Consider the following 55,775-nt stretch of genomic DNA (forward strand, 5'->3'; position numbering starts at 1 on the left):
GCAGCAGGCCCAGCAGGTCGATGCCCCGGCCCCCGAGCGCGGCGTTGAAGGCGTAGCCCGCCGACTCGAACGCCGCGAAGCCGGCGCCGACCGTCGCGCCGAGCAGGGCGCCCTGCCGGGCGGTCTTCGGCACGAGGTGCCGCCCGATGACGACGAGCAGCACGACCTTCACCAGCTCCTCGATCAGCCCGACCAGCAGGAAGCCGCCGACGCCGCCCGCCGTGAGCGGCGCCTCCAGCAGCGACGCCCCGAGCACCCCGAGCACGCCGCCGACGAAGAACGCGATCATCAGCGACGAGGTCGGGAAGCGCGAGCTGATCCGCTCCGCCGCGAAGAGCACGACGGAGAACGGCACGAGGAAGCTGCCGAGCAGGATCAGCGTCGGCACCAGGTTCGTGTTCCGCGTGGCGACCGTGACCACGATGGTCACCATCCACAGCAGCGCCCCGAGCAGCAGGCTCTTCCACCACCAGCCGTGCCGGTGCGTGCGGGCCGGCTCGTCGGCGTGGAGGGAGGGGGTCGTCAGGGGCACGGAGGCGCCGGCGGTGCTCACGCCGCAACGATGCCGCGGCGACCCGGGAACCCGCCGCGCGGTCGGTGTCAGTCCGCGGACAGGGCTCCGCGGTCGCGCGGGAACAGGTGCAGGGCGAGGCCGATGAACGCGGCGACGGCCGCGGAGGGCTCGGGCCGGGTGGCGATCGCGACCTCCCAGTCGAAGGGCTCGCGCAGCGGCACGACGACGACGCCCGGCTGCGGGTCGACGAGCGCGGCCGGCACGACCGCGACCCCGAGGCCCGCCGCGACGTAGGCCCCGAGCGACGGCAGGTCCGCGATCTCGGTGCGCACCTGCCGCGCGACGCCGGCCGCGGCGAAGGCCCGGTCGGAGAAGACGCGGTGCCCGAAGCCCGCGGGGCTGTCGACGAACGGCTCGTCCGCGAGGTCGGTCAGCCGCAGGACTACGCGACCCGCGAGCGGCGAGACGGCCGGCAGCAGCGCCGCGAAGGCGTACCGGGCCAGCGGGGTGAGCGCGAGCCCGCCGGTCAGATCGGGCGGCAGGGCGACGAGGCCGACGTCGAGCCGCCCGGCGCGCAGGTCGGCCGCGAGGCCGGTGGAGCCGGAGGGGGAGGTGCTGAGGCGCACCTCGACCGCGGGGTGCGCGGCGGCGAACGCCGCGAGGTGCCGCGGCAGGTCGATCACCGGCAGCGCCGAGAAGGTGCCGAAGCGCACGGTGCCGGTGAGTCCCGCCTCGCCGACCGCCGCGAGCCGCATGCCCTCGCCCGCGGCGAGGAGGCGCCGCGCCTCCGGCAGCACGGCGGCGCCCGCCTCCGTCAGCGAGACCGACCGCGGGGAGCGGTCGAGCAGGCGCGCGCCGAGCTCGCGCTCGAGCCGCGCGATCGCGGCGGAGACGCTCGACTGCACCAGGTGGAGGCGGGCGGCGGCGGCGCCGAAGTGGCGCTCCTCGGCGACGGCGACGAACGCCTCGACGGTGGGCAGGTCCATGCTCCATGATCGGTCCTGTCGATCGTCAGGAGCAAGACCGTTCGTTGGACACGATCGCCCGAGCCGAGGACGATCGCTCCTGTGACCACCTCCACCGTCCCCGTCGCCACGGGGCGCCTGCCGCACGGCACGGCCTTCTGGACGACCGCCGCCGTGTTCCTCGCCGCGATGGCCTTCACCACCGTGCCGACACCGCTCTACGCGCTGTACCAGCAGCGGGACGGGTTCCCCACCTGGGTCGTCACGGTGATCTTCGCGGCGTACGCGGTGGGCGTGGCGCTCAGCCTCTACCTCGTCGGGCACGTCTCCGACTGGGTCGGCCGCAAGCCGCCGGCGGTCTTCGCGATCGTGCTGGAGCTCGTCGCGAGCGTCCTGTTCCTGCTGTTCCCGACCGTGCCGGTGCTGCTCGTCGCCCGGTTCCTGACGGGCCTCGGGGTCGGCGCGCTGACGGCGGCGGCGACCGCGCACCTGGGGGAGCTGTGGCGCACCGCGAACGGCGACCGCCGCGCCGGGGTGCCGGCGGTCGTGGCGACGATCGCGAACATCGGCGGTCTGGGCGTCGGCCCGCTCGTGGGCGGCCTGCTCGCCCAGTACGCGCCGGCGCCGCTCGTGACGCCGTACCTGGTGTCGCTGGTCGTGCTCGTGGCCGCCGCGGTCGTGGTGCTGGTGACGCCCGAGACCGTGCGGCGCAGCTCGCGGCCCTGGCGGCCGCAGCGGCTCGCGGTGCCGACCGCCGGTCGCAGCGTCTTCTTCGCGGCGGGTGCGGGGGTGTTCGCGGCCTTCGCGATCTTCGGCCTCTTCACCTCCCTCGCCCCGTCGTTCCTCGCAGGGGAGTTCCGCTCGCCGTCGCGCGTCGTCGCCGGCGCGGTGCCGTTCGGCGTGTTCGCGGTGGCCGCGATCGGCCAGGTGTTCTTCACGCCGGTGCGGGTCCGCGTCCAGCTCGTCGTCGCGACGGTCGCGATGGTCGTCGGCCTCGCGGGGCTGGCCGTCGCCGCGCTCCTCGTCGTGGAGTGGCTCTTCGTGCTCGGCGGCCTCGTCGCGGGGCTCGGCGTGGGCCTGCTGTTCCGCGCCTCCCTGGGCGCCGCGACCGGGCTCGTCGACGCCCCGCAGCGCGGCGAGGTGCTCGCCGCCATGTTCCTGATCGCCTACGTCGGCCTCACCGTGCCCGTGCTGCTGGTCGGTGCCGCCATCGCGTTCCTGCCGGCGGTGCCCGTCCTGGTGGGGTTCAGCGCCGTCATCGCCGTGCTCGCGGCGGTCGCGGGCCCGCGCATGGCCCTCAAGGTCGCCGACCGCTGAGAAACCCCGCACGCCCTGCCCCGGCCCCGACACGCCGCCCTGTTACCATGGAGACGCTCCGCGGCAGCGCGGAGCACCGGAGCAGACCGGCAGGGAGCTGGTCGTTAGTGGTGGACTTCGGGGCCGCAGGTCCCGCGCTCTTCTACTGATGACCAGAAGCCGAGCTCGACCGCGGTCCACACGGGACCGGGGCGACTGGGCTTGCCACGCTCCTCCCTTCCGATCTCACTCTGCTCCGCGAAGCGCGTCCGCGAGACGCACGTGAACAGAAAAGGAGACACCTCTTGGAGGGTCCCGAGATCAAGTCCGCCGAAGCCGTCCTGGACAACGGGAAGTTCGGCAAGCGCACCATCCGCTTCGAGGCCGGCCGCCTCGCGCAGCAGGCGCAGGGTTCCGTCGCCGCGTACCTCGACGAGGACACGATGCTGCTGTCCGCGACGAGCATCGGCAAGCACCCCAAGGACCAGTTCGACTTCTTCCCGCTGACGGTCGACGTCGAGGAGCGGTCCTACGCCGCCGGCAAGATCCCCGGCTCGTTCTTCCGCCGCGAGGGCCGCCCCTCCACCGAGGCGATCCTGGTCTGCCGCCTGATCGACCGGCCGCTGCGCCCGTCGTTCATCACCGGCCTCCGCAACGAGGTCCAGATCGTCATCACCGTGCTGTCGATCGCCCCGGGCGAGTTCTACGACGCCCTCGCGATCAACGCGGCCTCCGCGTCGAGCCAGCTGTCCGGCGTGCCGTTCAGCGGCCCGATCGGCGGCGTCCGTCTGGCACTCATCGACGGCCAGTGGGTCGCCTTCCCGACCTTCGCGCAGCTCGAGGACGCCGTCTTCGACCTGACCGTCGCGGGCCGGGTCACCGAGTCCGGCGACGTCGCGATCATGATGGTCGAGGCCGAGGCGACGGAGACCGCGTTCGAGAAGATCCGCGCCGGCGCCGTCAAGCCCAACGAGGAGGTCGTGGCCCAGGGCCTCGAGGCCGCCAAGCCGTTCCTCAAGGCGCTCGTCGAGGCCCAGGCCGAGCTCGCGGAGCAGGCCGCCAAGGAGACCCGCGAGTACCCGATCTTCCTGCCCTACTCCGACGCGACCTACTCGGTCGTCGAGGACCTGGCGCTCGAGGACCTCAAGGCCGTCTACCAGATCGCCGGCAAGGTCGAGCGGCAGGACGCCGACGACGCCCTCAAGTCGCGCGTCAAGGACAGCGTCCAGATGATGGTCGACGGCGGCGAGCTGCCGGCCTCCGCCCTGGGCGAGGTCTCCGGCGCCTACAAGTCGGTCACCAAGAAGGTCGTCCGCGGCCGCATCCTGTCCGAGGGCGTCCGCATGGACGGCCGCGGCCTGAAGGACATCCGCCCGCTCGACGCCGAGGTCGCGGTCATCCCGCGCGTCCACGGCTCCGCGATCTTCCAGCGCGGCGAGACGCAGATCCTCGGCGTGACCACGCTGAACATGCTCAAGATGGAGCAGCAGATCGACTCGCTGTCGCCCGTCACCAAGAAGCGCTACCTGCACCACTACAACTTCCCGCCCTACTCGACCGGTGAGACCGGTCGCGTGGGGTCGCCGAAGCGTCGCGAGATCGGGCACGGCTTCCTCGCCGAGCGCGCGCTCGTGCCGGTGCTGCCGCCGCGCGAGGAGTTCCCCTACGCGATCCGTCAGGTGTCGGAGGCCCTCGGGTCCAACGGCTCCACCTCGATGGGTTCCGTCTGCGCCTCCACGCTGTCCCTGCTGAACGCGGGCGTCCCGCTGAAGGCGCCCGTCGCGGGCATCGCGATGGGCCTCGTGTCCGACACGGTGGACGGGGAGACGCAGTACGCGACCCTCACCGACATCCTCGGCGCGGAGGACGCGCTCGGCGACATGGACTTCAAGGTCGCCGGCACCAGCGAGTTCGTCACCGCGATCCAGCTCGACACGAAGCTCGACGGCATCCCGTCGTCGGTGCTCGACGGCGCGCTGCAGCAGGCCCGCGAGGCCCGCCTGACGATCCTCGGCGTCCTGAACCAGGCGATCGACGCGCCCGACGAGATGGCGCCCACCGCGCCCCGCGTCATCAGCGTGAACATCCCCGTCGACAAGATCGGCGAGCTGATCGGCCCCAAGGGCAAGACGATCAACGGCATCCAGGACGAGACCGGCGCCGACATCTCCATCGAGGAGGACGGCACCGTCTACATCGGCGCCGTCGACGGCCCGTCCGCCGAGGCCGCGCGCGCCGCGGTCAACGCGATCGCGAACCCGCACAACCCGGAGATCGGCGAGCGGTTCCTCGGCACCGTCGTGAAGATCGCCGCGTTCGGCGCCTTCGTGTCGCTGCTGCCCGGCCGCGACGGCCTGCTGCACATCTCCGAGGTGCGCAAGCTCGCCGGCGGCAAGCGGGTCGAGAACGTCGAGGACGTCCTCGCCGTGGGCCAGAAGATCCAGGTCGAGATCACGAAGATGGACGACCGCGGCAAGCTGTCGCTGGCGCCCGTCGTCGAGGAGCCCGCCACGGTCTGACGCTCAGTCGAGCACCACGGCGCTCCCCGTCCGCTCGCGGACGGGGAGCGCCGTTGTCAAGCCTTCCTCGCAGTGTTTCGGCACATGAGATACTGCTGTCCTTCAGGTTCGCGTGGTCAAGGGGGCCCTGCTTGGCGAGTCCGCTCTCCGGACCGATCTCCCGTCGTGTCGGTCAGACCGGCATGGCCGTGTATCCGATCGCGCTCGACGGCAGCGTCTTCGGGTGGGCGACCGACGCGAAGGAGACGGCCGACGTCCTCGACCTCTTCTACGCCGCGGGCGGCGACCTGATCAGCACGGCCGCGCACTACGCCGGCGGCCGCAGCGAGATCATGATCGGCTCGTGGCTCGCGCGGCACCCGAACCGCGACCGCCTCGTGATCGCCACGAAGGTCGGCAAGCACCCCGACGCGCTCGGCCTCTCGCCGAAGTCGGTCCGCCGCGGCGTCGACGCGTCCCTCGAGCGCCTCCGCCTCGACCGCATCGACCTGCTCGGCCTCGACGGCGAGGACCCGTCGACGCCGATCGAGGCGACGCTGACCGCCGCCACCGAGCTCGTCGCCGCCGGCAAGGTCGGCCACATCTCCGCCACCGGGTTCGGTCCGGAGGCGCTGCGGGAGGCCGTGAAGGTCGCCCGCCGGCTCGAGATCCCCGGGATCGTCGTGATCCTGCCGGAGTACAACCTGCTCGAGCGCAGGCAGTACGAGCAGGAGCTGGCCCCGATCGCGGTCGCCGCCGACCTCGGCGTGCTCGCCCGCACGCCGATGGCGAACGGCTACCTGCGCGGCGACTTCCGCTCCCGCCACGACAAGCCCGCGTCGCCGATCTTCCAGGGCGCGCTGAAGTACGTGAACCGCCGCGGCGCCGCCGTGCTCTCGGTGCTCGACGACGTCGCGGACGAGTGCGGGCAGCACGTCGGCCGCGTGGCGCTCGCCTGGCTGCTGACCCGTCCGAACCTCGCGGCGCCCGTCGTGCGGGTGCCGAGCGCCCGCGCGCTGGCCGACCTGCTGCCCGGCGCCTCGCTCGAGCTGACGCCCGACCAGGTCGAGCGCCTGGACCGGGTCACCGACTACTAGACGGGCATCGCTCCGCCCGAGGTGTCGCCGGGGCGGCGGCACCCCCGGCCCGTACCCTTGCCAGCCGGAGGGGCGATGAGCGACGAGACGCGCGGGCGGCACAGCAGGCCCGATGACGAGACGCGCCCGATCGACCTCGGCGGCGGACCGCTGCCGGGCAAGCCGCTCGCGACCGACCCGGAGCCCGCCGTCGCGGCCGCGCTGGCCGTCGTGCAGCGCTCGCTCGAGCAGATGGCGAACCGCGCCACCCGCCCGCTGCTCGACCCGCCGACGCAGCCGTTCCGCCTCCGCCCGGTCGGCCGGACCGGGCTCGGCGTCTTCCCCGTCGCCCTCGACGTCTCGGGACTCGGGCGGACCGCCGACCGCACCTCCGCCCACCGCGCGCTCGACGCCTACGCCGCCGCGGGCGGCAACGCCCTGGTCGTCGACGACGCCGCGGACGGCGCGGTCGCACAGCTCGTCGGCACCTGGCTCGCCAGCCGGAAGCGCCGCGACCACACGGTGCTCGCCGCGCGGGTGGGGACCACCGGCGGCCTGACCGCGGCCGGCCTGCAGGCCGCCGTGGAGCGCCTGCTGCACCGCCTGGGCGCCGAGCGCCTCGACCTGCTCGTGCTCGCCGGCCACGACCGCGCCACCTCGATGGAGGAGACGCTGACCGCCGTCGCCGGTCTGCACGACGAGGACCGCATCGCGCACCTCGCCGCCGGGGACCACGAGCCCGAGCGGCTGATCCAGGCGCGGGTGCTCGCGGGCCAGCGCGGCCTGCCCCGGTTCGAGGCGGTGCTGCCGGTGCACAGCCTCCTGCAGCGCAGCGCGTACGAGGCCGGGGTCGCGCCCGTCGCGCACGCCCAGGAGCTCGCGGTCCTGCCCCGGTCGCCGCTCGCCGGCGGCTTCCTCGCCGCCGCCGTGCCGACCCGGGGCGCGCTGCGCCGGCTGCGCGAGCTCGATCCGGAGCGGGCCGAGCGGCTGCAGCCGCGCCTCACCCGCCGCGGCATGCGCATCGTCGACACCGTCGTCCGGTTCGCGGAGGAGCGCGAGGTGCCGCCGGCGGCGATCGCGCTCGGCTGGCTGCTCACCCGGCCGCACATCGCGGCGCCCGTGGTCACCGCGACCTCGGTCGAGCAGGTGTGGGCGGCGACGGCGGCGGCCGGGGTGCACCTCTCGCGCGCCGAGGTGACGGCGCTCGACCGCGCCTCCGCGGAGTGAGGCGGCCTCAGCCCACCGCGACCGGCGCCGCGAACAGGCGGCGGGCCGCCCGGTCGAAGGCGCTCGTCGCCGCGACCGCGTCGCCGGCGTAGGAGCCGCAGACCGCGCCGTCGCGCAGCAGCGAGAACTCGTCGGCCGCCGCGCCGGGCTGCGGCGCGCCGAGCTCGCGGAACCGGTCCTCGAGGAACCCCGTGAACCAGTCGCGGTGCTCGGTGATCGCCACGCGCACCGGGTGCACGGGCGAGGCGAACTCCGCCGCGGCGTTGAGGAACGGGTCGCCGCGGAAGTCGGGCCGGGCGGTGTCGGCCACGACGGCGTCCACCACGGCGGAGAGCACCGCGGCAGGGTCCTGCCGCGCCTCCAGCAGCGCCGTGAGCGCCTCCCGCACGTGCCGGTCGCGACCCGCGACGTACTCGAGGATCAGGGCGTCCTTCGACCCGTACTGCTTGTAGAACGTGGCCTTCGTCACCTGCGCCGCGGCGATCAGGCGGTCGATGCCCGTCGCGGTGATCCCGTCCGCGTAGAACAGCTCGTCGGCGACCGCGAGCAGGCGCACGCGGGCCGGGGAGGTGCGGTTCGGGCTCGATGGGGCATCGGTCACGGCGGGTCCTTCCGGGCGGTTCCGCGGCACCGTACCCCGCGGGGGTGGAACGACCTGTCCGCCCCGCCGCGCCGGTCGCGCGGGCTGCGGCGACTACCATCGACGGCGCGATGACGCAGTACCTCTACCTCGTGCGGCACGGCGAGCAGCGCGACGCCGAGCACGGCGTCGTCGACGGCCCGCTCTCTCCGAGGGGACGGCGCCAGGCCGCGATGCTGGCCGAGCGCCTGGGCGGCGTGCCGCTCACCTCCGTCTCCTACGCGCCGAGCACCGTCGCCACCGAGACCGCGGAGATCGTGCGCGAGCGCCTCCCGTCGCTCGAGCCGCGGCCCTCCGCGCTGCTCTTCGACTGCGTGCCCTCCGGGCCGACGCCGGAGGTGCCGCGCGCGTTCTCCGGCTGGTTCGCCTCCGCCACCGAGGCCGAGATCGAGGCCGGCCGGGCGCAGATGGCCGACGCCTTCGACGAGTTCGTGTCGCCGGGCGGCGCCGAGCGGCACGACCTGCTGATCACGCACAACCTGGTCATCGCCGAGTTCGTGCGGCACGCCTTCGACGCGCCCGAGTGGCGCTGGCTCGGCCTGACCCAGGCGCACTGCGGCCTCACCGTGCTGAAGGTGCGGTCCGGTCGCCCGGTCACCCTGGTCTCGCACAACGACCTGGCGCACCTGCCGGTCGAGCTGCGCACCGGCCTCGTGGAGCCCCTGCCCTTCTGAGCGCCCGGCCGCGCCGCCGCCCCGGCGCCGCGCTCGCGCAGCGCTGGACGCGCGGCACGCCGTGCGATCAGCCGGCTGCGGGGGGCAGGCGCTTGGCGAACCAGTCGGTGGCGTTCGGGTTGTCGTTGAACGGCTCGACGGACTCGAACCCGCTCGAGCGGTAGAGCCCCGCAGCGGCCTCGAGCGAGCGGTTCGTGTCCAGCACGAGCCACGACGCGCCCTGCCGCCGCGCGTGCGCCTCCAGCCGGGTCAGCAGCCGCCGGCCGAGCCCCGAGCCGCGGGCGGCCGGGGCGACGTACAGGTGCTTCACCTCGAAGCGGCGGCCCTGCTCCGGCTCGATCTCGCGCAGGCCGCCGCAGGCGAGCGGGGCGCCGTCGTCCTCCTCGATCCGCAGGAAGACGCCGGGGGCGAGGAACTGGGCCGGGTCGGGGGAGGCGACGCGGTAGCGGCCCGTGGTGAAGCCGCCGACCCGCTCGGTGAAGTAGGCCTGCAGCAGCTCCGCCGTCGCCGGGTCGTCGGGGGTCGTCTCGATCACGCGCATGGTGTGCCGAGGCTAGGCTCGTCGCCCGTGATCCGCCTCGCCGTCGTCGGAGCCGCTGGCCGGATGGGACGCCTCGTCGACGAGGTCGTCGCCGGGATGCCGGAGGCGGAGGTCGTGCAGCGCATCGGCTCGGCCGACCCCCTGCTCTTCGCGGTCGAGGTGGACGCGGTCGTCGACGTGACGCTGCCGCAGGTGTCGCCCGAGGTCGTCGCCGCCGCGACGACCGAGGGCCTGCCGGTGCTCGTCGGCACGAGCGGCTGGTCGGGCGAGCGCATCGGCTCGCTGCGCGCCGGTCGCGACGAATCCGCGCCGCCCGTGCTGATCGTGCCGAACTTCTCCGTCGGCGCCGTGCTCGCGGCCCGCTTCGCGGAGCAGGCGGCGACGTGGTTCGAGTCGATCGAGATCGTGGAGGCGCACCACGCCGGCAAGGCGGACTCCCCGTCCGGCACCGCGGTCGCGACCGCCGAGCGCATCGCGGCGGCCCGTGCGGACCTCGGCCCCGTGTCCGCGCCGCACACGGACCAGCGCGCCCGCGGCCAGCAGGTCGGCAGCGTGCCGATCCACTCCCTCCGCCTCGACGGGGTGCAGGCCAAGCAGGACGTGCTGTTCGGCGGACCGGGGGAGCTGCTGACCGTGCGCCACGAGACGACGTCGCCGGTCGCCTACGCGGCGGGCATCCGCCTCGCGATCGCGGCGCTGCCGGGCCTGACCGGCGTGACCGTCGGCCTCGAGTCCCTGCTCCTCCGGTGAGGGCCTTCGGCGGCGCCGTCCTGATGGCGCTCCTGCTCGTGCTGTACCTGGTCGTCGTCGTGACCCGGGCCGTTGCGTTCCTGCAGACCGGGCAGCCGGTCGGCGTCGCGATCGGCGTCGCGCTGCTCGTGCTGCCGGTCATCGGCGCGTACCTGCTCGTGCGCGAGCTGCTCTTCGGCCTGCAGGCGACGCGGCTGACCCGCCGCCTGCGCGCGGAGGGGGCGCTGCCGGGCGACGACCTGCCGCGCCGGGCGAGCGGCAGGGTCGAACGGGCGGCGGCCGACGCGGCGTTCGATCGGTACGCGGAGGCCGCGGAGGCGGGCCCCGACGACTGGCGCGCCTGGCTGCGGCTGGGTCTCGCCTACGACATGGCGGGCGACCGCCGCCGGGCCCGCGCCGCCGTCCGCCGCGCGATCGCCCTCAGCCGCTGAGGACGACAGCAGGAATCCTCGAGCACTTCGGCAGGAAGAAACACGTTCAGCAGGAGGGAACGGGCCGTTTCGTCCTGCTGAAGCTCCTTCTTCCTGCTGGAGTGCTCGGGTGCACGCCGCGCTGATCGAGCTGGTCGAGTCCCTGCCGCCCGCCGACGAGACGGGGGAGCGGCACCGCGCCGAGGCGCTCGCCTGGCTGCGGGCGACCGACGACGTGCACCGCCGGGTGAAGCCGGCGACGCCCAGCCCGCACCTGGTCGTGTACTTCCTCCTGGTCGACCGGGTCGCCGGGCTGGTGCTGCTCTGCGACCACCGCCTGTCCGGCCTCCGGCTGCCGACCGGCGGTCACGTGGAGCCGGGGGAGGACCCGGCGGACGCGGTGCGGCGCGAGGCGCAGGAGGAGCTCGGGCTGCGCGTCGCGGACGTGGCGGCGCCCTTCCTGGTCACCGTCACGGAGACCGTCGGCGCGCCCCCGTCCCGGCACACCGACGTGACGCTCTGGTACGCCCTGCCGGTCCCGTCGACGGCGCCGCTGGTGCCCGACGAGCGGGAGTTCGCGGGCGTCCGCTGGTGGAGCCGTGTGGAGGTCGCCGCGGCCCGGCCGGGCCGCTTCGAGCCCCACCTCCTCCGCGCCCTGGACGCCCTGGGCCTCTGACGCCCGGCCCCGAGCACGACAGCAGGACGATCCGAGCACCACAGCAGGGAGAAGGACGTTCAGCAGGACGACATTGGTCAATTCGTCCTGCTGAAGCGCTCCGCCCGGGACGGCGGGGGAGGACGCGTCAGGCGAGGGCGGCGTCGATCGCGTCGTCGCTCGTGCGGTAGCGGAACGCGAAGCCGTCCGCCTCGAGCGCCGCGGGCACGACCTTCTGGCTCGGCAGCAGCAGCTCGCGGCCCATCTCGCCCATGCCGACGCCGACGACCGCCTCCGGCAGCTTGAGCAGGTGCGGTCGGTGCAGGTCGGAGGCGAGGCGGCGCGTGATCTCCTCGCTCGTCGCCGGCGTCGGCCCGGCCAGGTTCACCGGGCCCTCGAGCGTGCTGGTCAGCAGGTGCACGATCGCGGCGGCCTCGTCGTGCAGCGCGATCCACGGCCAGTGCTGCGTCCCGTGGCCGACGGTGGAGCCGAGGCCGAACCGGGTGGCGAGCGTCAGCGGCTGCAGCGCGCCGCCGCCCTGCGCGAGCACGACGCCGGTGCGGAGCAGCACCGTGCGGGTCGCGGCAGGGGCGAGCCGGGCAGCGGCCTCCCACTCCGTCACCACGTCGGCGAGGAACCCGGTGCCGCGCGACGACGCCTCGGTCAGCGTCTCGCCCGGTCGGTCGCCGTAGAAGCCGACGGCGGAGCTCGACAGGAACACGGGCGGGGGCGACGCGGCCATCGCCATCCCCTCGACGAGCGCCTCGGTCGCCTTCACCCGGGAGCGCAGGATCTGCTCCTTGTAGGCGGTGGTCCACGGGATGCGGTTGAGGGAGGCGCCCGACAGGTTGATCACGGCGTCGACGCTCTCGAGCAGCCGGAAGTCGAGGATCTTGGCGTCCGGCGCCCAGCTGAACTCGTCGGCGGTCCGCGGCGGCCGGCGCACCAGGCGCTGCACGGTGTGCCCCGCGGCCTCGAGCTGCCGGCCCAGCTCCGTGCCGATCAGCCCCGAGGCACCGGCGACGAGCACCCGCAGGCGGCTGTCCTTCGCGATGGGCCTGCGCTGGATCGGCTTCGGGATCTCGGCGGGCGGCGGCGGCGCGGGCTTCCGCGTCGCGGGCTTCGCGGACGGCACGGGGATCCGCTTCTGCGCCATGGGGTGAGGCTAGCGGTCGGGGTCCGTCAGACGGCCGGGTGCAGCGCGGAGTCGAGGGCGGCGCGGAGGGTCTCGACGCTGCCCGTGCCCTTGACCCGCGACCGCAGCCGGCCCTCGCCGTCGAGCGCGAAGACGCTCGGGGTCCGCGTGACCGCGTACCGGCCGGCCAGGTCGCCGCGGGCGGTCAGGTCGACCTCGGCGATCCGCACGCCGTCGAGCCCGCCGACCAGGTCCGCGAGGCGGTCCCGGACCACCGCGGTCCGCTCGTCCTGCTGCGAGCCGAACAGCAGCATCGTCGCGACCGGCCCGAACGCGTCGGCGGGCAGCGCGACCTCGTCGGGTCGCAGGCGCTCGCCCGACCCGCGGCGCAGCTCCCCGTCGCCGCGCCACCACAGCCAGCCCGTGATCCCGACGACCCCGGTGGCGACGGCGAGCACGAGCGGGATCACGGGCAGCAGCGTAGGTGGCCGGCCGTGTCCGAGCGTGTCGCTACCGTGTCGGCCGTGACCGACGTCGACCCCGAGTTCCGTTCCGAGATGACCGTCGAGCTGGTGCGCTCGGCCGCCCGCGACTCCGACGTGCTGTTCGCCGCCCGCGTCTCGACCCTCGGGGAGCAGACGCTCGACGACGCGGGGTCCGACGCGGACCTCGAGAAGCGGGACCGCGGCCTCATCAACTACCTGATGCGCGACCGCCACGGCTCCCCGTTCGAGCACAACTCGATGACCTTCTACGTGCAGGCGCCGATCTTCGTGTTCCGGGAGTTCATGCGGCACCGCATCGCCTCCTACAACGAGGAGTCGGGCCGCTACCGCGAGCTGAAGCCCGTCTTCTACGTGCCCGACGCCACCCGCAACCTGATCCAGGTCGGCAAGCCGGGCGCCTACGACTTCCTGCCGGGCACGCCCGAGCAGCACGCCGCGGTGGAGCAGGCCGTGCACGAGCAGTCGCTGGCCGCCTACGCGGCCTACCAGCGGATGCTCGAGGCCGGCGTCGCACGCGAGGTCGCCCGCATCGTGCTGCCGCTGAACCTGTACTCGTCGATGTACGTGACGATGAACGCCCGCAGCCTCATGAACTTCCTCTCCCTCCGCACCAAGCACCCGGAGGCGGCGGTGCCGTCGTTCCCGCAGCGCGAGATCGAGCTGGTCGCGGAGGCGATGGAGACCCACTGGGCGACCCAGATGCCGCACACCCACGCGGCTTTCACGAAGAACGGCCGGGTCGCGCCGTAGCCGCGTCGGCAGGGCGATCGGGCGGCGGGAGGCCGGGTGTCGCGGCTCCGGTAGGCTCTCCGTCCGTGCTGGAGAACCCGTTCGGCCAGGTGCTCGTCGCCCTGGTGACGCCGTTCACCGCCGACGGCGAGGTCGACTGGCCGGGCGTCGAGCGGCACATCGACTCGGTCATCACCGCGGGCGCCGACGGCATCGTCGTCTCCGGCACCACGGGCGAGACGAGCACGCTCACCGACCCCGAGAAGCTGCGGCTCGTGGAGGTCGCCCGCGACGTCGCCGCGGGCCGGGCGAAGATCATCCAGGGCGGCGGCTCGAACGAGACCGCCCACGCGATCGAGCTCTACAAGAAGTCCGCCCACGCCGCGGACGGCGTGATGATCGTGACGCCGTACTACAACAAGCCCACCCAGGCCGGCCTGCTCACGCACTTCCGCATGGTCGCGGACGCGACCGACTTGCCGGTGATCCTCTACGACATCCCCGGCCGCACCGGCGTGCCGATCAGGTACGAGACGATCCTCCGCGCCGCGAAGCACCCGAACATCGTCGCGGTCAAGGACGCCAAGGGCGACTTCAGCGAGGTCAGCCGCGTCCTGAACCAGACGGACCTGCTCTACTTCTCCGGCGACGACGCGAACGTGCTGCCGCACCTCGCGATCGGCGCCGTCGGCCTGATCGGGGTGACCGCGAACGTCGCGGCGGCCCCGTACCGGACCATCGTCGACGCGGTGAACCGCGGCGACCTCGCCACCGCGACCGCGCAGCACCGCCTGCTCGAGCCGCTGGTGCGCGCCGTCATGACCCATGTGCCCGGCACCGTCGCGGCCAAGTACGTACTTCACGGCCTCGGCCGTATCGGCAGCCCGCGCGTGCGGCTGCCACTCGTCGGACCTGAGGAGGCGGAAGCTGCAGTGATCGAGGACGAACTGGCACTGGTGCACGATGTGGCCGGAGTGGACTTCAAGCGGTTCCGGCCGGACCGCAACGCGGCCGCCGGCGGCGCGCTGCCCAAGGTCGCCGGGACCACCCGCTGATGGCCGACGTGCTCCCGCCCCCCGGACAGCTCGCGAAGGGCGCCCTGCGGGTCCTGCCCCTCGGCGGCCTCGGCGAGGTCGGCCGCAACATGACCGTCTTCGAGATCGACGGCAAGCTGCTCATCGTCGACTGCGGCGTGCTGTTCCCCGAGACGGACCAGCCCGGGGTCGACCTGATCCTCCCGGACTTCGCGCCGATCCGCGAGCGCCTCGACGACGTCGTGGGCGTCGTGCTCACGCACGGCCACGAGGACCACATCGGCGCGGTGCCCTACCTGCTGCGCCTCAAGCGCGACCTGCCGCTGCTCGGCTCGGCGCTCACGCTCGCCTTCATCGAGGCGAAGCTCCAGGAGCACCGCATCAAGCCCTACACCTTGACTGTCAAGGAGGGCGCCACCGAGAAGCTCGGGCCGTTCGAGCTCGAGTTCGTGGCGGTGAACCACTCCATCCCCGACGCCCTCGCGGTCGCGATCAAGACCTCGGCGGGCACCGTCCTGCACACGGGCGACTTCAAGATGGACCAGATGCCGCTCGACGGCCGCCTCACCGACCTGCGCGCCTTCGCTCGGCTGGGGGAGCAGGGCGTCGACCTGTTCCTCGCCGACTCGACCAACGCCGAGGTCCCCGGGTTCACCCCGCTCGAGCGCGCGATCGGCCCGGTCATCGACGACGTCATCCGCCGCGCGCCGCGCCGCGTCGTCGTCGCGAGCTTCTCCTCCCACGTCCACCGCGTGCAGCAGGTGCTCGACGCCGCGGCGAAGAACGGCCGCAAGGTCGCGCTGCTCGGCCGCAGCATGGTGCGCAACATGGGCATCGCGGCGGACCTCGGCTACCTCAAGGTGCCGCAGGACGTGCTCGTCGACCTGAAGCAGGCCGAGAAGCTGCCCGACGACCGCATCGTCTACATGTCGACCGGCAGCCAGGGCGAGCCGATGGCCGTCCTGTCCCGCATGGCGAACCGCGAGCACGCGATCGAGATCGGCGAGGGCGACACCGTCCTGCTCGCCTCCAGCCTCATCCCGGGCAACGAGAACTCGGTCTACCGGGTGATCAACGGCCTGATGAAGCTCGGCGCGAACGTCGTGCACAAGGGCAACGCGAAGGTCCACGTCTCCGGCCACGCCTCGGCGGGCGAGCTGATGTACGTCTACAACATCCTCAAGCCGAAGGCCGCGATGCCGGTGCACGGCGAGGTGCGGCACCAGTTCGCGAACGCGCAGATCGCGAAGGACACGGGCGTGCCCGAGGACCGCGTGATCATCGCCGAGAACGGCACCGCCGTCGACCTGAAGAACGGCGTGCCCCGCGTCGCCGGGCAGTACGACCTCGGCTTCGTCTACGTGGACGGCTCGAGCGTCGGCGCCATCACGGACGCGGACCTGAAGGACCGGCGCACGCTGGCCGAGGAGGGGTTCATCTCGATCTTCGTCGCGATCGACCCGGCCACCGGTCGCTGCGTGGTCGGGCCCGAGATCCACGCCCGCGGGTTCGCCGAGGACGACGAGGTGTTCGAGAAGGTGCGGCCGCAGATCGTCGACGCGCTCCGCGACGCCGCCTCGAACGGCACGAAGGACCTCCACGCCTACCGCCAGGTCGTGCGCCGCACGGTCGGCCGCTGGGTGAGCACGAAGCACCGCCGGCGCCCGATGATCGTGCCGGTCGTCGTCAGCGCGTAGTCCGCGCCCGACGCACGAGGCCGCTCTCCCGATCCGGGAGGGCGGCCTCGTGCGTCCGCCGCGGTGCGGTCGTACCGTGCAACCCGATGGTTGTAGATGTGGAGCCGACGCAGGAGGAGATCGACCGGGTCTTCGCCGCGCTGGCGGACGCCACGCGGCGGGACGTCCTGGCTCGCGTGATCGACCGCGAGCAGTCCGTGTCGTCGCTGGCGCGCCCCTACGCGATGAGCCTGCCCGCCGTGCAGAAGCACGACGCCGTGCTCGAGCGGGCGGGACTCGTCGGCAGGACGCGCGTGGGCAGGGAGCAGCACGTGCACGCGGTCCCGGAGCGCATCCGGGTCGCCGGCGCGCTGCTCGACCGGCTCGAGCTGCGCTGGCGGCTCCGCGTCGACGCCATGGACCGCCTCCTCGCCGAGGAAGCGGTGCCGAACGGACCCGTGCAGCAGGAGAAGGAGTAGCCATGCCCGTCCTCGAGGTCGAGAAGGACCCGGAGGCCCCCGCACTGCGGATCGTCGCGGAGTTCGCGGCGCCGGTCGAGCGCGTCTGGACGCTCTACGCCGACCCGCGCCGGCTCGAGCGGCACTGGGGGCCTCCCGGGTGGCCCGCGACGTTCCTGCGGCACGAACTCGTGCCCGGGTCCCGCTCCCACTACCGGATGACCGGACCCGACGGGGAGCGCTCGTACGGGGTGTGGGACGTCGTCGCCGTCGACGAGCCCCGCTCGTTCGAGATCGCCGACGCCTTCGCCGACGAGCAGGGCGCCCCGGACGAGGCGATGGGCTGGACGCGCATGGCCGCGACGTTCGAGCCCGTCGACGGGGGCACCCGCGTCGTCTTCGTCTCCACCTTCCAGTCGGCGGAGCAGCTGCAGCAGATGCTCGACATGGGCATGGAGGAGGGGCTCAAGCAGGCCATGGGTCAGATCGACGACCTCCTCCGGGACGAGGAGCCGGCCGCCCGCTGATCATCGGTGCGCATCCGGGCGGCGGACCCCCGAACGAGGGGCGTCGACCTCCCGCCCGCCGACGGTGGTCGCGCCTAGCCTCGACCCCATGGCTGCACCCAGGGGGAAGGACGCTGCCCGCGCGACCGTCGCCCGCAGCGCGGGCACGACGACGCGCGCTCGGGCGGGCTCCGGCACCGGACGATCGACGTCGACGCGAGGCGCGGGCAACCGCACGAAGGCGCTGCCGGCGCAGGACCAGGACACCGTCGCGACCAGGGCGTACCTGGGGCTCGCGCACGTCGCGGGCGGTGCCGCCCGCACGTTCGGTCCCGAGACACTGCAGAAGGAGCAGCGCCGCGACGGCGTGCCCTTCCTGCTGCTGCTGCTCGCGGTCGTCGGTGGGGCAGTGGAGTGGTTCTTCCGCACCAACGCGGTCGCGCAGGCCGTGCACCTCTACACGTTCGGCGGCCTCCTCGGCTCGATCACCGTCGGGCTGCCGGTCTTCATGGCGGTCCTCGCCCTCTGGCTGTTCCGCCACCCCGCGACCGTGCACGACAACGGCCGCATCGGCGTCGGCTCCGCCATGCTCATCGTCTCGTCGTCGACGCTCGCGCAGGTGATCGCCGGCAACCCGCAGCCGGAGCACCTCCCGCAGCTGGCCGCGGGCGGCGGCGTCGCCGGCTGGCTCGTGGTCACGCCCCTGGAGGCGCTCGCCGGCGGCAGCGCCGCGCTGCCCGCCGCGCTGGCCGCCGTCGTGCTCGCCCTCAGCCTGTTCGTCCTGACCAAGACGCCGCCGAACCGTCTGCCGCAGCGCCTCCGCGAGGCGCACGCCTACCTGTTCGACACCGGCGCCGCGGCCGAGCAGCCGGCCGCGCCGGCGCCCGCCGCCAAGCCGAAGCGCGGTGCGAAGGCCGAGCCGGCTGCAATCGACGCCGTCGGGGACGACCTGCACGGTGCGGACATCGCCGAGCTCGGCCTCGAGGAGAGCGAGCCGGCGCGCGGCGAGCGCCGCCGCTGGTGGCCGGGCAGCCGGAAGCAGGCCGAGGCCGTCGTCGAGGAGCCCGTGCGCGAGGGCGACCCCGCCTACGACTCCCCGCTCATCCCCGCCGCGACCGGCGCGGTGCCCGCCGCGCCGACGGCGCAGGTCGAGGACCCGTTCGTCGAGCAGGCGGGGGCCGCGGTGCCCGAGCCGCAGCACTCGGACGACGACCCGGACTTCGGCTTCCTCACCCTCGACGAGCTCGCCTCCGGGCGCACCGAGGTGGTGCCGCAGCTCGCGCCCGCCGCGGTGCCCGCAGCAGCCGCGGCCGTCGTCGCGGTCGACCCCCACGAGGACGAGCAGCCCGCCGCCGCGCCCGTCGAGGACGCGCCGGAGGAGGACTCCGGGTACCAGGCGCAGGCCCCGGCCGGCGCGTACCGCCTGCCCCCGGAGCACGTGCTTTCCGCCGGCTCGGTGCCGAAGGCGAAGACCGAGGCGAACGAGCGCATCAAGGCCTCGATCCAGAGCGTGCTGGACGAGTTCAAGGTGGACGCTCGCGCGACCGAGTACATGCGCGGACCCACCGTCACCCGCTACGAGGTCGAGCTGAACCCGGGCGTCAAGGTGGAGAAGGTCACCGCGCTGGCGAAGAACCTGTCGTACGCCGTCGCCTCCAACGAGGTCCGCATCCTGTCGCCGATCCCGGGCAAGAGCGCCATCGGCATCGAGATCCCGAACGAGGACAAGGAGATCGTCAGCCTCGGCGACATCCTCCGGTCCGGCCCCGCCCGCAAGTCGACCCACCCGATGACCATCGGCATCGGCAAGGACGTCGAGGGCGGGCACGTCGTCGCCAACCTCGCGAAGATGCCCCACCTCCTGGTCGCCGGTGCGACCGGTGCCGGCAAGTCGTCCTTCGTCAACTCGATGATCACGAGCCTGCTCATGCGGGCGACGCCGTCCGAGGTGCGCATGGTGATGGTCGACCCCAAGCGGGTCGAGCTCACCGCCTACGAGGGCGTGCCGCACCTCATCACGCCCATCATCACGAACCCGAAGAAGGCGGCCGAGGCGCTGCAGTGGGTCGTGAAGGAGATGGACATGCGGTACGACGACCTGTCGTCGTTCGGCTTCCGGCACATCGACGACTTCAACCGCGCGATCGAGAACGGCGAGATCCGCCTCCCGCCCGACTCCAAGCGCAAGCTGTCGAAGTACCCGTACCTGTTGGTCGTGGTCGACGAGCTCGCCGACCTGATGATGGTCGCCCCGCGCGACGTCGAGGACTCGATCGTCCGCATCACGCAGCTCGCCCGGGCCGCCGGCATCCACCTGGTGCTCGCGACGCAGCGCCCGTCCGTCGACGTCGTCACCGGTCTGATCAAGGCCAACGTGCCGAGCCGTCTCGCGTTCGCGGTGAGCTCCGCGACCGACAGCCGCGTCATCCTCGACAAGGTCGGCGCCGACAAGCTGCTCGGCCAGGGCGACGGCCTGTTCCTGCCGATGGGCTCCGCCAACCCGATGCGCATCCAGGGCGCGTGGGTCAACGAGGCCGAGATCGCGAAGGTCGTCCAGCACGTCAAGAACCAGCAGCGCCCCGACTACCGGGAGGACGTGGCCGAGGTCGCGCCGACCAAGGAGATCGACGGCGACATCGGCGACGACATGGAGCTGCTGCTCGCGGCGGTCGAGCAGGTCGTGACCACGCAGTTCGGGTCCACCTCCATGCTGCAGCGCAAGCTGCGCGTCGGGTTCGCGAAGGCCGGCCGCCTGATGGACCTGATGGAGTCGCGGAAGATCGTCGGTCCCTCCGAGGGGTCGAAGGCGCGGGACGTGCTCGTGTCGTCCGACCAGCTCGCGGACACCCTCGCGGCCATCCGCGGCATGCCGGGCAACGGCGCGTCCGCGGGCGGCGGCGGCAAGGTGGCGCTCGACTACTTCGACGACGACTCGTCGTCGGACGAGGAGTCCGAGGACGCGTGGAACCTCACGGACCGCGCATGAGCGCCGCGTCGACGGTGGGCGGGAGCGGAGCCCGCGGCCGTACCCTGCTGCCATGAGCGGTCCGGAGGCGGTGCGGCCGCGGATGCTGCGCGCGGGCGACGGACCGGTGAGCACGTGGAGCGTGCCGAACCTGATCTCGTTCGCCCGGATCGTGCTCGTGCCGGTGTTCGTGGTCGTGCTGCTCGCCGGGGCCCACGACGTGGCGGGCCGCTGGATCGCCGCGGCGCTCTTCGTGGTCGCGATCGCCACGGACGCCGTGGACGGCCATCTCGCGCGCAGCCGGAACCTGATCACGGACCTCGGCAAGATCCTCGACCCGATCGCGGACAAGGCGCTGACCGGTGCGGCGCTCGTGGTGCTGTCGGTGCTGGGCGAGCTGCCGTGGTGGGTGACGCTGGTCGTCCTGGTGCGGGAGATCGGGATCACGGTCTGGCGGTTCGTCGTCCTGGCCAGGGGACGGGTGGTGCCGGCGTCCAAGGGCGGCAAGACGAAGACCGTCCTGCAGTCCGTCGCCATCGGCCTCGCCCTGGCGCCGCTGCCTGCACTGCTCGGGTCGTGGATGGACGTCGTGAACACGGTGGTCATGGCCGCCGCCTTCGTCGTCACCGTCGTGACCGGGATCCAGTACCTGATCGACGACCGCCGGCTGAACCGGGCATGACCGCTGCGCGGGTGCTCGAGCTCTTGCGGAGCGAGGGCCGCACGCTGGCGGTCGCCGAGTCGCTGACGGGCGGCCTGCTCGCCGACGCGTTCGTGCAGGTGCCGGGCGCCTCGGCGGTGCTGCTCGGCGGCGTCGTCGCCTACGCGACGCCGGTGAAGCACACGGTGCTCGGCGTGGACGGCGACCTCCTGGACCGGGAGGGGCCTGTGGATCCGGAGGTCGCCAGGCAGATGGCCGACGGCGTGCGCCGGGCCGTGGCGGTCGACGGACGGGCCGCCGACGTGGGCGTGTCCACCACCGGCGTCGCGGGTCCGGAGGGTCAGGGCGGCAGGCCCCCGGGCACGGTGTGGGTCGGCGTGGCCGCGGGGGAGCGGCGGATCGCCCGCACCGCGGTGCTGCCCGGCGACCGCGCGGCCGTGCGGGAGGGCGCCGTCCGACTCGCCCTCGCGACGCTGCTCGAGGCCCTCGAGCAGCAGGAATAGCCCACGTTTCGATCCCGTTACTTCTGGCAGGTCGGCGCCCCGGTGTCGCCGGGCGGTCCTACCTTGGGGGCAGGTTCCGCAGGGTATGGTGGCCGTCCGCTCCGGCGGGTGGCCCCAGGCCACCGGGTTCCGCACCTGCCAGCACGCGCACATCGAGGAGGAGGGGACATGGTTCTCGTTCGTCAAGAGCTCGGCGACGTCCTGCGTGACTTCCGTCTGCAGAAGGGCCGCACCCTCCGCCAGGTCGCCAGCAAGGCCTCCGTGGCCCTCGGGTACCTGTCCGAGGTCGAGCGCGGTCAGAAGGAGGCGTCGAGCGAGATCCTCGCGTCGGTCGCCGACGCGCTGGAGACGCCCGTCTCCGTCATCATGCGCGAGGTGGGCGACCGCCTCGCGGTGCTCGAGGGCATCGAGGTGCCCGACGCCCTGCCCGCCGACTTCGGCGAGCGCTTCGCCCGCGGCGAGGGCGCCGTGGGCGCCCGCCGCCCCGACCTCGTCGCCCACTGAGGGCCTCGCGACCGGTCCGACCGTGAAGGTCAGTGAGTTCCGACTCGCCGTCGACGAGGAGTTCGGCGACCCGCAGGGTCGCGTCCTCGTGAAGGAGCTCGTCATCGACGACCTCGGCGGCCGCACGGCCGAGGAGGCCCTCGCCGCCGGCATCCCGACCGCGCAGGTCTGGACGGCGCTCTGCCGCGCCAACGACGTGCCGCGCGAGCGCTGGCACGGCCGAGGACGCCCCGTCCACTCCTGAGCCCCGTCTCCCGCACGCCGGTCCGCCGGCTGCGGTCGAGCACGTCTCGAACACGAATCACACCGATGTGGTTCTTCCTCGGCGTGTCGCTCGAAGTCCTGTTCGAGTGGAATTACGCTCCTCCCCAGGTGCTCCTGTCGGTCTCCGGCCGTCGCGCGCCTCCTCCGCCACCCGGTGTCGGAGGGGGTTCGTACAGTCGGATCCAGACAGGCGGAGTGCCGCCAGCCCTGTCGATTCCGCATCGGGGACGACAGCCGATGGGCAGCCGAGCGCCCCGGGACACCGGGCGCGCAGATCACGAGGAGAGACCTTCCATGCCATCCATCACCGACCGCGAGAAGGCCCTCGAGACCGCGCTCGCCCAGATCGACCGCCAGTTCGGCAAGGGCTCGGTCATGCGCCTCGGCAGCGACGAGCGCGCGCCCGTCGAGGTCATCCCGACCGGCTCGATCGCCCTCGACGTCGCGCTCGGCGTCGGCGGTCTGCCCCGCGGCCGCATCGTCGAGATCTACGGGCCGGAGTCCTCCGGCAAGACGACCCTGACCCTGCACGCCATCGCCAACGCGCAGCGCGCCGGCGGCATCGCGGCGTTCATCGACGCGGAGCACGCGCTCGACCCCGAGTACGCCCGCAAGCTCGGCGTCGACATCGACGCGATGCTCGTCTCGCAGCCCGACACGGGTGAGCAGGCGCTCGAGATCGCGGACATGCTGATCCGGTCGGGCTCGATCGACCTCATCGTCATCGACTCCGTCGCGGCGCTCGTGCCGAAGGCCGAGATCGAGGGCGAGATGGGCGACAGCCACGTCGGTCTGCAGGCCCGCCTCATGTCCCAGGCGCTCCGCAAGCTCACCGGTGGCCTGAACCAGACGAAGACCACCGCGATCTTCATCAACCAGCTGCGCGAGAAGATCGGCGTCTTCTTCGGCAGCCCCGAGACCACCGCGGGCGGCAAGGCGCTGAAGTTCTACGCGTCGGTCCGGCTCGACATCCGCCGCATCGAGACGCTGAAGGACGGCACCGAGGCGGTCGGCAACCGCACCCGCGTCAAGGTCGTCAAGAACAAGATGGCGCCGCCCTTCAAGCAGGCCGAGTTCGACATCCTCTACGGCGTCGGCATCTCCCGCGAGGGCAGCCTGATCGACTTCGGCGTCGAGCACGGCATCGTCAAGAAGTCGGGCGCCTGGTACACGTACGAGGGCGACCAGCTCGGCCAGGGCAAGGAGAAGGCGCGCGACTTCCTGCTGAAGAACGCGGACATCGCCAACGAGATCGAGCAGAAGATCCTCAAGAAGCTCGGCGTGGGCGCGTACAAGCAGCAGAACGCGGACGAGGCGGCGGCTGCCGCCGCTGCCGCCGGTCCGGCCGCCGCGCCGGTGGAGCCGATCCAGGCCCGCACGCCGGTGGCCCGCAAGGTGGGCGCCTGATCCATGGGTGAGCTGTTGCAGTTCCCCGGGGCCCGGGCGAGCGGCGACGCGCAGGAGGAGGGGGTCGAGCGTCGCTCGGCCCCCTCCCGGCTGCCGCGCGAGGTCGCGGAGCAGACCCTCGACGACATCGAGCGCGTGGCCGGCCCCGACGCGCGTCGCCGGGCCGAGCAGGCCGTCGGCCCGGTCGACCAGCCCCGCTGGACCGTGCCGGGCGTCGACGAGGGGTCGGTCGCCGCGCCGCCGCCGGAGCCGACCTCGACGCGCGCGTCGAAGCGGGCGGAGAACGTCGCGATCGCGGCCCTCACCCGGCACGACGCGTCCGAGGGCGAGATCCGGGCGAAGCTCGTCGCGAAGGGACTCGAGGAGCAGGACGTCGAAGCGGAGCTGGACCGGCTGCGCCGGGCAGGGCTCGTCGACGACGCGGCGTTCGCCGTGCGGCTCGTCGACCGGCTGCGCGAGCGGAAGGGCCTGGGCGACCAGGCGATCCGGTCGACGCTGCGCGGCCGCCTGGTGCCGCAGGCCGTCATCGACGCCGTGCTGGTGGAGCAGGCGGAGGACGAGGACGTCGCCGAAGCGCGACTGCTCGAGGTCGCGGAGGACCGCGCCCGTCGGCTCGGCTCCCTCGCGCCCGACGTCGCCGAGCGGCGGCTCACGGCGTACCTCATGCGCAAGGGGTACTCCGGCTCGTCCGTGCGCACCGCGGTGCGGGCGGCGCTCGCCTCCGCAGGGCTGCGCTGAAGCAGGCGTCCCGGTGATCGACCGGGCCGCGCGCTCCTCGCGCGGCCCGGGAGCACGGGGGAGCGCCCGCCTGGTTCCTACACTGCTCTGGTGAGCGCCACCGACCTCCTCGAGGCCCCGTCGCGCACCTACGAGGTGCGCACCTACGGCTGCCAGATGAACGTGCACGACTCGGAGCGGCTCGCCGGGTCGCTCGAGGCGGCGGGCTACACCGCGGCCGGCCCGGGCGAGCAGCCCGACGTCGTGGTGCTGAACACGTGCGCGGTGCGTGAGAACGCGGACAACCGGCTGTACGGCAACCTCGGGCACCTGGCGAAGGTGAAGCGCGACCACGACGGGTTCCAGATCGCGGTGGGCGGCTGCCTCGCGCAGAAGGACCGCTCGGCGATCCTCGAGAAGGCGCCCTGGGTCGACGTCGTGTTCGGCACGCACAACGTCGGCGCGCTGCCGAAGCTGCTCGACCGCGCCCGGCACAACCACGAGGCGCAGATCGAGATCCTCGAGGCGCTCGAGGTCTTCCCCTCCACCCTGCCCACGAAGCGCGAGTCCACCTACAGCGGGTGGGTCTCGATCGCCGTGGGCTGCAACAACACGTGCACGTTCTGCATCGTGCCGTCGCTGCGCGGCAAGGAGCAGGACCGGAGGCCGGGCGACGTGCTCGCCGAGATCGAGGCCCTGGTCGACGACGGCGCGATCGAGGTCACCCTGCTCGGCCAGAACGTCAACACCTACGGCGTGCAGTTCGGCGACCGGCAGGCGTTCGGCAAGCTGCTCCGCGCCACGGGCGGCATCGAGGGCCTCGAGCGGGTGCGGTTCACCAGCCCGCACCCTGCCGCGTTCACCGACGACGTGATCGACGCGATGGCGGAGACCGAGGCCGTGATGCCGCAGCTGCACATGCCGCTGCAGTCGGGCAGCGACCGCGTGCTCAAGGCGATGCGGCGCTCCTACCGGTCCGACCGGTACCTGCGGATCCTCGACGCGGTGCGCGACCGCATCCCGGACGCCGCGATCACGACCGACATCATCGTCGGCTTCCCCGGCGAGACCGACGAGGACTTCGAGGACACCCTCCGGGTCGTGGAGCGGTCCCGCTTCGCCTCCGCGTTCACGTTCCAGTACTCGATCCGGCCGGGCACGCCCGCGGCGACGATGCCCGACCAGGTGCCGAAGCACGTGGTGCAGGAGCGGTACGAGCGGCTCACGGCGCTGCAGGAGCAGCTGTCCTGGTCGGGCAACCGCGACCTGATCGGCTCGGAGGTGGAGGTGCTCGTCGGCAGCGGCGAGGGCCGCAAGGACGGCGCCACCCACCGCTTGTCGGGCCGGGCGCGCGACAACCGGCTGGTGCACGTCGGGCTGCCCGACGGCGCACCCCGGCCCCGCCCGGGCGACCTCGTCACCGTGCGGGTGACCGACGCGGCCCCGGCGTTCCTCATCGCGGACGCCGCCGGGCTCGAGGACGTCCGCCTCCGGCGCACGCGCGCCGGCGACGCGTGGGACGCCCGCGAGGCCGCCTCCTGCGCCGTCCCCGCCCCCACCGGCGGCACACGCGCGATCTCCCTGGGCCTGCCCGGCCGCCGGCCCTCCCTGCTCGGCTAGGGGCGGGCGTGCTGCTCGTGCTGGGCGGCGCCACGGGGACGGGCAAGACCGGGCTGTCGATCGAGGTGGCCGAGGCGATCGCCGCGCGCGGCGGTGCCGCCGAGGTGGTCAACGCCGACGCCATGCAGCTGTACCGGGGGATGGACGTCGGCACCGCGAAGGCGCCGCCCGAGGAGCGCCGCGGCGTGCCGCACCACCTGCTCGACCTCTGGGCGGTGACCGAGACCGCGAGCGTCGCCGTCTACCGGGAGGCCGCCCGGGCGGCGATCGCCGACGTCGAGGCCCGTGGCGCGACGCCGATCCTCGTCGGCGGCTCCGGCCTCTACGTCGAGTCCGTCGTGCGCGAGCTCGAGTTCCCGGCGACCGATCCCGACCTGCGGGCCGAGCTCGAGCAGCAGGCGGAGGCGCTGGGCGCCGACGCGCTGTGGCGTCGGCTGGCGGAGCAGGATCCGGAGGCCGCGGGCCGCATCCACCCGGCGAACCTGCGCAAGGTCGTGCGCGCGCTGGAGGTCGTCGGCCTCACGGGCCGGCCCTTCGCGGCCTCCCTGCCCGAGGCGGCCCCGCTCTGGCGCCCTGCCGTCCGCTTCGTCGTCGACGTGCCGAAGGAGCCCCTCGCGGAGCGGCTGATCCGCCGCGCGGAGGCGATGTGGCGGGACGACGCGCTGCTGGACGAGGTGCGGTCGCTGCTGCCGGAGGGCCTGGCCGACGGCCAGACGGCCTCGCGCGCGATCGGGTACGCGCAGGCGATCGCCGTGCTCACGGGCACGATGGACCGCGAGGAGGGGCTGGCCGAGACGGTGCGCCTGACCTGGCGGCTCGTGCGGCGGCAGCGCGCGTGGTTCGCCCGTGACGCGGAGGCGGTCGCGATCGACGGCCTCGCCGACGACCGGGCCGCGCGGGTGCTCGACGCGGCCGCGCGCGCCGCCGGCTGACGCCCCGGGTACCCTGGGTGCAGGTCGCCGAGCGGCCTCCTGAGGAAGCAGTCTCTTCCGGGCGGGTGGGTCTCGTCGAAGGACCCTGCGTGCGCACCTACGGCCGACTCCTTCGGCAGCCCTCAACCGCCGTCTCCCTGATCGCCGCGCTGGTCGGCGCCGTCCCGATCGGGATGTGGCCGCTCGCCATCGTGCTCGGCGCGCTCGACGCGGGCGGGTCCGCGGCCGACGCCGGGCTGCTGGCCGCCGTCTTCGGCGCCGGCAACGCGATCGGCGTCGTCACCCAGGGCGCGCTGCTGGCCCGCGTGCGCGCGAGCGTGCTGCTGCCCGCCTTCGCGGTGCTCGGCCTCGTCGCCGCGGTGCTGCTGCACGGCGGGTCCGGCACCACCGGCGCCGCCCTGGCCGGGTCGGCACTCGCCGGCCTGGCGATCCCCGCGATCACCCCCGCGGTCCGCGGGCGGTTCGCCACCTCGGTGCCCGGCGCCGACCGGCCCGGCGCCTACGCCCTGGTCAACGTGCTCTTCCAGGCCGGCATCGCGATCGGTCCCCTCGTGGCCGCGGCCCTCGCCTCCACCGGCTTCGTCGCGGTGGCGCCCGCGCTGGCCGCCGCGCTCGGGCTGGGTGCTGCGCTGCTGCTCGCCGCCGCCCACCGGGGGCGTCCCGCTGCCGCCCCAGCCGGGGTGCCGGCCCACGTCGGCCGGACGGTCGCCGGGCGCGGGGTCCTCGTGCTGCTGGGGATCGCCGCCTCGGCCGGCTTCGGGATCGGGACGCTGCAGGTGCTGGTGCCCGTCCGATCCGGCGCGGCGGCCAGCGGCGCCGCGTTCGCGCTGCTCGCCCTCGCCGAGGTCGCGGGGGCGGTGCTCGTCGGCGGGCGCGTCGGCCCGCGGTCCGCGACGCCCATGCTGCTGGCCGGCACGGCGGTCATGGCCGGCGTCTACCTGGTGCTCGTGGCCGGGGCGGGCGCGGTCACCGCGGCCGTCGTGCTCGGCCTCGCCACCGCGGTGCAGTCGCTCGGGTCCGCCCTGCTGCTCGACCGCTTCGTGCCGCCGACCCGCGTGCCCGCGGTCTTCGCGGTGCAGGTCGCGGTGCTGATCGTCGGCGCCGCGATCGGCTCGCTCGTCGCCGGGACCGCGCCGGACGCGGCGTTCCTGATCGCCGGCGGCCTGCTGCTCGTCGCAGCCGTCGTCGCCGCGGTGACGACCCGCCGCGCCGTGCACCGTCGGCCGGCGGCGCTCGGCTCGGACGTCCGCCCGGCGCACGCTCGCTAGGCTCCACCGCATGGCCGAGCTCCGATTCACGAAGGGGCACGGCACCGGGAACGACTTCGTGCTCGTCGCCGATCCCGACGGCGAGATCGACCTCGCCCCCAGCGAGATCGCGCGGCTCTGCGACCGGCACCTCGGCATCGGCGCGGACGGCCTCCTCCGCGCGGTGCGGGTCGGCGCCGACTCGAGCGCGCCCGCCGGCGACCCCGACGTCGACTGGTTCATGGACTACCGGAACGCGGACGGCTCCGTCGCCGAGATGTGCGGCAACGGCATCCGCGTGTTCACGGCCTTCCTGCTGCAGGAGGGCCTCGCGGAGCTGCCCCACGGCGCCTCGATCGCCATCCTGACCCGCGGCGGCGTGATGACCGTGCAGCGGACCGCGACCGGCTTCGCGGCCGACCTCGGCCGCTGGACGCGGGGATCCGACGACGTGGCCGTGCGCGTCGCGGGCGTCGACGTGGTCCGCCCCGGCCAGGCGATCGACGTGCCCAACCCGCACGTCGTGGTGGCCCTCGGCGACGACGAGGAGCTCGCGGGAGCCGACCTGACGGCGCCGCCGGTCCTCGACCCGCCCCCGCCCGCGGGCGCGAACGTGGAGCTGGTGCGGCCCGAGGACCCGCTGGTGGTGGACGGCGTCGCGCGCATCCGGATGCGCGTCCACGAGCGGGGGAGCGGCGAGACCCTGTCGTGCGGCACCGGCGCGGTCGCCGCGGCCCTGGCCACCCGCATCTGGGCCGGCACCGGCGCACCGGACGACTGGCGCGTCACCGTGCCGGGCGGCGTGCTCGGCGTGCGGATGTTCGCCGCGGAGGACGGCGAGCACGTGTCGCTGTCCGGCCCCGCGGAGCTCGTCTACTCCGGGGTCGTCGAGATCTGACCTCGCTCGAGCGCCCCGAGGCTCAGGGGCGGTCGACGCGCAGGACGCGGAAGCCCTTGTCCGTCGCTGCACGGCTGACGGCCAGCTCGGGGAACGACTCCGCGATCCAGCGCTGCAGCGAGTCGCCGCCGAGGTGCTTCGCGACCACCAGCCACGCCGACCCGCCGGTCGCGAGCCGCGGCAGCCAGGTGCTCAGCAGGTCGTGCAGCGACGCTTTGCCGATGCGGATCGGCGGATTGGACCAGATCGTCGCGAACCGCACGTCCTCAGGAATATCGTGGGGCGATGCGGTCTTGACATCTACGCCGGCGATGAGGGCATTCGCGGCGGCGAGCGTGAGGGCGCGCTCGTTCACATCCACCGCCCACACCGAAGCACCGGGAGACCGCCTGGCCATCGCGATCGCGATCGGACCCCAGCCGCAGCCGAGGTCCAGCAGATCCCCCTCCGTCGCAGGAGGAGGCACTGTCGCGAGCAGCACGGCGGTCCCACCGTCGAGGTGCTCCGCGCTGAACACGCCGTCGGCGGTCCGCAGCGCGAACGCCTCGCCCTGGAGCACGACGCGGATCGTGCGCTCGCGGGCCTCACCGGCCGGCGACGCCGAGAAGTAGTGCTCCCCATCCACGACGGATCATCGAACCACTGAAATCGGAGGGGTCTTGACCGACACCATCCCCACCACCGACATCGAGCGCGCGATCGACGCGACGCACGACGACTTCGACGGCGAGCAGTTCGACCTCGAGGAGCGCCAGTCGCTCCGCCGCGTCCAGGGCCTCTCCACCGAGCTCGAGGACGTCACCGAGGTCGAGTACCGGCAGCTGCGCCTCGAGCGCGTCGTGCTGATCGGCGTCTACTCCCGAGGCCAGGTCGAGGCCGAGACGAGCCTCCGCGAGCTCGCGGCACTCGCCGAGACGGCCGGCGCCCAGGTCATGGACGGCCTGCTGCAGCGCCGCAACCACCCGGACTCGTCCACCTACTTCGGCTCCGGCAAGGCGGAGGAGCTGCGCGACGTCGTCCGCATGGTCGGCGCCGACACCGTCATCGCCGACACCGAGCTGGCGCCGAGCCAGCGGCGCGCGCTCGAGGACGTCGTGAAGGTGAAGGTGATCGACCGCACCGCGGTGATCCTCGACATCTTCAGCCAGCACGCGAAGAGCCGCGAGGGCAAGGCGCAGGTCGAGCTCGCGCAGCTGCAGTACCTGCTGCCGCGCCTCCGCGGCTGGGGCGACTCGATGTCCCGCCAGGCCGGTGGCCAGGTCGGCGGCGCGGGCGCCGGCATGGGCTCGCGCGGTCCCGGTGAGACGAAGATCGAGCTCGACCGGCGGCGCATCCACTCCCGCATGGCGAAGCTGCGCCGCGAGATCGGCGAGATGGCGCCGGCGCGCGCCGTCAAGCGGCAGAACCGGGTGCGCAACGCCGTGCCGTCGGTCGCGATCGCCGGGTACACGAACGCCGGCAAGTCGAGCCTGCTGAACCGGATCACGAAGGCCGGCGCGCTCGTCGAGAACGCGCTGTTCGCGACCCTCGACACGACCGTGCGCCGCACGGAGACCGAGGACGGCCGGCCCTACACGCTGGTCGACACCGTGGGGTTCGTGCGCAACCTGCCCCACCAGCTGGTCGAGGCGTTCCGCTCGACGCTGGAGGAGGTCGAGCAGGCCGACCTGGTGCTGCACGTGGTCGACGCCTCCCACCCGGACCCCGCTGCGCAGCTCGCGACGGTGCGCCAGGTGATCAGCGAGGTCGGCGCGCGCGACGTGCCCGAGCAGGTCGTGTTCAACAAGGCGGACCTCGCCGACGAGGCGACCCGGCTGGTGCTGCGCGGCATGGAGCCGACTGCGCTGTTCGTGTCGGCGCGCACGGGCGAGGGCGTCGACCGGCTGCTGGCGACCATCGCGGCCGAGCTGCCGGTGCCGCGGCACGAGGTGACGGTGCTCATCCCGTTCGACGAGGGCGGCCTGGTGTCGATGATCCACGAGAAGGGCCGCGTGCTCGCGACCGTCTACGAGGAGACCGGCGCCCGGATCCAGGCCCTCGTCGGCGACGAGGAGCGCGCGGCGCTCGAGCCGTACCTCGTCTGATCCGGCACGTCCCGCGCCCGCTCCGATGACCCGTCCCGCCTCCCCGGAGGCCCCTCGGGTCGGGGAGCGGGCCGGGGCGCTGCAGCGCCGGCTCGGGTTCCGGCCGCCGCTGGACCCGTCGAACCTCTACGGGCACCTGGCGGCCACCGCCGTGCCCGGCGTCGAGGAGTGGGCGCAGGGCGCGTACCGCGCGGCGGTGCGGCTGCCGCACGGGGCCGCCGTGATCGAGGTCGGGCTGCCGGACGGGGACGAGGTCCCCGTCGAGCTGCGGCTGGAGGACCCGCGCGACGAGGACGAGGCGCTGCGCCGGGTGCGGCGCACCTTCGACCTGGACCTCGACCCGTCGGCGATGGCCGCGGTCCTCGAGGCCGACCCGGTGCTCGCGCCGCTGGTGGCCGCGGCGCCCGGGCGGCGCGTGCCGGGCACGCTCGACCCCGCCGCGATGGTGCTGCGGGCCGTGCTCGGCCAGCAGGTGTCGACCGCCGCCGCGCGGACGCACGCCGCCCGGCTCGTCGCCGCGTTCGGCCGGCCGCTGCCGACCCCGAGCGGCGGGCTGACCCGCCTGTTCCCGGAGGCCGCCGCGCTCGCGGCCGAGCCGGAGCGGGTCGCGGAGGTCGCGCGCCTGCCGCGGACGCGCATCCGCACGCTGCTCGTCGTCGCCACCGCGCTCGCCGACGGCGCCGTGGACCTCGGCGACGAACCGGCGGCGGTGCGGGCCGCGCTGCTCGCGCTGCCGGGCATCGGCCCCTGGACCGCCGACACGGTCCTCATGCGGGCGCTCGGGGACCGCGACGCGTTCCTGCCCGCCGACCTCGGCGTCGTGCTCGCCGCGCGGCGTCTCGGCCTGCCGGACCGCCCGCGCGAGCTCGATGCCCGCTCACGGCGCTGGTCGCCCTACCGCGCCTCCGCGGTCCAGTACCTCTGGACCACCGGCGTGCACGCGGTCAACACCCTGCCGGTGGACTAGCCGCCGAGGGCGCCCCGCCACGTCCGCAGCGTCGCCGCCTGGTCCGCCGGCAGCCGCGCGAGCAGCGCCGCCACGTCGAGGCCGGCGAGGAAGGCGCGGAACGCCCCCTCCGACGTCGTCCCGCGCGAGGCCAGCAGGTCCGCGACCGCCGCCTCCTTGCTCGGGCGCCCCTGCCCGATCGCGAGGGCCCCGGCGTTGGCGATCGTCTCGAGGTAGTCGGCGACGATCGCGTCCTCCTCGACGTCTGCGAGCACGAGCAGGATCGCCGCGATGAGCCCCGTGCGGTCCCGGCCGCCGGCGCAGTGGAACAGCACGGCGCCCGGGGGTGCGGTCGCGATCGCGGACAGGACCGCGACGGTGCGCTCCGGCATCGCGGCCAGGTGCGGCAGGTAGTAGAGCGGCGTCCCGACGAGCCCGTCGTCCCAGTAGCCGGCCCAGAACGCGGCGTGCTCGAGCCCGTCGTGGTCGACGTGCAGGTCCACCGTCCCGGCGGGCACCGCGGCGCGGTGGTCCGCGCGCTCGCCGGGCTGCCGCAGATCGAGGACGGTGCGCACCCCGTGGGCCCGCAGCGCCGTCCACCCGCCGTCCGGCACCCGGTCCGGCTGCTCGGAGCGCACGAAGACGCCGCTCGGCGTGGTGCCGCCGCCCCGCCGCGGCAGCCCGTCGAGATCCCGCGCGTTGTGCAGTCCCTCGACCCGCAGCGGCTCAGACATCGCGGTGCTGCGTGAGCAGCAGCGCGGGCACCCACACCACGGCCAGCCAGCCCGCGAGGGCGAGCAGCGCGGCCCACAGCGCCATCGAGGCTTCGGCGGGTCGCGTGAAGAGCACGCCACCCGCGTTGGAGAGCAGGAGGTCGTTCGCGTGCAGGGCCCACTCCGCCTGGAGCGCACCCGCGATGAGCGCCAGGATGATCGGCGCGACGAAGAGCAGCGCCGTCAGCACGGTGATCCCGGCCGCGGAGGCGCGCACGAGCGCGCCCAGCCCGACGGCGAACGCGCCGATCACCGCGAGGTACACGGCCCCACCGATCAGCACGCCGACCGCCTCGCCGTCCAGCCCGACGGAGACGCCCTTGCCGCCGTAGAGCACCGCGATGAGCCCGAAGCTGCCGAACGTGATGACCGCCCCGAGCACGAACGACCAGGCGGCCACGACCAGCGCCTTGGCCACGAGCGCGGGCCAGCGGCGCGGCACGGCGGTGTAGGACGAGCGGATCTGCAGCGTCGCGTACTCGCCGCCGATCGCGAGCACGCCGAGCACGCCGACGACCAGCGCGACGAAGCTGAGGCTGACGGTCGAGCCGTCCAGCGCCGTCGCCGTGCCGCCCTGCGAGCCCGGGTCCACCGCGGCGCCGAAGAGCAGCGCCGTGAGCGCGGCGAGCAGCAGCGCGACCGCGGTGGTCCAGAAGGTGCTGCGGACGGTCACGAGCTTCAGCCACTCCGAGCGGAGCACGCGGCCGAAGCCGACGCCGCCGGTGCCCGCGGGAGCGGCCGCCGTCGCCGCGGTCACGCCGCGCTCCCGGCCGTCGTCGGCTCGGCGCTGCGGTACTCGACCTCGTCCGCGGTCATCGACATGTAGACCTCCTCCAGGGACGAGCCCACGGTCGTGAGCTCGTGCAGCGCGATGCCGGCGCCCGCCGCCAGCTCGCCGACCGCGGCCGCATCGAGCCCCCGCACGTCGAAGCGCTCGCCGGCGTCCGGCGCGGTCGTGCCGCCTCGCGCCCGCAGCAGCGCGGCCAGCTCGGTGCCGCGCGGCGAGGCGACGCTCACCCGCGACCCGCCGCCGGCGATGAGCTCCGCGATCGGGGTGTCCGCGAGCACGCGGCCCCTGCCGAGCACGATGACGTGGTCGGCGGTCTGCGCCATCTCGCTCATCAGGTGCGACGACAGCAGCACCGTGCGGCCCTCCGCCGCGAGGGCGCGGACGAACGTGCGCACCCACCGCACGCCGTCGGGGTCGAGCCCGTTGACCGGCTCGTCGAGGATCAGCGTGGCCGGGTCGCCGAGCAGCGCGGCCGCGATGCCGAGCCGCTGGCCCATGCCGAGGGAGAACCCGCCGACGCGCTTGTCCGCGACGTCGGTCAGGCCCGCGAGGCCGATCACCTCCTGGACCCGCCGGTCCGGGATGCCGTGGGTCGCCGCCAGCACGCGGAGGTGGTTCCGGGCGGTGCGTCCGCGGTGCGCGGCCCGCGCCTCGAGCAGCGCACCGACCTCGTGCAGCGGGGCTCCGTGGTCGCGGTAGCGCCGCCCGTTCACCACGACGGAGCCGGCGGTCGGGGCGTCGAGGCCCACGATCATCCGCATCGTCGTCGACTTGCCGGCGCCGTTCGGGCCCAGGAAGCCCGTGACCACGCCGGGCCGGACCCGGAAGTCGATCCCCGCCACGGCGGTCCTCGCGCCGTAGCGCTTCACCAGTCCGGTCGCCTCGATCACGCCGCCCTCCCGGGCGTCGGTCGATCCGCGCACCCCGGACCACCGTAGGAGGGGCCGCGGACGGGCGGGTCGTTCCGACCCCAAGTTCATCCGAGCGGAGGAGGGGGCTCCCGCGGCACGGCGCCGCGGGAGCCCGCGCTCACACGGAGCGGAGGATCGCGACGACCTTGCCGAGCACCACGGCCTCGTCGCCGAGGATCGGCTCGAACGCGCTGTTGCGCGGCAGCAGCCAGGTGTGGCCGTCGCGCTGGCGGAACACCTTCACGGTCGCCTCGCCGTCGAGCATCGCCGCGACGATGTCGCCGTTGTCCGCGGTCTGCTGCGACCGCACGACGACCCAGTCGCCGTCGCAGATGGCGGCCTCGATCATCGACTCGCCGACGACCTTGAGCATGAAGAGGTCGCCCTTGCCGACGAGCTGGCGGGGGAGCGGGAAGACCTCGTCGATCTGCTGCTCCGCCGTGATCGGGATGCCCGCGGCGATCCGGCCGACGAGGGGCACCATCGCGGCGTCGCCGAAGGGCACGGAGGGCGCGTCCGCCTCCACGGTGGTCGACGTCGGCACCGGGATGATCACCTCGAGCGCCCGCGGGCGCTTCGGGTCGCGGCGCAGGTAGCCCGAGAGCTCGAGCTGCTTCAGCTGGTGGGTGACGCTCGAGAGCGACGCGAGGCCGACCGCGTCGCCGATCTCGCGCATGCTCGGCGGGTAGCCGCGGGTCGCGACGGACCGCTGGATCGCCTCGAGGATGGCCTGCTGCTTCGGCGACAGCGAGGTGCGCCGTCGGGTGCGGCGCTCGGTGCCCACCGCGGTCCCGGTGGGCGCAGTGCCGGTCTGCTCGTCCGTCATCGGTCCTCCACGCTCCCGCGTCCCCGCGCGACCCCTGATCGGGAGTCACACCGATGTTATTCGCTCGGCCCGTCCAGCGCAAACATGTGTTCGAGACTCCGTCCGCCGCTGTCGGTGCCCCGCTCGAAGATGTGCTTGCCCGTTCGAACACTCGAAGCTATGTTCGAACACGACGGCGGATGCGGGAGGGGATCGCGATGTTCACGGTGCAGAACGACTGGGTCACGTACGAGGAAGCGGTCGAGCCCGTGGCCGTGCGCCGCGTCGCCGTCCGGGGCGGGGCGGCCTGCGCGCAGCGGCTGCCGGTGGCGCGCGATCCGCGCGCCGTGCCGGCGCCGCAGCGCGCGGCCGCCCGCGCCGCGGCTCCGGCCGCTCCGGTGGGCGGGACCGCACGGGACGCCCGACGGGCCGAGCGCAGGCGGCTGCGCCTGACCCGCCGCGGGCGGGTGGTGCTGGTCGTGCTGCCGACGCTCCTGGCGCTCTCGGGCGTCCTCCTCGCGGCGGCGCCCGGCACCGCCGAGGCGGCGCCCCGGGTCGAGCCCGCCCGCACGGTGGTCGTCGGCACCGGTGACAGCCTCTGGTCGATCGCGGAGCGCGTGGCGCCCCGCACCGACCCCCGCATCACCGTGGCCGCGCTCGAGCGCGCGAACGGGCTGCGCGACGGCGTCGTCGCCGCGGGCGCGACCCTGGTGCTGCCCCTGCCCTGAGCCCGACGGGCCACCGGGGAGTCCGCACGGCGCCGTCTGCGAGAATCGTGGACGTGACCTCGCTCGCGGATCTGCCGCTGCGTCCCGACCTCGTCGGTCGGACCGCCTACGGCGCCCCTCAGCTGCACGTGCCCGTGACGCTCAACGTGAACGAGAACACCCATCCGGTGCCGGACGAGGTGCGCGCCGAGATCGTGCAGCGCGTCGCCGCGGCCCTCGACGAGGTCAACCGCTACCCGGACCGGGAGTTCACGGCGCTGCGCGAGGCCCTCGCCGGCTACCTCGGCCACGGGCTGAGCCCGGCGCAGCTCTGGGCGGCGAACGGCTCGAACGAGGTGCTGCAGCACGTCTTCCAGGCGTTCGGCGGTCCGGGCCGCACGCTCCTGACGTTCCCGCCGACCTACTCCATGTACCCGAACTACGCGGTGACGAGCGGCACGGCCGTCGTCGAGGGCGTGCGGGACGACGACTTCCGGCTCTCGCCCGAGACCGTGGTGCACGAGATCGAGCGGGTGCGGCCGGACATCGTGATCCTGGCCGCCCCGAACAACCCGACGGGCACACCGGTCGGGCTCGACACGATCCGCGCCGCGTACGACGCGACCGACGGCGTGCTCGTCGTCGACGAGGCCTACGGCGAGTTCATGCCGGCGGACGCCCCGAGCGCGCTGACCCTGCTGCCCGGCAGGCCGCGCCTCGCGGTGTCGCGCACCATGAGCAAGGCGTTCGCCTTCGCCGGCGCCCGGCTGGGCTACCTCGCGGCCGACCCGGCGTTCACCGACGCGCTCCGGCTGGTCCGCCTGCCGTACCACCTGTCCGCGATCACGCAGGCCGCCGCGCTCGGCGCGCTCGCCCACGCCCCGCTCATGCTGCGGATGGTGGACGAGATCCGGGTGCAGCGGGACCGCACCGCGGCGGGGCTGGAGGCGCTCGGCTACCGCGTCTGGCCGAGCTGGACGAACTTCCTGCTGTTCGGCGGCGTCGACGACCCTGCGGCGCTCTGGCAGGGCCTCCTCGACCGCGGCGTGCTGATCCGCGACCTCGCGATCCCCGGCGCGCTGCGCGTCAGCGCGGGCACCGCAGCCGAGACCGACGCGTTCCTCGACGCGATGGCCGCCCTCACGCCGGTGGGTGCCCGATGACCCGCACCGCCTCCCGCTCCCGGTCCACCTCCGAGTCGTCGGTCGAGCTGTCGATCGACCTGGACGGCACCGGCGCCTCGCGCGTTCGCACCTCCGTGCCGTTCCTCGACCACCTGCTGACCGCGTTCGCGAAGCACTCGCTGACGGACCTGACCGTGACCGCCTCCGGCGACACCGAGATCGACGTGCACCACACGGCCGAGGACGTCGGCATCGTGCTCGGCGACGCGATCCGGGAGGCGCTCGGCGACAAGCGCGGCATCGCGCGGTACGGCGACGCGACCGTGCCCCTCGACGAGGCGCTGACGCGCGCGGTCGTCGACCTGTCGGGCCGTCCGTACCTCGTGCACGGCGGCGAGCCCGCGGGCTTCGAGCTGCACCTGATCGGCGGGCACTTCACCGGCTCGATGGTGCGGCACGTCTTCGAGGCGATCGTCTTCAACGCCCGCATGACCGCGCACGTCGACGTGCTCGCGGGCCGCGACCCGCACCACATCGCCGAGAGCGAGTTCAAGGCCTTCGCCCGCGCCTTCCGCGCGGCGAAGGCGTACGACCCGCTGGTGGCGGGCGTGCCCTCCACCAAGGGCGCGCTGTGACCGGGTCCGCCAAGCGCGTGGTGGTGTTCGACTACGGCAGCGGCAACGTGCACTCCGCCGTCAAGGCGCTCGAGGCCGCGGGCGCGGACGTCGAGCTGACGGCCGACCGCGCCGCGGTGCAGGAGGCGGACGGCCTCTACGTCCCCGGCGTCGGCGCGTTCGGCGCGGTGATGGCCGGGCTGCAGGCGGCCCGCGGTCCGGAGCTGATCGAGCGGCGCCTCGCAGGAGGCCGTCCGGTGCTCGGAGTCTGCGTGGGCCTGCAGGTGCTGTTCGACCGCGGCCTCGAGGGCCCCGACGAGGTCGAGGGGCTCGGCCAGTGGCCGGGCACCGTCGAGCGGCTCGAGGCGCCGGTCCTGCCGCACATGGGCTGGGACCTCGTCGACGCTCCGGCCGGGTCGCGGCTGTTCGCCGACCTGCACGACGAGCGCTTCTACTTCGTGCACTCCTACGGCGTCCGGACGTGGACGCTCGAGCCCTCGAACAGCCTCGCGGCGCCGCTCGTCACCTGGGGCGAGCACAACGGCCGCTTCGTCGCCGCCGTCGAGAACGGCGTGCTCGCGGCGACGCAGTTCCACCCCGAGAAGTCCGGGGCCGCCGGCCTCCGGCTGCTGACCAACTGGCTGGAGACCCTGTGAGCCATCCCGACCCGTCCTTCATGCAGCGCCCGCTGGTGCTCCTGCCCGCCGTCGACGTCGCCGGCGGCCAGGCCGTGCGGCTCGTGCAGGGCGAGGCCGGCAGCGAGACCGGCTACGGCGACCCGATCGAGGCGGCGCGGGACTGGGCGTCGCAGGGCGCGTCGTGGATCCACCTCGTGGACCTCGACGCCGCGTTCGGCCGCGGCAGCAACGCGGGCGTCATCCAGGCGGTGATCGACAGCGTGGAGGACGTGCGGGTCGAGCTGTCCGGCGGCATCCGGGACGACGCCTCGCTGGAGGCCGCCCTGGCCACCGGCGCCCAGCGCGTGAACATCGGCACGGCGGCGCTCGAGGACCCGGCGTGGACGGAGCGCGTCATCGCGCTCTACGGCGACCGCATCGCGGTGGGGCTCGACGTGCGCGGCACGACGCTCGCCGCCCGGGGCTGGACCCGCGAGGGCGGCGACCTGTGGGAGGTCCTCGAGCGCCTCGAGCAGGCCGGCTGCGCGCGCTACGTGGTGACCGACGTGGCCAAGGACGGCACCCTCGCCGGGCCGAACCTCGAGCTGCTCGGCGAGGTGCTCGAGCGCACCGGCAAGCCGGTCGTCGCCTCCGGCGGCATCTCGTCCGTCGACGACCTGCGGGCGCTCCGGTCCCTGACCGACGCCGGGCTCGAAGGCGCGATCGTCGGCAAGGCGCTGTACACGGGCGCCTTCACCCTCACCGAGGCCCTCGCCGCCGCGACGCTGTGAGCGGGAGCGACTCGGCGGGGCGGCCCTGGGCGGGCCGCTCCTTCGAACCCTCGCCCTGGGCGGGCGACGACGGCACGGCGGACGCCGGCTACGTCGCCGCCCTCGCGGCGTTCCGTGCGGGGGAGACGGGGCCGGAGGCGGTCGTGGACGCGCTGCGCGGGGCCCGGCTGCTCGTGCCGCTGCTCGCTGAGGTGGGCGCGACGGGCGAGACCGCGTCGGGCCACGTCTTCGACAAGCAGGCCGAGCTCGCGCTCGTCACGGTCGCCGGACCGGACGGCCGCCGGGTGCTGCCCGCGTTCTCCTCCGCCGACGCCATGCGCGCGTGGAACCCCTCCGCCCGTCCGGTGCCGGCGCCCGCCCGGCAGGTCGCGCTCGGGGCCGCGAGCGACGGCACCGAGCTCGTCGTGATCGACCCGGCGACCGATCGCTTCGGGCTGCGTCGCAGCACGCTCGAGGCCCTCGCGAGGGACGTGCCGTGGACGGCGCCGTTCCACGACCCGGAGGTGGGCGCCGCCCTCCGCCGGGCGGTCGCCGACGAGCCGGCGGTCACGACGGCCCGGGTCGGCACGGACGACCCGCGGGCCTCGCTCGACGGCGCCGAGGTGCTCGTCGTGGTCGTGCTCCACGAGACGCTGGACCGGCAGCAGGTCGCCGAGCTGATGGCGCGCGTGCAGCGCCGCTGGACCGAGGACCCGGTCGTCCGCAGCCGGGTCGACTCGATGGCCGTGCGCCTCGAGGCGTCGTTCTGCTGAACCCGGTGCGCTGAACCCGGGCGCGCGGGACCGGCCGAGACCGACCCCGCGGCGCTAGAGCGTCCGGGCGGGGGCCGGTGCGGCCGCCAGCAGCGCCGCCTCGAGCACGCCGACCGCGCGCTCGAGGGTCGCCAGCTCCTCCGCCGGCACCTCCTGCAGGATCGACGCGACTCCGGTGGCCCGCGCCTGCCGGCCCTCCGCGACGGCGGCGACGCCGTCGGGCGTCAGCCGGATGAGCTGGGACCGGCCGTCGTCCGGGTCCGCGGCGCGGGCGACGAGGCCGCGGCCCTCGAGGTCGGCGACGAGCCGGGTCATGCCCGGCGCCGCGATGCCCTCGACGCGTGCGAGGTCGCCCGGACGGATCTCGCCGGAGCGCTCGATGGAGGCGAGCGCGGAGAGCGCGACGTGCGTCAGGGCCTCGGCGGGCGGCCGCAGGCGGCGGTTCAGGCTGCCGGCCACGAAGGCCAGGCGCTCCGCCAGTCCCGCGGCCTCCGCCGCCGAGCCCGTCCGCTCATCGGTCATCGCGCGCGATCCGCCTCCGTGCTGCTCGTGTCGTGCGACGCCGCCGCCGACTCGGCGCGGTCCGCGTGCTCGGCGTGCGCCAGGGCCACACGATAGGCGATCGCGTCGTCCGCCTGGGCGAGCACGGCCTCCCCGCGGGCCTCGCCGGCGGTCGCCGCGACCGGCTCCGCGCGGAGCTTGCCGCCGCCCGCGAGGGTGGCCACCGCGCCGATGACGGACATCGCGGCGGCCGCGATGAACACGATCACCAGGCCGTCGTGGAACGGGCCGGCGATGAGGTTCGGGAAGAACTCCTTGCCCGTCAGGGCGGCGGAGTCCGCGGCGGGCAGGGACTTCAGCAGGCCGGTCGGCCCGAGCAGCGTCTCGATCGGGTTGTAGCCGAGGAACGCCGCGAACAGGCTGCCCACGGGCGGGATGTTCGCGACCGCGTCCGCGGCCCGCGCCGGCACCGAGTGGGCGGTGAGGCCGGACCGCAGCGCCTGCGGCAAGGAGCCGGCGAGGCCCGCGACCATGAGCGAGAAGAAGATGCCGATGGACAGCGACGAGCCGGCGTTCAGCACCGTGCCCGCCATGCCCGAGGCGGAGCCGCGCTGGTTCGCGGGCACGCTGCCCATGATCGTGGCGCGGTTCGGCGCACCGAACATGCCGGAACCGACGCCGTTCAGGAACGTGATCACCGCGAACACCGGGTAGGCGAAGTCCACCGGGATCAGCAGCAGCGCCACGAACGTCGCCGCGGTGAGCAGCAGACCGGTCGTCGCGAGGCCGCGGGCGCCCCAGCGGTCGGAGAGGATGCCCGACACCGGACCCGAGATCAGGAAGCCGACGGTGAGCGGCAGCAGGTAGATGCCGGCCCAGAGGGGCGTGTCCTCGTATGAGAACCCGTGCAGCGGCAGCCAGATGCCCTGCAGCCAGATTATGAGCATGAACTGCAGCCCGCCGCGGCCGACGGAGGCGAGGATGCCGGCCAGGTTGGCCATCGCGAACGGGCGGGACTGGAAGAGGCGCAGCTGGAACATCGGCGCGCGGCTGCGCAGCTCCACGGCGACGAAGACGCCGAGCAGCACGATGCCGCCGATGATGCTGCCGAGCACCCACGGGTTCAGCCAGCCGGTCGCGTCGTCCCCGTAGGGCTGGATGCCGTAGGTGATGCCGGTCAGCAGGGACGTGAGGCCCAGCAGGAACAGCAGGTTCCCGGGGATGTCCAGCGAGCCCGGGTTCCGGTCGCCCACCTCGTGCAGGGACTTGTAGGACCAGATCGTGCCGAGGATGCCGAGCGGCACCGAGACGATGAACACCGCGCGCCAGTCGATGACCGCGAGCAGGCCGCCGAGGATCAGGCCGATGAAGGAGCCCGCGATCGCGGCGATCTGGTTGATGCCGAGCGCCATGCCGCGGCGCTCGGCGGGGAACGCGTCGGTGAGGATCGCGGTCGAGTTCGCGAACAGCATGGCGGCGCCGATGCCCTGGAACACGCGCCAGAGGATCAGCCAGAGCGCGCCCGCCCCCTCCATGAAGGGATCGAGGGACAGGGCGATCGCACCGATCGTGAAGAGCACGAAGCCGGCGTTGTAGATCTTCACGCGGCCGTACATGTCGCCGAGCCGGCCGAAGCCGACCACGAGCACCGCGGTGACGAGCATGAAGCCCATCAGCATCCACAGCAGGTAGCTGGTGTTGCCCGGGTCGAGGGCGTTCAGCTTGATCCCGTTGAAGATCGCGGGCAGCGAGATGAGGACGATCGACGAGTTGATCGTCGCCATCAGCATGCCGAGCGTGGTGTTGCTGAGGGCCACCCACTTGTAGTGCGGGTGGTCCTTGTCGAAGAGGCCCCTGCTGGGGGCCGACGCGGTGGTGCTCAAGAGATGCCTCGGCGGGAGTCGGAGGTGGACCGGACGCCGTCGGCCGGGAGGATGCTTACCTGCAGGCAACTATATGAGTCGCCCCAGGATTCCCGGGGTCACGCCGCGTCGGCGCCGGCCTCCGTCGCGTGGTGCCGCGTCGCCTGCCCGTCGCGCCACGTCCGGTAGCCGCCGTCGAGGTTGGCGACGTCGTGGCCGAGCTGGGACAGGAGGCGGGTCGCGGTCCAGCCGCGCTGGCCGACCTGGCAGTGCAGGGCGATCCGGCCCTCCGGCAGCTCGCCGTGCCGCTCGCGCAGCTCGTCGAGCGGCAGGTTCACCGCCCCCGGGATGGCGCCGGCCGCGAACTCGGCGGGGCTGCGCACGTCGACCAGCGTCCAGCCGTCCCGCAGCAGCCCGGGCAGCTCGTGCCACTGCACCGCCTTCGCGGTGCCGTCGGCGAGGTTGCCCGCCACGTAGCCCAGGAGGTTCACGGGGTCCTTCGCGGACCCGAACTGCGGCGCGTACGCCAGCTCGAGCCGGGACAGCGCGGAGGCGGGGATGCCGCCCGCGATCGCGGTGGCGAGCACGTCGATGCGCTTGTCGACGCCGTCGCGCCCGACGATCTGGGCGCCGAGCACGCGGTCGTCCGCGGCGTCGACGAGCAGCTTGATCGACAGCGTCGTCGCGCCCGGGTAGTACCCGGCGTGCTGCGCGGGGTGCGTGTGGAGCACGCGGTGCGGCCTGCCCGCCGCTCGGAGCCGGCGCTCGGTCCAGCCCAGCGTCCCGACCGCGAGCCCGAACACGCCGACGATCGCCGTGCCGAGCGCCGGTGCGGCCTCCTCCGGGGCGCCGGCGATCACGTCGGCGACCGCGCGGCCGTGACGGTTCGCCAGGCCGGCGAGCGCGACGAGGACGGGCTCGCCGTCGACCGCGTCCCGCTTCTCGACGGCGTCGCCCGCGGCGAGGACGTCGGGGTCGGAGGTGCGGTGCAGCGCGTCCACGGCCACGCCGCCGGTCGGACCGATCGCGAGCCCGGACCGTGCGGCGAGGTCGGCGCGGGGTGCGACGCCCGTCGCGTCGACCAGGAGGTCGGCGGGCAGGCGCTCGCCGTCCGCGAGCAGGGCCGCGCCGTCGGCGACCCCGGTCACCGCGGCGCCGAAGCGCAGCTCGACGCCGTTGGCGCGCAGCTCCTCGTGCACCGGCGCCGCCATCTCCGCGTCGAGGTTCCGAGCGAGCACCTGGTCGCCCTGCGCCGCGAGCACCACCCGCAGACCGCGCCGCACGAGGTTCTCCGCGGCCTCGACGCCGATGTAGCCGCCGCCGGCGACCACCGCCGTGCGGGCGCCGCGCTCGACCGCCGCGACCAGGCCGTCCATGTCGCCCACGGTGCGTAGCGCGTGCACCGGGATCGAGCCGTCGGACGGCAGCGCCGTCGCCGCTGCGCCCTCCGCCAGCACCAGCCGGTCGTAGTCGAGGTGCAGCTCGTCGCCGCCGGGTGCGCGGACGTGCACCCGCTTCGCCGCCCGGTCGAGCGCGGTCACCTCGTGCCGCAGGCGGATGTCGAGGCGGAAGCGCGTCGCGAGGCCGTCCGCGTCGCGCAGCAGCGCCGAGCGCTCCTCGATCACGCCGCCCACGTGGTACGGCAGCCCGCAGTTCGCGAACGAGACCTCGTCGCCCGCCTCCAGCACCACGATCTCCGCCGACTCGTCGAGCCGGCGCAACCGCGTCGCCGCCGACATCCCGGCGGCCACGCCGCCCACGATCACCACGCGCATCCGCGCTCCCTCCGCCGGTCGGACCCCACCGGTCACGTCTCGAGCCATGGGACGAGCTTGGCCGGTCGGAGGGGGTGCTCGGGCGCCGTCGGGCAGGATCGCCTCCGGAGTCGAGGAGGCGTCATGACGGTCAACCGGTACGCGGTCGAGGACGGGGCGGTGCTCGTCACCGGCGGCGGCAGCGGGATCGGCCTCGCGATCGCGCAGGCGTTCCTCGACAACGGCGCCCGGGTCGCGGTCAGCGGCCGTCGCACCGAGCCGCTGGAGCGCTTCGTCGCCGCGGCGCCCGCGGGCCGGGCGCTCGCCGTGCCCGGCGACGTGGGGGCGCCCGCCGACGTCGAGCGCATCGTCCGGCGCACGGTCGAGGCGTTCGGCGGGCTCGACGTCGTCGTCAGCAACGCGGCCGGCTACGCCTCGGGCGAGCTCGCCGACCTGGCGGTGCCGGAGTGGGAGGCGCTGCGCCGCACGAACGTGGACGGGCTGTTCCACCTCGCCCAGGCGACCGTGCCGCACCTCGAGGCGTCGCGCGGCACGCTGATCGCCGTCGCGAGCGTGTCGGGGCTGTACGGCGACTGGGGCCAGGCGGCCTACAACGCGACGAAGCACGCCGTCGTCGGGTTCGTGCAGTCCCTGGCGCTCGACCTCGGCGGCCGCGGCGTGCGGGTCAACGCCGTCGCCCCCGCCTTCACGCAGACGGAGATGACCGCGGGCGTCGGCGCCGACGACGACGCGCTCGCACCGTTCCTCGACCGGATCGCGCTCGGCCGCCCCGGCCTGCCGGAGGACGTCGCGCCGGCCGTGCTGTTCCTCGCGAGCGCGGACGCCGGCTACATCACCGGCTCCGTGCTCACGGTCGACGGCGGCACCTCCGCCTCCACCGGCCAGCCCCGCTGACGCCCGCGGATCCGCAGTTCCTCCGCGGATCCGCGGTTCCGGTGCGACACGCCGTGCCGCAGGACCGGAGCGCGGCGCGTGGGCCGGGAACTGCGGATCCGCGCACGGGGTCAGAGCACGGTGATGCCGAGGGCCTCCGCGAGCAGCGGGGCGAACCGCGGCAGCTGGTCCGTCGAGACGATCGCGCCGGCCAGGTGCGTGGCGCTGTCGATCCGGTCGAGGTCGGCGCCGCGCAGGTCGAGGTGCTCGAGGCGGGCGCCCCCGACCGACAGCTCGCGCACCCGGGAGTCGACGACCGCCGTCCGCTTCACCGTCGCGCCGCGCAGGTCGAGGTCCCCGATCGTGCAGTCGCGGAACCGGACGTCCTCGATCCGCGCGTCGGCGAGCGCGAGGTAGTCGATGCGGCAGCCGACGAGCTCGACGCGGGTGAGCTCGGCCGCGAACCACTCGCCGGCGCCGATCCGGCAGCCCTCGAGCCGCACGTCGCGGAGGACGACGCGGGCCGCGCGCAGGGCCGTCGCGGTGACCCCGTCGAGCACGGTGTCCACGATCCGGGCGCCGTCGAGCACCGCGTCGTCGAGCACCACCGACCGCAGCAGGCACTCGTCGAGCACGGAGCCGCCCAGGTCCGCGCCCGCCGCGTCGAGGTCCGCGAACCGCAGCCCGTCGAAGCGCCCGCCGCGCCGCAGCGACTCGGCGTCGCCGTCCAGCAGGTCGGAGAGCACGACGGGGGAGAGGCGCGGGGACGTCGCGTCGCGTTTCGGCACCCGGTCACGCTAGGTGCTCGTGCCGACGCAGCGCTTCCGGCCGAGGGGGCCGAGGCGTAGAGTGGTTGACATGTCTACGAAACGGATCGGCTTCCTGTCGTTCGGGCACTGGGGCGCGACCGTCGGGTCCAGCACGGTGACCGCGGCGGACACCCTGCTCCAGACGATCGAGCTCGCGGTCGCCGCGGAGGAGATCGGCATCGACAACGCGTCGGTGCGCGTCCACCACTTCGCGCCGCAGCTGTCGGCGCCCTTCCCCCTCCTCGCCGCCATGGCCGCGCGGACGAAGCGCATCGAGCTCGGCACCGGCGTCATCGACATGCGGTACGAGAACCCGCTGTACATGGCGGAGGAGGCGGGCGTCGCCGATCAGATCTCCGGCGGCAGGCTGCAGCTCGGCGTGAGCCGGGGGTCGCCCGAGCCCGCCCTCAACGGCGCGCACGCCTTCGGCTTCGTGCCGCCGGAGGGGATGAGCGACGCCGACCTCGCGCGCCACAAGCTCGAGATCTTCATGGCGGCGATCGACGGCGCGGGCGTCGTCGCCTCCGACCCGCGCATGACGGGCGTCTCGCAGCCGCTCGCCGTGCAGCCGCAGTCGGCGGGCCTCGCCCGCCGCGTCTGGTGGGGCAGCGGCACGCGGGCGACGGCGACCTGGGTCGCCGAGCAGGGGCTGAACCTGCAGTCGTCCACGCTGCTCACCGAGGACACGGGCGTGCCCTTCGACGAGCTGCAGGCCGAGCAGATCCAGCTCTACCGCGACGCCTGGAGGGCCGCCGGTCACGACTGGGAGCCGCGGGTGTCCGTCAGTCGCAGCGTCATGCCGATCACGAGCGACATCGACCGCATGTACTTCGGCGGCGAGCGGAACTCCGAGGACCAGGTCGGCTGGCTCGACGGCGGCAACGCCCGCTTCGGCAAGACCTACGCGGGGGAGCCGGACCGGCTCGCGGAGGAGCTCGCGAAGGACGCGGCCGTGCAGGCCGCGGACACCCTGCTGCTCACCATCCCGAACCAGCTCGGCGTCGCCTACAACGCGCACCTGCTCGAGACGATCGCGAAGCACGTCGCTCCGGCGATCGGCTGGGTGCACCCCGACGAGCGCGCCCTCCAGCCCGCCGGCTGAGCACGACAGCAGGACAGGACGCCGTCAGCAGGACGAATCGGGCCGATTCGTCCTGCTGACGGCGTTCCGTCCTGCTGAAGCGCTCAGGTGACGGGGCCGGTCCACTTCTCGCCCGGGCCCTTGCCGATCGGGTCGGGCACGACGGAGGCCTCGCGGAACGCGAGCTGCAGGCTCCGGAGGCCGTCGCGGAACGGGCGCGCGTGCGAGTCGCTGATCTCGGGCGCCGCGGCGGTCACGAGCCCCGCCAGCGAGGTGATCAGCTTCCGGGCCTCGTCGAGGTCCGTCTGGGTCGCCGGGTCGTCGGCGAGACCGCACTTCACTGCGGCCGCGCTCATCAGGTGCACGACGGCGGCGCCGATCACCTCGACGGCCGGCACGTCCGCGATGTCGCGGGTCGCATCGGCGAGCTCGTCGGGGGAGTCGGCGGCCTCGGCCTCGCCCGGCAGGTCGTCCGCGGAGAATCGGTAGTCGCTCACGGCTCGATCCTCCCGCACGGCCGGGTGGCACCCGCGCGGACCCGGCTCGCCGTCGCCACCGCGGCTCTGGTACGATGCTGCGGTTCCGGGCTTCTGTCCGGTGTGCGAAGTGGAGCGATCCCACCTCCTGCCCGCCTTCACCGAAGGGCAGCGAGGTCGAAGCACCTCCCTCCGGGTTCCGGAGCGTCGGGGTGCAGTGAACGACGGGCGGACCGGTGTCCGGGCTGCCCGCCGAGGAATCCCTCTGCCCGGCCGCCGGTTGAACCCAGTGGCGGGACGCGTCGTGCGCCCCGCCGGAGAAGCAACCGACTGTTTGGAGCACCGCATCAGCGATCCCCGTACCAACGACAAGATCCGTGTCCCGGAGGTCCGACTCGTCGGACCCGCCGGCGAGCAGGTCGGCGTCGTCCCGATCGACACCGCCCTCCGGCTGGCCCGTGAGGCGGACCTCGACCTCGTCGAGGTCGCGCCGAACTCCCGTCCCCCGGTGGTCAAGATCATGGACTACGGGAAGTTCAAGTACGAGACGGCGCAGAAGGCCAAGGAAGCGCGACGGAACCAGGCCAACACGGTCCTGAAGGAGGTCCGCTTCCGCCTGAAGATCGACTCGCACGACTACGAGACGAAGCGCAAGCGCGCCGAGGGCTTCCTCAAGGACGGCGACAAGGTCAAGGCCATGATCCTGTTCCGCGGCCGCGAGCAGTCCCGCCCCGACCAGGGCGTGCGCCTGCTGGCGCGCTTCGCGGAGGACGTGCGCGAGTTCGGCAACGTGGAGTCCAACCCCACGATCGACGGCCGCAACATGGTCATGGTCATCGGCCCCGTGAAGAGCAAGGTCGACGCGAAGGCGGAGCAGAACGCGAAGCGCGCTGCCGCCCGGAACCAGAACGACGACGCGGCATCCACCGATGCCGTGGAAGCCCCGACATCCCAGGAGCAGTGATGCCGAAGCAGAAGACCCATTCGGGCGCCAAGAAGCGGTTCAAGATCACCGGCAGCGGCAAGGTCATGAAGGCGCAGGCCGGCATGCGGCACAACCAGGAGAAGAAGCCCAGCCGGCTCACGCGCCGCCTGACCGGCCCCTCCGAGGTGGCCGCTCCGCAGGCCAAGCAGATCAAGAAGATGCTCGGCAAGTAGCCCGACGAAGCCTGAAGGAGTAAGCAAATGGCGAGAGTCAAGCGCGCAGTCAATGCGCAGAAGAAGCGTCGGGTCATCCTCGAGCGCGCCGAGGGCTACCGCGGTCAGCGGTCGCGCCTCTACCGCAAGGCGAAGGAGCAGGTCACCCACTCCCTCGTCTACGCGTACCGCGACCGCCGTCAGCGCAAGGGCGACTTCCGCCGCCTGTGGATCCAGCGGATCAACGCCGCGTCCCGCGCGAACGGCCTGACGTACAACCGCTTCATTCAGGGCCTGAACCTGGCCGGTGTCGAGGTCGACCGCCGCATCCTCGCGGAGCTCGCGGTCAACGAGCCCGCGACGTTCGCGGGCCTCGTCGCCACCGCGAAGGCCGCGCTGCCCGCCGACACGTCGGCGCCCGCCACGGCCTGACGCCCAGCACCACCACGAACGAGCCCGGCCGATCGGCCGGGCTCGTTCGCTTTCCGGCGGCGGCGACCGCCCGCCCGACCTCCGCCCGACCCCGCTGATGGAGACCCCGCTGATGGAGTGCCTGTGATCGAGTCCACGAAGAACCCGACCGTCAAGCGCGTCGCCCGCCTCAAGCAGCGCCCCGAGCGCGAGGAGACCGGGCTCGCCCTCATGGAGGGGCCCCAGGTCGTCCGCGAGCTGATCGCGCATGCCGCGGAGACCGTCGAGGAGCTGTACTTCACCTCCGACGGGTTCGAGCGCCACCCGGACATCGCCGAGGCGGCCACCGCGGCCGGCATCGACGTCGAGTTCGTGTCCGACGCCGTGATCGCCGCGATGGCGGACACCCGCACGCCGCAGGGCGTGCTCGCCGTCGCGCACCAGACCCCGGTGCGCCTCCGCGACCTGTTCGAGGAGGCGCCCCGCCTCGTCGTCGTGCTCGACGAGGTCCGCGACCCGGGCAACGCCGGCACGATCATCCGCGTCGCCGACGCGGCCGGCGCGGATGCGGTGATCCTCACGGGCAGCTCCGTCGACCCGTACAACCCGAAGGTCGTGCGCTCCACGACCGGGTCGCTGTTCCACCTCCGCGTCGCGACGGGAGCGAGCCTCGGCGCGGTGGCGGAGGCGGTGCGCGGCGCGGGCCTCGAGCTGCTCGCCGCGGACATGCACGGCGAACCGCTGCCCGACGCGGACCTGTCGAAGCCCACGGCCTGGCTGTTCGGCAACGAGGCGCACGGGCTGTCCGCCGAGGCGCGGGCCTCCGCCGACCGCACGGTCGCGGTGCCGATCTACGGCGCCGCGGAGTCGTTGAACCTGGCGACCGCCGCGTCCGTCTGCCTCTACGCCTCCGCCTTCGCCCACCGCCGCTGAGATCCTCGCGCAGGGACGACTGCGCGATGTCGATCCCGCTGCGCCCCGTTCGACGTGTAGGCAGGGAGGCGCGACCGGCGCCCGAGAACCGTCCAGGAGGACACCATGCCCAAGTACATGCTGATCATGCGCAACAGCGGCTCGCAGGAGCGGTTCGAGGAGATGGACTTCGACGCCGTCATCACCGCGATGGGGAAGTACAACGAGGCGATGATCGAGGCGGGCGTGCTGCTCGCGGGCGACGGCCTCAGCGACGCCGCGCAGGGCGCGGTCGTCGAGTTCACCGGTGAGGCGCCGATCGTCACCGACGGCCCCTACGGCGAGGCCCACGAGCTGTTCAACGGCTTCTGGACCATCCAGGCCGCGACGAAGCAGGAGGCGGTCGAGTGGGCGAAGCGCGCGCCGCTGACCGCCGGCAACAAGATCGAGGTGCGCCGCGTCACCGACGAGACCGACTTCGCCGGGCACGAGGACAACGAGTACCTGCAGAAGGAGATCGGCTGGCGCGAGGCCGAGGCCGCGCGGCAGGAGTGAGCCGGTGACCTCCGCGGTCGAGGCCGTCTGGCGCATCGAGAGCGCGCCCATCGTGGCGACGCTCGCGCGGATGACGGGCGACCTCGGCCTCGCGGAGGACCTGGCGCAGGAGGCGCTGCTCGAGGCGGTCGAGCAGTGGCCGGTCTCGGGCACGCCCCGCAACCCGGGCGCCTGGCTGACCGCCGTCGCGAAGCGCCGGGCGATCGACGGCTGGCGGCGGCGCGAGCGCCTCGAGGACCGCTACCGCGCGATCGCGCACGACCTGGCGGAGACGGCCGAGCAGGACTGGGAGCCGGTCGGCGACGACGTGCTGCGGCTCGTCCTCATCGCCTGCTCGCCCCGCCTGTCGCGGGAGTCGCAGGTGGCGCTGACCCTCCGCGTCGTGAACGGGCTGACGACGGAGGAGATCGCGCGGCTGCTGCTCGTGCCGGTGCCGACGGTGCAGGCGCGGATCACCCGCGCGAAGAAGGCGCTCGCGGGGGTCCCGTTCGAGACGCCGGACCCGGCGGAGTGGAGCGGGCGGCTCGGCGGCGTGCTCGGCGTGGTCTACCTCGTCTTCACCGAGGGCTACGCGGCGACGAGCGGTGCGGAGTGGATGCGCCCGGACCTCGCGGCGGAGGCGCTGCGGCTCGGCCGGGTGCTCGCGGGCCTGGTGCCGCGCGAGCCGGAGGTGCACGGCCTGGTGGCGCTGATGGAGCTGCAGGCGTCGCGGTTCGCCGCCCGGCGCGGCCCGGACGGCGAGCCGGTGCTGCTCGAGGACCAGGACCGCACCCGCTGGGATCGCGCGCAGATCGGCCGGGGCGCCGCCGCGCTCGCCCGGGCGGACGCGCTCGGGCGGGGCCGCGGGCCCTACGCCCTGCAGGCGGCGATCGCCGAGCAGCACGCGATCGCCGCCTCCGTCGCGACGACGGACTGGCCCCGCGTCGTCGCGCTGTACGACGCGCTCGGACGCCTGACCCCGAACCCGGTCGTCGAGCTGAACCGCGCCGTGGCGGTGTCCATGGCGGAGGGGCCGGAGGCGGGCCTCGCGCTCGTCGACGCGCTCGCCGCCCGCGGGGTGCTGGGCTCGAGCCACCTCCTGCCGAGCGTGCGGGGCGAGCTGCTGCTCCGGCTCGGCCGCCATTCGGAGGCGCGGGAGGCGCTCGAGCAGGCGGCCGCGCTGACGTCGAACGAGCGCACGCGGGCCGTGCTGCTCGCGAAGGCCGCCGTCGGCTGATCAGCCGCGGGCGAGCGCGAGCGCGGCGACCCCGGCGACCGCGAGGGCGAGCCGGCCGCGTGCCGCACCCGCAGGCGCTCGTGCAGCACGAGCACCGCGAGCCCCACGGTCGTGACCGGGTAGAGCGCCGAGAGCGCGGCGACGACGGCGAGGCCCGGCAGGTGCAGCGCGACCACGAGCATCACGGTCGCCACGCCCTGCGTCAGGCCGGCGGCGATCATCAGCGTCCACTCGCGGCTCGTCGGCCGCCCACCGGCCCGCGACCGCCTCCCGCCGACGAGCAGGATCGCGCCCACGACGAGCGCAGCGGCGACCGAGTCGCTGAGCATCGGTACGGCGCCCGAGTCGGCGGGGGTCGCGTCCATGAAGACGAAGTACGCCGAGTACACGAGTCCGGTCACCAGTGTCAGCAGGACCGTGCGCCGATGCGGGCGCAGCCCGGCGTCCGGTTCGGCCCCGATCAGCACCCCGCCGACGACGATCGCGCCGAGCGCCGCGAGGGCCCAGCCGCTCGTGCGCTCGCCGGTCGCGAACGACCACAGGGCTGGCAGGACGGCGCTCATCAGGGCGACGACGGGGGAGACGAAGCCCACCGGCCCGGCGGCCAGCGCCGCGTAGAGCAGCAGCACGCCGACGCCGGCCGCGACGCCCGCGAGCGCCCCGAGCACGACCGCCGACGCGGACCAGGCGGAGTCGACGAGCGAGAACGCGGGCACCACGGCGACCGCCGCGACGACGAGCGCCGCGAACGCGACGCCGGTCGCGGGCCGGGAGCGGGAGGCGACCGCGCCGAAGAAGTCGGAGACGCCGTAGAGCAGGGCCGAGACGAGCCCGAGCAGCACCACCGTCACGGGGGTCCAGTCAACCGGACCCGGGGGCGTCAGGCGCCGACCGGCGCCTTCGAGATCTCCGCGGTCACGGTGGTGATCATGCGCTGCGAGTAGCGGCGCCAGAGCGGGCCGACGACGAGGGCCATGAGGCGGCGGCGGAGGGGCAGCGGCGCGAACTCCCACGTCCAGCGCAGGATCGAGCCGTCGCCGTCGGGCGCCGCGGACCACTCGCCGCGCAGGCCGTGCACGAGCCGGCCGAACACGTCGGTGAAGCCGACCAGCTCGTAGGCGAACGAGCTGCCGGGCGTCCACTCGACGATCGTCTCGGTGACCGTGCCGCCGTCGGCGAGGTGGTGCACGCGGGACGCCCCGACGTGGTCCCAGGCGACGTCGGGCTCGACGCGCCGCACGGCCGGGAACACGCGGTCGCCGACGAACATCGCCGGGATCGGGTAGGCGGCCATGCGGGCCAGCGCCACGGCGGGCGGCAGCGGGGAGCGGGCGAGCACGGTGACCGAGGGGCCCACGTGCGGACGTCGGATCAGCACGAGAGGGTGTTCGGAGCGGCGGATCGCATGGATGCATGGTGCCCGACCCGGGCCGCGGTGCACAGGCGCCGTTCGGGGGACGACGGCGGGTGCGGAGGCCGCGCGAGCGCGTTCCGTAGGATCGTCCACCGTGTCCGACGCCCTGCCCACCGAGGAGTCGGTGTCCGCCGCGGTCGAGGCGGCGCTCGCCGCGATCGACGCCGCCGGCGACACCGCCGCCCTGAAGACCGCCCGCATCGCGCACACCGGGGAGGGCTCCGCGCTCGCCCGGCTGAACGCGGCCCTCCGCGACCTGCCTCCCGCCGAGAAGCCCGCCGCGGGCAAGCTCGTCGGCCAGGCGCGCGGGCGCGTGAACGCCGCCGTGGCGGCCCGGGAGGCGGTGCTCGCGGAGGTCGAGCGGGCCGCGCTGCTCGAGGCCGAGCGGGTGGACGTCACCGCTGCGCCCGTGCGGCAGCGTCCTGGCGCCCGCCACCCCCTGACGATCGTGCGCGAGACGGTGGAGGACGCGTTCCTCTCGATGGGGTGGGAGATCGCCGCAGGCCCCGAGCTCGAGCACGAGTGGTTCAACTTCGACGCGCTGAACATCGACCCCGACCACCCCGCGCGCAGCCCGCAGGACACGCTCTTCGTCGAGCCGGTCGGCGCGCACCTCGTGATGCGCACGCAGACCTCTCCGGTGCAGGTGCGGTCGCTGATCGAGCGCGGGGCGCCCCTCTACGTGCTGGCCCCGGGCCGGGTGTACCGGACCGACGAGATCGACGCCACGCACCTGCCGGTGTTCAACCAGTTCGAGGGCCTCGCGATCGACCGCGGCCTGACGATGGCGCACCTGCGGGGCACGCTCGAGCACCTCGCGCGCCGCATGTTCGGCGAGGCCGCCCGCATCCGCCTCCGCCCCAACTTCTTCCCCTTCACCGAGCCGTCCGCCGAGATGGACGTGTGGCACCCGAACGCCAAGGGCGGCGCCCGGTGGATCGAGTGGGGCGGCTGCGGCATGGTCCACCCGAACGTGCTGCGCGCGGCCGGGCTGGACCCGGAGGAGTTCCAGGGCTTCGCGTTCGGCCTGGGCATCGAGCGGACGCTCCAGTTCGCCGAGGGCCTCAGCGACATGCGGGACATGATCGAGGGCGACGTCCGGTTCTCCGGGCAGTGGGGTCTGGTGGCGAAGTGAGGATCCCGATCAGCTGGCTCGCGGAGTACGCGGACCTGCCCGCCGGCACCACGCCGGAGGCGCTGCACGCCGCGCTGGTGCGCGTCGGGTTCGAGGAGGAGACCGTCCACGGCGGCGAGATCACCGGGCCGGTCGTCGTCGGCGAGGTGCTCGAGTTCACGCCCGAGCCGCAGAAGAACGGCAAGACGATCCGCTGGTGCTCCGTGCGCGTCGCGCCCGACGGGCAGCGGGCGGCCGACGGCGGGGAGGCGGTGCGCGGCGTCGTCTGCGGCGCCGGCAACTTCCTCGTCGGCGACAAGGTGGTCGTCACGCTGCCGGGCACGGTCCTGCCCGGCCCCTTCCCGATCGCCGCGCGCAAGACCTACGGGCACGTGTCGGACGGCATGATCGCGTCGTCGCGCGAGCTCGGCCTCTCCGAGGAGCACGACGGGATCCTGCGGCTCACCGAGATCGGGCTCGACCCGGAGGTGGGCACCGACGCGATCGCGCTGCTCGGGCTCGACGACGCGGCCGTCGAGATCAACGTCACGCCGGACCGCGGCTACGCGCTCTCCATCCGCGGCATCGCCCGCGAGTACGGCGCCTCCACCGGCGCCGCGTTCCGCGACCCGGCGCTCGCCGTGACGCCGCCCGCGACCGACGACGGCGCCGTGCCGGTCGTCGTCGAGGACGCGACGCCGATCCGCGGCCGTGCCGGCTGCACCGTCTTCGTCACGCGCGTCGTCCGCGGCGTCGACCCGGCCGCGCCCACCCCGCGGTGGATGGCGAGCCGGCTGCGCCTCGCGGGCGTCCGCTCGATCTCCCTGCCGGTCGACGTCACCAACTACGTGATGCTCGAGCTCGGGCAGCCGCTGCACGGGTACGACCTCGCGAAGCTCGACGGCCCGCTCGGCGTCCGCCGCGCGAAGCCGGGGGAGCCGCTCACCACGCTCGACGGCCAGCAGCGGACGCTCGACGCCGAGGACCTCGTCATCACGGACGGCAGCGGAGCCATCGGCCTCGCGGGCGTGATGGGCGGCGAGGCGACCGAGATCTCGGGCACGACGACCGACGTCGTCATCGAGGCCGCGAACTTCGACCCGGTGTCGATCGGCCGCACGGCCCGGCGCCACAAGCTGCCGTCGGAGGCGAGCCGCCGCTTCGAGCGCGGCGTCGACCCCGCCGTCGCCCGCGCCGCCGCGCAGCGGGCCGTCGACCTGCTCGTCGAGCTGGCGGGCGGCACCGCCGACCCCGGCCAGACCTGGTTCGACGAGGCCGAGCCCCCGGCCCCCGTGCTGCTGCCCGACGGCGCCGTGCTGCGCCGCACCGGCGCGGAGGTGACGGAGGCGGAGACCGTCGCCGCCCTCGAGGCGCTCGGCTGCACCGTGCAGCCGGGGGAGGAGGGCCTGCTGGTCCTCCCGCCGACGTGGCGCCGCGACCTGCTGGAGTCCGTCGACGTCGTGGAGGAGGTCGTCCGCATCGCCGGCTACGACCGCATCCCCTCCGTGCTGCCCGTCGCGCCCCCGGGCCGCGGCCTGACGCGCCCGCAGCGCCTCCGCCGGTCCATCGGCACCGTGCTCGCAGCCGGCGGCGGCTTCGAGGTGCAGTCGTACCCGCTCGTGTCCGCCGCGCAGCAGGAGGCGTACGGGCCCGGGCCGTCGATGCGGGTCGCGAACCCGCTCGACGCCTCCGCGCCGCTGCTGCGCCGCTCCCTTCT

Annotated in this window: 59 protein-coding genes and 1 pseudogene (2 of these 60 cut by a window edge); 42 read left to right on the forward strand and 18 right to left on the reverse strand. The window is 74.2% G+C overall.

The genetic code is table 11. The features are described 5' to 3' along the window. Positions 1–553 carry the 5' portion of a PrsW family glutamic-type intramembrane protease gene (locus ABEA53_RS03570; RefSeq protein WP_345479574.1) on the reverse strand. It extends 407 nt beyond the left edge of the window, so the window shows 553 of its 960 coding nt (coding positions 1–553); the start codon lies at positions 551–553; the stop codon falls past the left edge of the window. 47 nt (positions 554–600) lie between these two features. Then, positions 601–1,500: a LysR family transcriptional regulator gene (locus tag ABEA53_RS03575; RefSeq protein WP_345479575.1), complete on the reverse strand. Its 900-nt coding sequence runs from the start codon at positions 1,498–1,500 to the stop codon at positions 601–603. Between the two features lie 81 nt (positions 1,501–1,581). Between ABEA53_RS03575 and ABEA53_RS03580 the strand changes: the two genes are divergently transcribed. The 4 genes from ABEA53_RS03580 to ABEA53_RS03595 all read left to right on the forward strand — a co-directional run bounded on the left by ABEA53_RS03580 (position 1,582) and on the right by ABEA53_RS03595 (position 7,576). Then, positions 1,582–2,796, forward strand: coding sequence for an MFS transporter (locus ABEA53_RS03580; RefSeq protein WP_345479576.1), 1,215 nt, complete (start codon positions 1,582–1,584; stop codon positions 2,794–2,796). 284 nt (positions 2,797–3,080) lie between these two features. Continuing rightward, the gene (locus ABEA53_RS03585) at positions 3,081–5,294 is read left to right on the forward strand and encodes a polyribonucleotide nucleotidyltransferase (protein WP_345479578.1); all 2,214 of its coding nucleotides are present in this window, start codon (positions 3,081–3,083) and stop codon (positions 5,292–5,294) included. 182 nt (positions 5,295–5,476) lie between these two features. Continuing rightward, positions 5,477–6,370 (forward strand): aldo/keto reductase, encoded by an 894-nt coding sequence (locus ABEA53_RS03590; RefSeq protein WP_345479579.1) that lies wholly within the window; start codon positions 5,477–5,479, stop codon positions 6,368–6,370. A 75-nt stretch (positions 6,371–6,445) separates the two neighbouring features. Further along, positions 6,446–7,576 carry an aldo/keto reductase gene (locus ABEA53_RS03595; RefSeq protein ID WP_345479580.1) on the forward strand — a complete coding sequence of 377 codons (1,131 nt, stop codon included), beginning with the start codon at positions 6,446–6,448 and terminating at the stop codon, positions 7,574–7,576. Positions 7,577–7,583: 7 nt separating this feature from the next. Here the strand turns inward: ABEA53_RS03595 and ABEA53_RS03600 are convergent, their stop codons facing one another. After that, complete coding sequence (locus ABEA53_RS03600) at positions 7,584–8,177, reverse strand: TetR/AcrR family transcriptional regulator (RefSeq protein WP_345479581.1); 594 nt, start codon at positions 8,175–8,177, stop codon at positions 7,584–7,586. A 110-nt stretch (positions 8,178–8,287) separates the two neighbouring features. On the opposite strand from ABEA53_RS03600, the gene ABEA53_RS03605 reads away from it, so the two are divergent. Further along, entirely contained in the window at positions 8,288–8,890 is a 603-nt protein-coding gene (locus ABEA53_RS03605) for a histidine phosphatase family protein (RefSeq protein ID WP_345479582.1), read from the forward strand. A gap of 67 nt (positions 8,891–8,957) precedes the next feature. On the opposite strand, the gene ABEA53_RS03610 is transcribed toward ABEA53_RS03605, so the two are convergent. Further along, a complete protein-coding gene (locus ABEA53_RS03610) occupies positions 8,958–9,431 on the reverse strand; it encodes a GNAT family N-acetyltransferase (RefSeq protein ID WP_345479583.1) in 474 nt (157 codons plus the stop codon). A gap of 27 nt (positions 9,432–9,458) precedes the next feature. On the opposite strand from ABEA53_RS03610, the gene dapB reads away from it, so the two are divergent. The 3 genes from dapB (at position 9,459) to ABEA53_RS03625 (ending at position 11,267) form a co-directional block, all read left to right on the forward strand. After that, the gene (dapB, locus tag ABEA53_RS03615) at positions 9,459–10,181 is read left to right on the forward strand and encodes a 4-hydroxy-tetrahydrodipicolinate reductase (protein ID WP_345479584.1); all 723 of its coding nucleotides are present in this window, start codon (positions 9,459–9,461) and stop codon (positions 10,179–10,181) included. Then, entirely contained in the window at positions 10,178–10,612 is a 435-nt protein-coding gene (locus tag ABEA53_RS03620; protein WP_425550587.1) for a hypothetical protein, read from the forward strand. Before dapB ends, ABEA53_RS03620 begins: the two co-directional genes overlap by 4 nt. Before the next feature lie 109 nt (positions 10,613–10,721). Further along, complete coding sequence (locus ABEA53_RS03625) at positions 10,722–11,267, forward strand: NUDIX domain-containing protein (protein ID WP_345479585.1); 546 nt, start codon at positions 10,722–10,724, stop codon at positions 11,265–11,267. Positions 11,268–11,394: 127 nt separating this feature from the next. Here ABEA53_RS03625 and ABEA53_RS03630 read toward each other — a convergent pair whose 3' ends face one another. Beyond that, a complete protein-coding gene (locus ABEA53_RS03630) occupies positions 11,395–12,402 on the reverse strand; it encodes a TIGR01777 family oxidoreductase (RefSeq protein ID WP_345479586.1) in 1,008 nt (335 codons plus the stop codon). A 26-nt stretch (positions 12,403–12,428) separates the two neighbouring features. Continuing rightward, complete coding sequence (locus tag ABEA53_RS03635) at positions 12,429–12,851, reverse strand: thioredoxin domain-containing protein (RefSeq protein WP_345479587.1); 423 nt, start codon at positions 12,849–12,851, stop codon at positions 12,429–12,431. 87 nt (positions 12,852–12,938) lie between these two features. Here ABEA53_RS03635 and thyX point away from each other — a divergent pair, with 87 nt between their 5' ends. The 16 genes from thyX (at position 12,939) to dapF (ending at position 29,008) form a co-directional block, all read left to right on the forward strand. Further along, entirely contained in the window at positions 12,939–13,637 is a 699-nt protein-coding gene (thyX, locus tag ABEA53_RS03640; RefSeq protein WP_345479679.1) for an FAD-dependent thymidylate synthase, read from the forward strand. A 65-nt stretch (positions 13,638–13,702) separates the two neighbouring features. After that, positions 13,703–14,671, forward strand: coding sequence for a 4-hydroxy-tetrahydrodipicolinate synthase (gene dapA / locus ABEA53_RS03645; protein ID WP_345479588.1), 969 nt, complete (start codon positions 13,703–13,705; stop codon positions 14,669–14,671). Further along, the gene (locus ABEA53_RS03650) at positions 14,671–16,347 is read left to right on the forward strand and encodes a ribonuclease J (RefSeq protein ID WP_345479589.1); all 1,677 of its coding nucleotides are present in this window, start codon (positions 14,671–14,673) and stop codon (positions 16,345–16,347) included. The genes dapA and ABEA53_RS03650 overlap by 1 nt, the downstream gene beginning before the upstream one ends. 86 nt (positions 16,348–16,433) lie before the next feature. After that, positions 16,434–16,805, forward strand: coding sequence for an ArsR/SmtB family transcription factor (locus ABEA53_RS03655; RefSeq protein ID WP_345479591.1), 372 nt, complete (start codon positions 16,434–16,436; stop codon positions 16,803–16,805). 2 nt (positions 16,806–16,807) lie between these two features. After that, positions 16,808–17,311 (forward strand): SRPBCC family protein, encoded by a 504-nt coding sequence (locus tag ABEA53_RS03660; protein WP_345479592.1) that lies wholly within the window; start codon positions 16,808–16,810, stop codon positions 17,309–17,311. Between the two features lie 88 nt (positions 17,312–17,399). After that, positions 17,400–20,276, forward strand: coding sequence for an FtsK/SpoIIIE family DNA translocase (locus ABEA53_RS03665; RefSeq protein WP_345479593.1), 2,877 nt, complete (start codon positions 17,400–17,402; stop codon positions 20,274–20,276). Positions 20,277–20,328: 52 nt separating this feature from the next. Then, positions 20,329–20,937 carry a CDP-diacylglycerol--glycerol-3-phosphate 3-phosphatidyltransferase gene (pgsA, locus tag ABEA53_RS03670; RefSeq protein WP_345479594.1) on the forward strand — a complete coding sequence of 203 codons (609 nt, stop codon included), beginning with the start codon at positions 20,329–20,331 and terminating at the stop codon, positions 20,935–20,937. Continuing rightward, positions 20,934–21,419 (forward strand): CinA family protein, encoded by a 486-nt coding sequence (locus ABEA53_RS03675; protein WP_345479595.1) that lies wholly within the window; start codon positions 20,934–20,936, stop codon positions 21,417–21,419. The genes pgsA and ABEA53_RS03675 overlap by 4 nt, the downstream gene beginning before the upstream one ends. Before the next feature lie 168 nt (positions 21,420–21,587). Then, on the forward strand, positions 21,588–21,923 hold the full coding sequence (locus ABEA53_RS03680; protein ID WP_345479596.1) for a helix-turn-helix domain-containing protein: 336 nt from the start codon (positions 21,588–21,590) through the stop codon (positions 21,921–21,923). A 22-nt stretch (positions 21,924–21,945) separates the two neighbouring features. Continuing rightward, on the forward strand, positions 21,946–22,167 hold the full coding sequence (locus ABEA53_RS03685; protein ID WP_345479597.1) for a DUF3046 domain-containing protein: 222 nt from the start codon (positions 21,946–21,948) through the stop codon (positions 22,165–22,167). 314 nt (positions 22,168–22,481) lie between these two features. Continuing rightward, on the forward strand, positions 22,482–23,594 hold the full coding sequence (gene recA, locus ABEA53_RS03690; RefSeq protein WP_345479598.1) for a recombinase RecA: 1,113 nt from the start codon (positions 22,482–22,484) through the stop codon (positions 23,592–23,594). Between the two features lie 3 nt (positions 23,595–23,597). Further along, positions 23,598–24,332, forward strand: coding sequence for a regulatory protein RecX (locus ABEA53_RS03695; protein WP_345479599.1), 735 nt, complete (start codon positions 23,598–23,600; stop codon positions 24,330–24,332). A gap of 90 nt (positions 24,333–24,422) precedes the next feature. Then, entirely contained in the window at positions 24,423–25,931 is a 1,509-nt protein-coding gene (gene miaB / locus ABEA53_RS03700) for a tRNA (N6-isopentenyl adenosine(37)-C2)-methylthiotransferase MiaB (RefSeq protein ID WP_345479600.1), read from the forward strand. 8 nt (positions 25,932–25,939) lie between these two features. Continuing rightward, positions 25,940–26,863 carry a tRNA (adenosine(37)-N6)-dimethylallyltransferase MiaA gene (gene miaA, locus ABEA53_RS03705; RefSeq protein ID WP_345479602.1) on the forward strand — a complete coding sequence of 308 codons (924 nt, stop codon included), beginning with the start codon at positions 25,940–25,942 and terminating at the stop codon, positions 26,861–26,863. 89 nt (positions 26,864–26,952) lie between these two features. Further along, positions 26,953–28,131, forward strand: coding sequence for an MFS transporter (locus ABEA53_RS03710; protein WP_345479603.1), 1,179 nt, complete (start codon positions 26,953–26,955; stop codon positions 28,129–28,131). Positions 28,132–28,141: 10 nt separating this feature from the next. Continuing rightward, on the forward strand, positions 28,142–29,008 hold the full coding sequence (gene dapF, locus ABEA53_RS03715) for a diaminopimelate epimerase (RefSeq protein WP_345479605.1): 867 nt from the start codon (positions 28,142–28,144) through the stop codon (positions 29,006–29,008). A gap of 22 nt (positions 29,009–29,030) precedes the next feature. On the opposite strand, the gene ABEA53_RS03720 is transcribed toward dapF, so the two are convergent. Next, positions 29,031–29,633, reverse strand: coding sequence for a class I SAM-dependent methyltransferase (locus ABEA53_RS03720; protein ID WP_345479606.1), 603 nt, complete (start codon positions 29,631–29,633; stop codon positions 29,031–29,033). 46 nt (positions 29,634–29,679) lie between these two features. Here ABEA53_RS03720 and hflX point away from each other — a divergent pair, with 46 nt between their 5' ends. Next, the gene (gene hflX, locus ABEA53_RS03725) at positions 29,680–31,092 is read left to right on the forward strand and encodes a GTPase HflX (protein WP_345479681.1); all 1,413 of its coding nucleotides are present in this window, start codon (positions 29,680–29,682) and stop codon (positions 31,090–31,092) included. A 25-nt stretch (positions 31,093–31,117) separates the two neighbouring features. After that, positions 31,118–32,059, forward strand: coding sequence for a DNA-3-methyladenine glycosylase family protein (locus ABEA53_RS03730; RefSeq protein WP_345479607.1), 942 nt, complete (start codon positions 31,118–31,120; stop codon positions 32,057–32,059). Here ABEA53_RS03730 and ABEA53_RS03735 read toward each other — a convergent pair. The 4 genes from ABEA53_RS03735 to lexA form a co-directional block, all read right to left on the reverse strand. After that, entirely contained in the window at positions 32,056–32,772 is a 717-nt protein-coding gene (locus ABEA53_RS03735) for a tyrosine-protein phosphatase (protein WP_345479608.1), read from the reverse strand. The two genes, ABEA53_RS03730 and ABEA53_RS03735, sit on opposite strands and share 4 nt — an antisense overlap. Then, positions 32,765–33,568 carry a hypothetical protein gene (locus ABEA53_RS03740; RefSeq protein ID WP_345479609.1) on the reverse strand — a complete coding sequence of 268 codons (804 nt, stop codon included), beginning with the start codon at positions 33,566–33,568 and terminating at the stop codon, positions 32,765–32,767. Before ABEA53_RS03740 ends, ABEA53_RS03735 begins: the two co-directional genes overlap by 8 nt. After that, entirely contained in the window at positions 33,565–34,491 is a 927-nt protein-coding gene (locus ABEA53_RS03745) for an ABC transporter ATP-binding protein (RefSeq protein ID WP_345479683.1), read from the reverse strand. The genes ABEA53_RS03740 and ABEA53_RS03745 overlap by 4 nt, the downstream gene beginning before the upstream one ends. Positions 34,492–34,630: 139 nt before the next feature. Beyond that, positions 34,631–35,338 (reverse strand): transcriptional repressor LexA, encoded by a 708-nt coding sequence (gene lexA / locus ABEA53_RS03750; RefSeq protein WP_345479610.1) that lies wholly within the window; start codon positions 35,336–35,338, stop codon positions 34,631–34,633. A gap of 197 nt (positions 35,339–35,535) precedes the next feature. Here lexA and ABEA53_RS03755 point away from each other — a divergent pair, with 197 nt between their 5' ends. Genes ABEA53_RS03755 through ABEA53_RS03780 form a run of 6 tightly spaced genes read left to right on the forward strand, consistent with a single transcriptional unit; the run spans position 35,536 to position 39,922 of the window. Continuing rightward, positions 35,536–36,045 carry a LysM peptidoglycan-binding domain-containing protein gene (locus ABEA53_RS03755; protein ID WP_345479611.1) on the forward strand — a complete coding sequence of 170 codons (510 nt, stop codon included), beginning with the start codon at positions 35,536–35,538 and terminating at the stop codon, positions 36,043–36,045. A 53-nt stretch (positions 36,046–36,098) separates the two neighbouring features. Next, complete coding sequence (locus ABEA53_RS03760) at positions 36,099–37,187, forward strand: histidinol-phosphate transaminase (RefSeq protein WP_345479612.1); 1,089 nt, start codon at positions 36,099–36,101, stop codon at positions 37,185–37,187. Then, a complete protein-coding gene (gene hisB, locus ABEA53_RS03765) occupies positions 37,184–37,783 on the forward strand; it encodes an imidazoleglycerol-phosphate dehydratase HisB (RefSeq protein ID WP_345479613.1) in 600 nt (199 codons plus the stop codon). The genes ABEA53_RS03760 and hisB overlap by 4 nt, the downstream gene beginning before the upstream one ends. Continuing rightward, positions 37,780–38,418 carry an imidazole glycerol phosphate synthase subunit HisH gene (gene hisH / locus ABEA53_RS03770; protein ID WP_345479614.1) on the forward strand — a complete coding sequence of 213 codons (639 nt, stop codon included), beginning with the start codon at positions 37,780–37,782 and terminating at the stop codon, positions 38,416–38,418. The genes hisB and hisH overlap by 4 nt, the downstream gene beginning before the upstream one ends. 20 nt (positions 38,419–38,438) lie before the next feature. Next, complete coding sequence (priA, locus tag ABEA53_RS03775) at positions 38,439–39,170, forward strand: bifunctional 1-(5-phosphoribosyl)-5-((5-phosphoribosylamino)methylideneamino)imidazole-4-carboxamide isomerase/phosphoribosylanthranilate isomerase PriA (protein WP_345479616.1); 732 nt, start codon at positions 38,439–38,441, stop codon at positions 39,168–39,170. Then, a complete protein-coding gene (locus ABEA53_RS03780) occupies positions 39,167–39,922 on the forward strand; it encodes an SseB family protein (protein ID WP_345479617.1) in 756 nt (251 codons plus the stop codon). Before priA ends, ABEA53_RS03780 begins: the two co-directional genes overlap by 4 nt. A 54-nt stretch (positions 39,923–39,976) precedes the next feature. Here ABEA53_RS03780 and ABEA53_RS03785 read toward each other — a convergent pair whose 3' ends face one another. The 3 genes from ABEA53_RS03785 to ABEA53_RS03795 form a co-directional block, all read right to left on the reverse strand. Then, entirely contained in the window at positions 39,977–40,444 is a 468-nt protein-coding gene (locus ABEA53_RS03785) for a MarR family winged helix-turn-helix transcriptional regulator (protein WP_345479618.1), read from the reverse strand. Continuing rightward, positions 40,441–42,306: an MFS transporter gene (locus ABEA53_RS03790; protein WP_345479619.1), complete on the reverse strand. Its 1,866-nt coding sequence runs from the start codon at positions 42,304–42,306 to the stop codon at positions 40,441–40,443. The genes ABEA53_RS03785 and ABEA53_RS03790 overlap by 4 nt, the downstream gene beginning before the upstream one ends. 98 nt (positions 42,307–42,404) lie before the next feature. Then, complete coding sequence (locus ABEA53_RS03795) at positions 42,405–44,060, reverse strand: FAD-dependent oxidoreductase (RefSeq protein ID WP_345479620.1); 1,656 nt, start codon at positions 44,058–44,060, stop codon at positions 42,405–42,407. Between the two features lie 123 nt (positions 44,061–44,183). On the opposite strand from ABEA53_RS03795, the gene budC reads away from it, so the two are divergent. Further along, a complete protein-coding gene (gene budC, locus ABEA53_RS03800) occupies positions 44,184–44,954 on the forward strand; it encodes a meso-2,3-butanediol dehydrogenase (RefSeq protein ID WP_345479621.1) in 771 nt (256 codons plus the stop codon). Between the two features lie 110 nt (positions 44,955–45,064). On the opposite strand, the gene ABEA53_RS03805 is transcribed toward budC, so the two are convergent. Then, positions 45,065–45,721: a pentapeptide repeat-containing protein gene (locus ABEA53_RS03805; protein WP_345479623.1), complete on the reverse strand. Its 657-nt coding sequence runs from the start codon at positions 45,719–45,721 to the stop codon at positions 45,065–45,067. A 70-nt stretch (positions 45,722–45,791) separates the two neighbouring features. On the opposite strand from ABEA53_RS03805, the gene ABEA53_RS03810 reads away from it, so the two are divergent. After that, a complete protein-coding gene (locus ABEA53_RS03810; protein ID WP_345479625.1) occupies positions 45,792–46,844 on the forward strand; it encodes an LLM class flavin-dependent oxidoreductase in 1,053 nt (350 codons plus the stop codon). Positions 46,845–46,927: 83 nt separating this feature from the next. Here the strand turns inward: ABEA53_RS03810 and ABEA53_RS03815 are convergent, their stop codons facing one another. After that, complete coding sequence (locus tag ABEA53_RS03815) at positions 46,928–47,290, reverse strand: DUF1844 domain-containing protein (RefSeq protein ID WP_345479684.1); 363 nt, start codon at positions 47,288–47,290, stop codon at positions 46,928–46,930. 343 nt (positions 47,291–47,633) lie between these two features. Between ABEA53_RS03815 and infC the strand changes: the two genes are divergently transcribed. The 6 genes from infC to ABEA53_RS03845 all read left to right on the forward strand — a co-directional run bounded on the left by infC (position 47,634) and on the right by ABEA53_RS03845 (position 51,530). Further along, complete coding sequence (gene infC / locus ABEA53_RS03820; RefSeq protein WP_345479626.1) at positions 47,634–48,263, forward strand: translation initiation factor IF-3; 630 nt, start codon at positions 47,634–47,636, stop codon at positions 48,261–48,263. After that, on the forward strand, positions 48,263–48,457 hold the full coding sequence (rpmI, locus tag ABEA53_RS03825; protein WP_345479627.1) for a 50S ribosomal protein L35: 195 nt from the start codon (positions 48,263–48,265) through the stop codon (positions 48,455–48,457). Before infC ends, rpmI begins: the two co-directional genes overlap by 1 nt. A 27-nt stretch (positions 48,458–48,484) precedes the next feature. After that, on the forward strand, positions 48,485–48,868 hold the full coding sequence (gene rplT / locus ABEA53_RS03830; RefSeq protein ID WP_345479628.1) for a 50S ribosomal protein L20: 384 nt from the start codon (positions 48,485–48,487) through the stop codon (positions 48,866–48,868). A gap of 123 nt (positions 48,869–48,991) precedes the next feature. Beyond that, positions 48,992–49,780: a TrmH family RNA methyltransferase gene (locus tag ABEA53_RS03835; RefSeq protein ID WP_345479629.1), complete on the forward strand. Its 789-nt coding sequence runs from the start codon at positions 48,992–48,994 to the stop codon at positions 49,778–49,780. A 105-nt stretch (positions 49,781–49,885) separates the two neighbouring features. Next, the gene (locus tag ABEA53_RS03840; RefSeq protein ID WP_345479630.1) at positions 49,886–50,314 is read left to right on the forward strand and encodes a YciI family protein; all 429 of its coding nucleotides are present in this window, start codon (positions 49,886–49,888) and stop codon (positions 50,312–50,314) included. A 4-nt stretch (positions 50,315–50,318) separates the two neighbouring features. Next, positions 50,319–51,530 carry an RNA polymerase sigma factor gene (locus ABEA53_RS03845; RefSeq protein ID WP_345479631.1) on the forward strand — a complete coding sequence of 404 codons (1,212 nt, stop codon included), beginning with the start codon at positions 50,319–50,321 and terminating at the stop codon, positions 51,528–51,530. A 62-nt stretch (positions 51,531–51,592) separates the two neighbouring features. On the opposite strand, the pseudogene ABEA53_RS03850 reads toward ABEA53_RS03845, so the two are convergent. Then, positions 51,593–52,093, reverse strand: a pseudogene (locus ABEA53_RS03850) (EamA family transporter); the annotation flags it as partial. 317 nt (positions 52,094–52,410) lie between these two features. After that, positions 52,411–52,908, reverse strand: coding sequence for an SRPBCC family protein (locus ABEA53_RS03855; protein WP_345479632.1), 498 nt, complete (start codon positions 52,906–52,908; stop codon positions 52,411–52,413). Positions 52,909–53,038: 130 nt separating this feature from the next. Between ABEA53_RS03855 and pheS the strand changes: the two genes are divergently transcribed. Together pheS and pheT are read left to right on the forward strand one after the other, a co-directional pair. Then, complete coding sequence (pheS, locus tag ABEA53_RS03860; protein WP_345479633.1) at positions 53,039–54,079, forward strand: phenylalanine--tRNA ligase subunit alpha; 1,041 nt, start codon at positions 53,039–53,041, stop codon at positions 54,077–54,079. Further along, positions 54,076–55,775, forward strand: the 5' portion of a protein-coding gene (pheT, locus tag ABEA53_RS03865) for a phenylalanine--tRNA ligase subunit beta (protein WP_345479634.1). 805 nt of this gene lie beyond the right edge of the window; 1,700 of the gene's 2,505 nt are visible here — the first part of the coding sequence; it begins with the start codon at positions 54,076–54,078; the stop codon falls past the right edge of the window. The genes pheS and pheT overlap by 4 nt, the downstream gene beginning before the upstream one ends.

It is taken from the genome of Amnibacterium soli (assembly GCF_039544415.1).
GTDB lineage: Bacteria > Actinomycetota > Actinomycetes > Actinomycetales > Microbacteriaceae > Amnibacterium > Amnibacterium soli.

Coding starts and splice junctions, on each gene's coding strand:
- ABEA53_RS03610 (WP_345479583.1), bottom strand. CDS start 9,431: ATGCGCGTGATCGAGACGACCCCCGACGACCCGGCGACGGCGGAGCTG.
- thyX (WP_345479679.1), top strand. CDS start 12,939: ATGACCGTCGAGCTGGTGCGCTCGGCCGCCCGCGACTCCGACGTGCTG.
- ABEA53_RS03660 (WP_345479592.1), top strand. CDS start 16,808: ATGCCCGTCCTCGAGGTCGAGAAGGACCCGGAGGCCCCCGCACTGCGG.
- rpmI (WP_345479627.1), top strand. CDS start 48,263: ATGCCGAAGCAGAAGACCCATTCGGGCGCCAAGAAGCGGTTCAAGATC.
- dapF (WP_345479605.1), top strand. CDS start 28,142: ATGGCCGAGCTCCGATTCACGAAGGGGCACGGCACCGGGAACGACTTC.
- ABEA53_RS03665 (WP_345479593.1), top strand. CDS start 17,400: ATGGCTGCACCCAGGGGGAAGGACGCTGCCCGCGCGACCGTCGCCCGC.
- ABEA53_RS03630 (WP_345479586.1), bottom strand. CDS start 12,402: ATGGCGCAGAAGCGGATCCCCGTGCCGTCCGCGAAGCCCGCGACGCGG.
- ABEA53_RS03810 (WP_345479625.1), top strand. CDS start 45,792: ATGTCTACGAAACGGATCGGCTTCCTGTCGTTCGGGCACTGGGGCGCG.
- ABEA53_RS03595 (WP_345479580.1), top strand. CDS start 6,446: ATGAGCGACGAGACGCGCGGGCGGCACAGCAGGCCCGATGACGAGACG.
- priA (WP_345479616.1), top strand. CDS start 38,439: ATGCAGCGCCCGCTGGTGCTCCTGCCCGCCGTCGACGTCGCCGGCGGC.
- ABEA53_RS03575 (WP_345479575.1), bottom strand. CDS start 1,500: ATGGACCTGCCCACCGTCGAGGCGTTCGTCGCCGTCGCCGAGGAGCGC.
- ABEA53_RS03680 (WP_345479596.1), top strand. CDS start 21,588: ATGGTTCTCGTTCGTCAAGAGCTCGGCGACGTCCTGCGTGACTTCCGT.
- budC (WP_345479621.1), top strand. CDS start 44,184: ATGACGGTCAACCGGTACGCGGTCGAGGACGGGGCGGTGCTCGTCACC.
- ABEA53_RS03735 (WP_345479608.1), bottom strand. CDS start 32,772: ATGTCTGAGCCGCTGCGGGTCGAGGGACTGCACAACGCGCGGGATCTC.
- ABEA53_RS03695 (WP_345479599.1), top strand. CDS start 23,598: ATGGGTGAGCTGTTGCAGTTCCCCGGGGCCCGGGCGAGCGGCGACGCG.
- ABEA53_RS03755 (WP_345479611.1), top strand. CDS start 35,536: ATGTTCACGGTGCAGAACGACTGGGTCACGTACGAGGAAGCGGTCGAG.
- lexA (WP_345479610.1), bottom strand. CDS start 35,338: ATGACGGACGAGCAGACCGGCACTGCGCCCACCGGGACCGCGGTGGGC.
- ABEA53_RS03605 (WP_345479582.1), top strand. CDS start 8,288: ATGACGCAGTACCTCTACCTCGTGCGGCACGGCGAGCAGCGCGACGCC.
- ABEA53_RS03795 (WP_345479620.1), bottom strand. CDS start 44,060: ATGCGCGTGGTGATCGTGGGCGGCGTGGCCGCCGGGATGTCGGCGGCG.
- ABEA53_RS03675 (WP_345479595.1), top strand. CDS start 20,934: ATGACCGCTGCGCGGGTGCTCGAGCTCTTGCGGAGCGAGGGCCGCACG.
- ABEA53_RS03590 (WP_345479579.1), top strand. CDS start 5,477: ATGGCCGTGTATCCGATCGCGCTCGACGGCAGCGTCTTCGGGTGGGCG.
- ABEA53_RS03730 (WP_345479607.1), top strand. CDS start 31,118: ATGACCCGTCCCGCCTCCCCGGAGGCCCCTCGGGTCGGGGAGCGGGCC.
- ABEA53_RS03650 (WP_345479589.1), top strand. CDS start 14,671: ATGGCCGACGTGCTCCCGCCCCCCGGACAGCTCGCGAAGGGCGCCCTG.
- ABEA53_RS03785 (WP_345479618.1), bottom strand. CDS start 40,444: ATGACCGATGAGCGGACGGGCTCGGCGGCGGAGGCCGCGGGACTGGCG.
- ABEA53_RS03840 (WP_345479630.1), top strand. CDS start 49,886: ATGCCCAAGTACATGCTGATCATGCGCAACAGCGGCTCGCAGGAGCGG.
- rplT (WP_345479628.1), top strand. CDS start 48,485: ATGGCGAGAGTCAAGCGCGCAGTCAATGCGCAGAAGAAGCGTCGGGTC.
- recA (WP_345479598.1), top strand. CDS start 22,482: ATGCCATCCATCACCGACCGCGAGAAGGCCCTCGAGACCGCGCTCGCC.
- hisB (WP_345479613.1), top strand. CDS start 37,184: ATGACCCGCACCGCCTCCCGCTCCCGGTCCACCTCCGAGTCGTCGGTC.
- pgsA (WP_345479594.1), top strand. CDS start 20,329: ATGAGCGGTCCGGAGGCGGTGCGGCCGCGGATGCTGCGCGCGGGCGAC.
- ABEA53_RS03655 (WP_345479591.1), top strand. CDS start 16,434: ATGGTTGTAGATGTGGAGCCGACGCAGGAGGAGATCGACCGGGTCTTC.